The organism is Ruegeria sp. YKSF131, assembly GCF_059612645.1.
Window position 1 is genome coordinate 1 of the sequence record NZ_JBXWQZ010000001.1, and the last position, 56,677, is coordinate 56,677.

General features: G+C 57.7%; 55 protein-coding genes and 1 pseudogene (1 of these 56 cut by a window edge). 28 read left to right on the forward strand and 28 right to left on the reverse strand.

The window, feature by feature from the left end:
- Positions 1-245 (reverse strand): annotated as a pseudogene (locus AC2FLZ_RS00005) (C4-dicarboxylate ABC transporter substrate-binding protein); the annotation flags it as partial.
- 430 nt (positions 246-675) lie between these two features.
- On the opposite strand from AC2FLZ_RS00005, the gene acs reads away from it, so the two are divergent.
- The 8 genes from acs to AC2FLZ_RS00045 all read left to right on the forward strand — a co-directional run bounded on the left by acs (position 676) and on the right by AC2FLZ_RS00045 (position 10,080).
- Entirely contained in the window at positions 676-2,640 is a 1,965-nt protein-coding gene (gene acs / locus AC2FLZ_RS00010) for an acetate--CoA ligase (protein WP_480493360.1), read from the forward strand.
- A gap of 7 nt (positions 2,641-2,647) precedes the next feature.
- Positions 2,648-3,331 (forward strand): adenylate kinase, encoded by a 684-nt coding sequence (locus AC2FLZ_RS00015; RefSeq protein WP_480493362.1) that lies wholly within the window; start codon positions 2,648-2,650, stop codon positions 3,329-3,331.
- Between the two features lie 180 nt (positions 3,332-3,511).
- Positions 3,512-3,796, forward strand: coding sequence for a DUF4212 domain-containing protein (locus AC2FLZ_RS00020; protein WP_209504901.1), 285 nt, complete (start codon positions 3,512-3,514; stop codon positions 3,794-3,796).
- A gap of 15 nt (positions 3,797-3,811) precedes the next feature.
- On the forward strand, positions 3,812-5,596 hold the full coding sequence (locus tag AC2FLZ_RS00025; protein WP_480476698.1) for a sodium:solute symporter family protein: 1,785 nt from the start codon (positions 3,812-3,814) through the stop codon (positions 5,594-5,596).
- A 108-nt stretch (positions 5,597-5,704) separates the two neighbouring features.
- Entirely contained in the window at positions 5,705-7,528 is a 1,824-nt protein-coding gene (locus tag AC2FLZ_RS00030) for a DUF294 nucleotidyltransferase-like domain-containing protein (RefSeq protein ID WP_496881571.1), read from the forward strand.
- 27 nt (positions 7,529-7,555) lie between these two features.
- Positions 7,556-8,074, forward strand: coding sequence for a hypothetical protein (locus AC2FLZ_RS00035; protein WP_480516730.1), 519 nt, complete (start codon positions 7,556-7,558; stop codon positions 8,072-8,074).
- Between the two features lie 2 nt (positions 8,075-8,076).
- Positions 8,077-9,489, forward strand: a complete 1,413-nt coding sequence (locus AC2FLZ_RS00040) for a 3'-5' exonuclease (protein WP_480553291.1) — start codon at positions 8,077-8,079, stop codon at positions 9,487-9,489.
- Positions 9,490-9,579: 90 nt separating this feature from the next.
- Positions 9,580-10,080: a flavin reductase family protein gene (locus AC2FLZ_RS00045; RefSeq protein ID WP_480476690.1), complete on the forward strand. Its 501-nt coding sequence runs from the start codon at positions 9,580-9,582 to the stop codon at positions 10,078-10,080.
- On the opposite strand, the gene AC2FLZ_RS00050 is transcribed toward AC2FLZ_RS00045, so the two are convergent.
- From AC2FLZ_RS00050 to AC2FLZ_RS00060, 3 genes are read right to left on the reverse strand one after another with little or no spacing between them, the layout of a single operon-like run.
- Positions 10,077-10,556 carry a DUF6505 family protein gene (locus AC2FLZ_RS00050; protein WP_480493367.1) on the reverse strand — a complete coding sequence of 160 codons (480 nt, stop codon included), beginning with the start codon at positions 10,554-10,556 and terminating at the stop codon, positions 10,077-10,079. The genes AC2FLZ_RS00045 and AC2FLZ_RS00050 overlap by 4 nt on opposite strands.
- A complete protein-coding gene (locus AC2FLZ_RS00055) occupies positions 10,553-11,251 on the reverse strand; it encodes a biotin/lipoate--protein ligase family protein (protein WP_480476686.1) in 699 nt (232 codons plus the stop codon). The genes AC2FLZ_RS00050 and AC2FLZ_RS00055 overlap by 4 nt, the downstream gene beginning before the upstream one ends.
- Positions 11,248-12,309: an Mrp/NBP35 family ATP-binding protein gene (locus AC2FLZ_RS00060; protein ID WP_480553290.1), complete on the reverse strand. Its 1,062-nt coding sequence runs from the start codon at positions 12,307-12,309 to the stop codon at positions 11,248-11,250. The genes AC2FLZ_RS00055 and AC2FLZ_RS00060 overlap by 4 nt, the downstream gene beginning before the upstream one ends.
- A 132-nt stretch (positions 12,310-12,441) precedes the next feature.
- On the opposite strand from AC2FLZ_RS00060, the gene AC2FLZ_RS00065 reads away from it, so the two are divergent.
- Positions 12,442-13,170, forward strand: a complete 729-nt coding sequence (locus AC2FLZ_RS00065; RefSeq protein WP_480553288.1) for a hypothetical protein — start codon at positions 12,442-12,444, stop codon at positions 13,168-13,170.
- Here the strand turns inward: AC2FLZ_RS00065 and AC2FLZ_RS00070 are convergent.
- Complete coding sequence (locus AC2FLZ_RS00070; RefSeq protein ID WP_496715212.1) at positions 13,164-15,116, reverse strand: 4Fe-4S binding protein; 1,953 nt, start codon at positions 15,114-15,116, stop codon at positions 13,164-13,166. The two genes, AC2FLZ_RS00065 and AC2FLZ_RS00070, sit on opposite strands and share 7 nt — an antisense overlap.
- 263 nt (positions 15,117-15,379) lie before the next feature.
- Between AC2FLZ_RS00070 and AC2FLZ_RS00075 the strand changes: the two genes are divergently transcribed.
- The 10 genes from AC2FLZ_RS00075 (at position 15,380) to AC2FLZ_RS00120 (ending at position 24,527) form a co-directional block, all read left to right on the forward strand.
- Positions 15,380-15,934, forward strand: coding sequence for a DUF3305 domain-containing protein (locus AC2FLZ_RS00075; RefSeq protein ID WP_480516718.1), 555 nt, complete (start codon positions 15,380-15,382; stop codon positions 15,932-15,934).
- Positions 15,931-16,506: a DUF3306 domain-containing protein gene (locus AC2FLZ_RS00080; RefSeq protein WP_496808582.1), complete on the forward strand. Its 576-nt coding sequence runs from the start codon at positions 15,931-15,933 to the stop codon at positions 16,504-16,506. Before AC2FLZ_RS00075 ends, AC2FLZ_RS00080 begins: the two co-directional genes overlap by 4 nt.
- A gap of 4 nt (positions 16,507-16,510) precedes the next feature.
- Complete coding sequence (locus tag AC2FLZ_RS00085) at positions 16,511-17,122, forward strand: TorD/DmsD family molecular chaperone (RefSeq protein ID WP_480476674.1); 612 nt, start codon at positions 16,511-16,513, stop codon at positions 17,120-17,122.
- Positions 17,123-17,179: 57 nt separating this feature from the next.
- Entirely contained in the window at positions 17,180-17,368 is a 189-nt protein-coding gene (locus AC2FLZ_RS00090) for a ubiquinol-cytochrome c reductase iron-sulfur subunit N-terminal domain-containing protein (RefSeq protein WP_209504175.1), read from the forward strand.
- A 105-nt stretch (positions 17,369-17,473) separates the two neighbouring features.
- Entirely contained in the window at positions 17,474-20,368 is a 2,895-nt protein-coding gene (locus AC2FLZ_RS00095; RefSeq protein WP_496881572.1) for a formate dehydrogenase subunit alpha, read from the forward strand.
- 12 nt (positions 20,369-20,380) lie between these two features.
- Complete coding sequence (gene fdh3B, locus AC2FLZ_RS00100) at positions 20,381-20,974, forward strand: formate dehydrogenase FDH3 subunit beta (RefSeq protein WP_209504177.1); 594 nt, start codon at positions 20,381-20,383, stop codon at positions 20,972-20,974.
- A gap of 75 nt (positions 20,975-21,049) precedes the next feature.
- On the forward strand, positions 21,050-22,252 hold the full coding sequence (locus tag AC2FLZ_RS00105; RefSeq protein ID WP_480516710.1) for a formate dehydrogenase subunit gamma: 1,203 nt from the start codon (positions 21,050-21,052) through the stop codon (positions 22,250-22,252).
- Complete coding sequence (locus AC2FLZ_RS00110; protein ID WP_480516708.1) at positions 22,253-23,515, forward strand: c-type cytochrome; 1,263 nt, start codon at positions 22,253-22,255, stop codon at positions 23,513-23,515.
- A gap of 13 nt (positions 23,516-23,528) precedes the next feature.
- Positions 23,529-23,654 (forward strand): hypothetical protein, encoded by a 126-nt coding sequence (locus tag AC2FLZ_RS00115; protein WP_480476664.1) that lies wholly within the window; start codon positions 23,529-23,531, stop codon positions 23,652-23,654.
- Positions 23,655-24,527 (forward strand): substrate-binding domain-containing protein, encoded by an 873-nt coding sequence (locus AC2FLZ_RS00120; RefSeq protein WP_480604255.1) that lies wholly within the window; start codon positions 23,655-23,657, stop codon positions 24,525-24,527.
- A 64-nt stretch (positions 24,528-24,591) separates the two neighbouring features.
- Here the strand turns inward: AC2FLZ_RS00120 and AC2FLZ_RS00125 are convergent, their stop codons facing one another.
- The 10 genes from AC2FLZ_RS00125 to AC2FLZ_RS00170 all read right to left on the reverse strand — a co-directional run bounded on the left by AC2FLZ_RS00125 (position 24,592) and on the right by AC2FLZ_RS00170 (position 33,917).
- The gene (locus AC2FLZ_RS00125) at positions 24,592-25,407 is read right to left on the reverse strand and encodes an ABC transporter substrate-binding protein (protein ID WP_480476660.1); all 816 of its coding nucleotides are present in this window, start codon (positions 25,405-25,407) and stop codon (positions 24,592-24,594) included.
- Between the two features lie 20 nt (positions 25,408-25,427).
- Complete coding sequence (locus tag AC2FLZ_RS00130; protein WP_496715202.1) at positions 25,428-26,162, reverse strand: ATP-binding cassette domain-containing protein; 735 nt, start codon at positions 26,160-26,162, stop codon at positions 25,428-25,430.
- On the reverse strand, positions 26,155-26,868 hold the full coding sequence (locus AC2FLZ_RS00135; protein WP_496881573.1) for an ABC transporter permease: 714 nt from the start codon (positions 26,866-26,868) through the stop codon (positions 26,155-26,157). Before AC2FLZ_RS00135 ends, AC2FLZ_RS00130 begins: the two co-directional genes overlap by 8 nt.
- A gap of 159 nt (positions 26,869-27,027) precedes the next feature.
- Positions 27,028-28,017, reverse strand: a complete 990-nt coding sequence (locus tag AC2FLZ_RS00140; protein WP_480476654.1) for an ABC transporter substrate-binding protein — start codon at positions 28,015-28,017, stop codon at positions 27,028-27,030.
- 61 nt (positions 28,018-28,078) lie between these two features.
- Positions 28,079-28,924: an ABC transporter permease gene (locus tag AC2FLZ_RS00145; RefSeq protein WP_480516704.1), complete on the reverse strand. Its 846-nt coding sequence runs from the start codon at positions 28,922-28,924 to the stop codon at positions 28,079-28,081.
- The gene (locus AC2FLZ_RS00150; protein ID WP_480516702.1) at positions 28,921-29,838 is read right to left on the reverse strand and encodes an ABC transporter permease; all 918 of its coding nucleotides are present in this window, start codon (positions 29,836-29,838) and stop codon (positions 28,921-28,923) included. Before AC2FLZ_RS00150 ends, AC2FLZ_RS00145 begins: the two co-directional genes overlap by 4 nt.
- Complete coding sequence (locus AC2FLZ_RS00155; RefSeq protein ID WP_480558634.1) at positions 29,835-30,278, reverse strand: GNAT family N-acetyltransferase; 444 nt, start codon at positions 30,276-30,278, stop codon at positions 29,835-29,837. Before AC2FLZ_RS00155 ends, AC2FLZ_RS00150 begins: the two co-directional genes overlap by 4 nt.
- Positions 30,268-31,065, reverse strand: coding sequence for an ABC transporter ATP-binding protein (locus tag AC2FLZ_RS00160; protein ID WP_480553271.1), 798 nt, complete (start codon positions 31,063-31,065; stop codon positions 30,268-30,270). Before AC2FLZ_RS00160 ends, AC2FLZ_RS00155 begins: the two co-directional genes overlap by 11 nt.
- Before the next feature lie 54 nt (positions 31,066-31,119).
- Positions 31,120-32,574: a dihydropyrimidinase gene (gene hydA, locus AC2FLZ_RS00165; protein ID WP_480604246.1), complete on the reverse strand. Its 1,455-nt coding sequence runs from the start codon at positions 32,572-32,574 to the stop codon at positions 31,120-31,122.
- A gap of 92 nt (positions 32,575-32,666) precedes the next feature.
- Positions 32,667-33,917 (reverse strand): Zn-dependent hydrolase, encoded by a 1,251-nt coding sequence (locus AC2FLZ_RS00170; protein ID WP_496881574.1) that lies wholly within the window; start codon positions 33,915-33,917, stop codon positions 32,667-32,669.
- 172 nt (positions 33,918-34,089) lie between these two features.
- Between AC2FLZ_RS00170 and AC2FLZ_RS00175 the strand changes: the two genes are divergently transcribed.
- Entirely contained in the window at positions 34,090-34,698 is a 609-nt protein-coding gene (locus tag AC2FLZ_RS00175) for a TetR family transcriptional regulator C-terminal domain-containing protein (protein ID WP_480516692.1), read from the forward strand.
- A gap of 47 nt (positions 34,699-34,745) precedes the next feature.
- Here the strand turns inward: AC2FLZ_RS00175 and preA are convergent, their stop codons facing one another.
- The 4 genes from preA to AC2FLZ_RS00195 form a co-directional block, all read right to left on the reverse strand.
- The gene (preA, locus tag AC2FLZ_RS00180; RefSeq protein ID WP_480622441.1) at positions 34,746-36,050 is read right to left on the reverse strand and encodes an NAD-dependent dihydropyrimidine dehydrogenase subunit PreA; all 1,305 of its coding nucleotides are present in this window, start codon (positions 36,048-36,050) and stop codon (positions 34,746-34,748) included.
- A gap of 18 nt (positions 36,051-36,068) precedes the next feature.
- Positions 36,069-36,905, reverse strand: coding sequence for a class I SAM-dependent methyltransferase (locus AC2FLZ_RS00185; RefSeq protein WP_480553266.1), 837 nt, complete (start codon positions 36,903-36,905; stop codon positions 36,069-36,071).
- A gap of 46 nt (positions 36,906-36,951) precedes the next feature.
- A complete protein-coding gene (locus AC2FLZ_RS00190) occupies positions 36,952-38,286 on the reverse strand; it encodes an NAD(P)-dependent oxidoreductase (protein ID WP_496881575.1) in 1,335 nt (444 codons plus the stop codon).
- 159 nt (positions 38,287-38,445) lie between these two features.
- A complete protein-coding gene (locus AC2FLZ_RS00195; RefSeq protein WP_480553264.1) occupies positions 38,446-39,078 on the reverse strand; it encodes a cupin domain-containing protein in 633 nt (210 codons plus the stop codon).
- A 144-nt stretch (positions 39,079-39,222) separates the two neighbouring features.
- On the opposite strand from AC2FLZ_RS00195, the gene AC2FLZ_RS00200 reads away from it, so the two are divergent.
- From AC2FLZ_RS00200 to AC2FLZ_RS00210, 3 genes are all read left to right on the forward strand, one after another.
- Complete coding sequence (locus AC2FLZ_RS00200; RefSeq protein WP_480553262.1) at positions 39,223-40,218, forward strand: GT-B fold glycosyltransferase domain-containing protein; 996 nt, start codon at positions 39,223-39,225, stop codon at positions 40,216-40,218.
- Between the two features lie 72 nt (positions 40,219-40,290).
- Positions 40,291-41,583, forward strand: a complete 1,293-nt coding sequence (locus AC2FLZ_RS00205) for an O-acetylhomoserine aminocarboxypropyltransferase/cysteine synthase family protein (protein ID WP_480553261.1) — start codon at positions 40,291-40,293, stop codon at positions 41,581-41,583.
- 2 nt (positions 41,584-41,585) lie between these two features.
- Entirely contained in the window at positions 41,586-42,296 is a 711-nt protein-coding gene (locus tag AC2FLZ_RS00210; RefSeq protein ID WP_480516680.1) for a GNAT family N-acetyltransferase, read from the forward strand.
- Between the two features lie 2 nt (positions 42,297-42,298).
- Here the strand turns inward: AC2FLZ_RS00210 and AC2FLZ_RS00215 are convergent, their stop codons facing one another.
- Positions 42,299-43,003, reverse strand: coding sequence for an SIMPL domain-containing protein (locus AC2FLZ_RS00215; protein ID WP_480516678.1), 705 nt, complete (start codon positions 43,001-43,003; stop codon positions 42,299-42,301).
- Positions 43,004-43,158: 155 nt separating this feature from the next.
- On the opposite strand from AC2FLZ_RS00215, the gene AC2FLZ_RS00220 reads away from it, so the two are divergent.
- Positions 43,159-45,111, forward strand: a complete 1,953-nt coding sequence (locus tag AC2FLZ_RS00220) for a hypothetical protein (protein WP_496881576.1) — start codon at positions 43,159-43,161, stop codon at positions 45,109-45,111.
- A gap of 87 nt (positions 45,112-45,198) precedes the next feature.
- Here AC2FLZ_RS00220 and hppD read toward each other — a convergent pair whose 3' ends face one another.
- Positions 45,199-46,296 (reverse strand): 4-hydroxyphenylpyruvate dioxygenase, encoded by a 1,098-nt coding sequence (hppD, locus tag AC2FLZ_RS00225; protein ID WP_480476620.1) that lies wholly within the window; start codon positions 46,294-46,296, stop codon positions 45,199-45,201.
- A 147-nt stretch (positions 46,297-46,443) separates the two neighbouring features.
- Here hppD and AC2FLZ_RS00230 point away from each other — a divergent pair, with 147 nt between their 5' ends.
- Positions 46,444-46,899: an Lrp/AsnC family transcriptional regulator gene (locus tag AC2FLZ_RS00230; RefSeq protein WP_480553259.1), complete on the forward strand. Its 456-nt coding sequence runs from the start codon at positions 46,444-46,446 to the stop codon at positions 46,897-46,899.
- A gap of 19 nt (positions 46,900-46,918) precedes the next feature.
- Complete coding sequence (locus AC2FLZ_RS00235; RefSeq protein WP_480493394.1) at positions 46,919-48,799, forward strand: monovalent cation:proton antiporter-2 (CPA2) family protein; 1,881 nt, start codon at positions 46,919-46,921, stop codon at positions 48,797-48,799.
- A 30-nt stretch (positions 48,800-48,829) separates the two neighbouring features.
- On the opposite strand, the gene cobT is transcribed toward AC2FLZ_RS00235, so the two are convergent.
- Complete coding sequence (gene cobT, locus AC2FLZ_RS00240; RefSeq protein ID WP_480516674.1) at positions 48,830-49,840, reverse strand: nicotinate-nucleotide--dimethylbenzimidazole phosphoribosyltransferase; 1,011 nt, start codon at positions 49,838-49,840, stop codon at positions 48,830-48,832.
- 78 nt (positions 49,841-49,918) lie between these two features.
- Between cobT and cobS the strand changes: the two genes are divergently transcribed.
- The gene (gene cobS, locus AC2FLZ_RS00245) at positions 49,919-50,683 is read left to right on the forward strand and encodes an adenosylcobinamide-GDP ribazoletransferase (RefSeq protein ID WP_496881577.1); all 765 of its coding nucleotides are present in this window, start codon (positions 49,919-49,921) and stop codon (positions 50,681-50,683) included.
- Here cobS and AC2FLZ_RS00250 read toward each other — a convergent pair.
- The 6 genes from AC2FLZ_RS00250 to AC2FLZ_RS00275 form a co-directional block, all read right to left on the reverse strand.
- Positions 50,680-51,441: a potassium channel family protein gene (locus tag AC2FLZ_RS00250; protein WP_480476612.1), complete on the reverse strand. Its 762-nt coding sequence runs from the start codon at positions 51,439-51,441 to the stop codon at positions 50,680-50,682. The genes cobS and AC2FLZ_RS00250 overlap by 4 nt on opposite strands.
- Before the next feature lie 117 nt (positions 51,442-51,558).
- Positions 51,559-52,068, reverse strand: a complete 510-nt coding sequence (locus tag AC2FLZ_RS00255; RefSeq protein WP_496881578.1) for a CarD family transcriptional regulator — start codon at positions 52,066-52,068, stop codon at positions 51,559-51,561.
- Positions 52,069-52,346: 278 nt separating this feature from the next.
- On the reverse strand, positions 52,347-52,685 hold the full coding sequence (fdxA, locus tag AC2FLZ_RS00260) for a ferredoxin FdxA (protein WP_170616129.1): 339 nt from the start codon (positions 52,683-52,685) through the stop codon (positions 52,347-52,349).
- Between the two features lie 66 nt (positions 52,686-52,751).
- Positions 52,752-53,117, reverse strand: coding sequence for an RNA-binding S4 domain-containing protein (locus tag AC2FLZ_RS00265; RefSeq protein WP_209504209.1), 366 nt, complete (start codon positions 53,115-53,117; stop codon positions 52,752-52,754).
- A 6-nt stretch (positions 53,118-53,123) separates the two neighbouring features.
- The gene (locus AC2FLZ_RS00270) at positions 53,124-55,952 is read right to left on the reverse strand and encodes a helicase-related protein (RefSeq protein WP_496881579.1); all 2,829 of its coding nucleotides are present in this window, start codon (positions 55,950-55,952) and stop codon (positions 53,124-53,126) included.
- A gap of 20 nt (positions 55,953-55,972) precedes the next feature.
- Positions 55,973-56,542, reverse strand: a complete 570-nt coding sequence (locus AC2FLZ_RS00275; RefSeq protein ID WP_496715187.1) for a tetratricopeptide repeat protein — start codon at positions 56,540-56,542, stop codon at positions 55,973-55,975.
- Between the two features lie 69 nt (positions 56,543-56,611).
- On the opposite strand from AC2FLZ_RS00275, the gene AC2FLZ_RS00280 reads away from it, so the two are divergent.
- A protein-coding gene (locus AC2FLZ_RS00280; RefSeq protein WP_480516666.1) for an SCP2 sterol-binding domain-containing protein crosses the window boundary here: on the forward strand, positions 56,612-56,677 show its 5' portion. The gene runs 225 nt beyond the window's last position; 66 of the gene's 291 nt are visible here — the first part of the coding sequence; it begins with the start codon at positions 56,612-56,614; its stop codon lies beyond the right edge, outside the window.

Genomic DNA, 56,677 nt, shown 5'->3' on the forward strand with positions numbered 1-56,677 from the left:
ATCTCGAAGGCGCCGATTTCAATACCGTCCAAGTTCTCGCGCGGCTTGGATAGTCCGCCATAGCTGACATTGATGGTGAATTCACCGCCGGTTTTTTCGCTGACAAGCTCGGCCAGTTTTTCAACATGCTCGGTGAAGGCACGACGTTTGCCCCAGACTGATGCGTTCCATTCAGTTGCAAAGGCTTCACCGACAAAAGCAAAGCTCAGGGCGGCGACGGCCGCGCCGCTCAACATCTTTTTCATCATTTGATCTCCCATTGCTGCGCCTCCTCCCGAGGCGCTTGAGGATCAAGCTAGCGCCAACATTCTACTGTGCCAACCCTGCCTTGGCTTTCCGCTGGTATCAGAAGAAGTTCCCGCTTGGATTGCGCATGCAGGAAAACCAGGTGTTCGTGGACTGACCCCCGCTTGTGTCAAGCAATGCAAGCAGGACATGTGTTACACCTATCCATTTACTTTAAAAAGATTTTTACAAAATTTACGCGTTTTCTTTACTGGATGTGGCCGTGGTTAGAAATTTCTTTACAAATAAATTCAGGGATTCCGGCAATTTATTTATTTATTTTCAGAACTCGGTAATATTCGACTTTGGGGAGGAACGGGATCGACATTGCCGGACCAAGTGGCAAAAAATGTCCCAACGTAATCCAGTCCAGAGGGAGGAGCCTCAAAAATGACCACCGCTGCCCAGGCAGATGCCAAGACCTATCCGCCATCCGCAGAAACCGTCGCCCGTGCGCATGTTGATGCCGAAAAATATGCCGGCATGTACGCCGCTTCGATCAGTGACCCCGACGCATTCTGGGGCGAGCAAGGCAAGCGCGTCGACTGGATCAAACCCTTCACCCAGGTCAAAGACGTTAACTACGATTTCGGTTCGGTTAAAATAAACTGGTATGCCGATGGCACCTTGAATGTCTCGGCCAACTGTTTGGATCGCCACCTGAAAACCCGCGGCGATCAAACGGCAATCATCTGGGAACCGGACGATCCAAATGATCCGGCTCAGCATATCTCTTACGCAGAACTGCACCGCCGCACCTGCCGCATGGCCAACATCCTTGAATCTATGGGTGTGCGCAAAGGCGACCGCGTCGTCATTTATCTGCCTATGATCCCCGAGGCCGCTTATGCCATGCTGGCCTGCGCGCGGATCGGCGCAATTCACTCTATTGTTTTTGCAGGCTTCTCGCCGGACGCTCTGGCAGCCCGGATCAACGGCTGTGACGCCAAGGTTGTCATCACCGCGGACGAGGCTCCGCGCGGTGGTCGTAAGACGCCGCTGAAATCCAATGCTGACGCGGCACTGCTGCACTGCAAGGATACGGTCAAGTGCCTTGTCGTCAAACGCACCGGTGGCCAGACCACCTGGATTGACGGTCGTGACTTTGACTACAACGAAATGGCCCTTGAGGCGGACGACTACTGCGCACCAGCCGAAATGAGCGCCGAAGATCCGCTGTTCATCCTCTACACCTCCGGCTCGACAGGTCAGCCAAAAGGCGTTGTTCACACAACCGGCGGCTATCTTGTTTACGCCGCAATGACGCATGAGATCACCTTCGATTACCACGAAGGCGACGTGTACTGGTGTACGGCAGATGTGGGCTGGGTGACCGGCCACAGCTATATTGTCTATGGCCCGCTGGCCAATGGTGCGACAACGCTGATGTTCGAAGGCGTTCCAACCTTCCCCGACGCGTCGCGTTTCTGGCAGGTCTGCGAAAAACACAAGGTGAACCAGTTTTACACCGCGCCCACAGCGATCCGCGCCCTGATGGGTCAGGGCAAAGAGTTTGTCGAGAAATGCGACCTCAGCGATCTGCGCACTCTGGGAACCGTGGGTGAACCGATCAACCCCGAAGCCTGGAATTGGTACAACGAAGTCGTCGGCAAGGGCAAATGTCCCATCGTGGATACATGGTGGCAAACTGAAACCGGCGGTCACCTGATGACCCCCCTGCCCGGCGCCCATGCAATGAAGCCCGGATCGGCAATGAAACCGTTCTTTGGCATCGAACCGGTGGTGTTGGACCCGCAGTCCGGCGTCGAGATCGAAGGTAATGGTGTCGAGGGTGTGCTCTGCATCAAAGACAGCTGGCCCGGCCAGATGCGCACTGTCTGGGGCGATCATGAGCGGTTCGAAAAGACCTATTTTTCGGATTACAAAGGCTACTACTTCACTGGTGATGGCTGTCGTCGCGATGAAGATGGCGACTACTGGATCACCGGCCGCGTGGACGATGTGATCAACGTGTCTGGCCACCGCATGGGAACGGCCGAGGTGGAAAGCGCTCTGGTTGCACACGCCGCCGTAGCAGAAGCTGCGGTTGTTGGGTATCCCCATGAAATCAAGGGGCAAGGCATCTATTGCTATGTCACTTTGATGAATGACCGTGAACCAAGCGAAGAGCTCCGTAAGGAGTTGCGCACCTGGGTCCGGACCGAAATCGGACCGATTGCCAGCCCCGATGTGATCCAATGGGCCCCGGGCCTGCCCAAAACACGTTCCGGTAAGATCATGCGCCGCATCCTGCGCAAGATCGCCGAAAATGATTTTGGTTCGCTGGGTGACACCTCGACACTGGCCGATCCGTCGGTGGTCGAAGACCTGATCGAAAACCGCGCAAGCAAGTGAGGATGTGATGGACGCCGCCACGATCACCACTCCCGCAGTACTCATCCTTCTCGGCCCTCCGGGCGCCGGGAAGGGCACGCAGGCCCGGATGCTGGAAGAGAAATTCGGGCTTGTTCAACTCAGCACGGGTGACCTGCTGCGCGAAGCCGTTGCAGCAGGCACGGACGCAGGCAAAGCCGCCAAAGCCGTGATGGAAGCCGGTGATCTGGTCAGTGACGAGATCGTCATTGCGATCCTGCGCGACCGTATGGCGCAATCAGATTGCGCCAAGGGCGTCATTCTGGATGGGTTCCCCCGCACAACGGTTCAGGCAGAGGCGCTGGATGGTCTGCTGGCGTCCAATGACCAGAAGATCAACGCAGCAATCAGCCTGGAAGTGGAAGATGCCGAAATGGTGATCCGCATTTCGGGCCGCTACACCTGCGCGGGCTGCGGCGAAGGGTACCACGACCAGTTCAAGAAGCCAGCCGAAGACGGAAAGTGCGACAAGTGCGGCAGCACCGAATTCAAGCGCCGCGCGGATGACAACGCTGAAACCGTGGCTTCGCGCCTAGCGGCTTATCATGCACAGACCGCGCCGCTGATCACCTATTACGACGGTCACGGTGTTCTGAAACGCATCAATGCCATGGGCAGGATCGAAGATATCGCTGGCGATCTCGAAGGGATCGTGAGCGACACCATGAGTTAAGGGGAGGAGATAAGCCACAAGGCTTTGATCCTAAAAAGAATACTTCAAAAGACCGCTTTGGCGGACTGGTGAAGTTTTACCTGGCACCATACGGTGTTGGGCATTGTCGAGAAGCGGACCGACGCACTGGAGGAGTTGAGCACCGGGCCGCCAAACGAGGAAGCGAAGGAGGAACCCGCAATGGCGGATCAATCTACAAACTCCGCGCAGGCAGCCGAAGCCGACAAGGGCTATTGGCAGGCCAACCTGCGCCTCATCTACATCAGCCTCGTGATCTGGGCGCTGGTGTCATTTGGATTCGGCATCCTGCTGCGTCCGCTGCTGTCGGGCATCGCCGTCGGTGGTACTGATCTGGGCTTTTGGTTCGCTCAGCAAGGATCGATCCTGGTCTTTCTGGTGCTGATCTTCAACTACGCCTGGCGCATGAACAAGCTAGACGCCGAACACGGCGTGGATGAAGAGTAAGGGAGAGCGGGGATAATGGATCAGTTTACCATCAACCTGCTGTTTGTCGGCGCATCCTTCGCGCTGTACATCGGCATTGCGATTTGGGCCCGCGCGGGTTCCACATCAGAGTTCTACGCCGCCGGTCGCGGCGTACACCCGGTCACCAACGGTATGGCAACAGCGGCGGACTGGATGTCTGCGGCCTCGTTCATCTCGATGGCGGGCCTGATTGCCTTTACCGGCTATGACAACTCGACCTTCCTGATGGGGTGGACGGGTGGCTACGTGCTGTTGGCCCTGCTGCTTGCGCCGTACCTGCGCAAATTCGGCAAGTTCACCGTATCGGAATTCATCGGCGACCGTTTCTACAGCCAGACAGCGCGCATCGTTGCGGTGATCTGTCTGATTGTCGCATCGGTGACCTACGTTATCGGTCAGATGACCGGTGTTGGGGTTGCCTTTGGCCGCTTCTTGGAAGTGTCGAACACCACCGGGCTGTTGATCGGTGCAGGCGTTGTGTTTGCCTACGCGGTGTTCGGAGGGATGAAGGGCGTGACCTATACACAGGTCGCTCAGTACTGCGTGCTGATCACCGCCTACACCATCCCTGCCATCTTTATCTCGCTACAGCTGACCGGCACTCCGATTCCGGCGCTGGGTCTGTTTGGCGACACTGCAAGCGGTGTACCGCTACTGACCAAACTGGACGGCATCGTAACAGAGCTGGGCTTCAACGAATACACGGCCCATCACTCCAACACGCTGAATATGGTGCTGTTCACCCTGTCGCTGATGATCGGTACCGCCGGTCTGCCGCACGTTATCATGCGCTTCTTCACCGTCCCCAAAGTGTCTGACGCACGTTGGTCGGCTGGCTGGGCGTTGGTCTTCATCGCACTGCTGTATCTGACCGCTCCGGCTGTTGGCGCAATGGCCCGTCTGAACATCACCGACATGATGTGGCCCAATGGTGGCATCGAAGGTGGTGCCGTTACAGTCGAACAGATCGACAATGATGCACGGTACGACTGGATGGCCACATGGCAGAAAACCGGCCTGCTGGATTGGGAGGACAAGAACGGCGACGGCAAGATTCAGTACTACAATGACAAATCTGAATCGATGCAGGCGATTGCGGAACAAAAAGGCTGGGTCGGTAACGAGCTGACCAAGTTCAACCGCGATATCCTGGTTCTGGCCAACCCCGAGATTGCCAACCTGCCCGGTTGGGTAATCGGTCTGGTCGCTGCCGGTGGTCTTGCGGCTGCTCTGTCGACTGCTGCGGGCTTGCTGCTGGCGATTTCGTCGGCCGTGTCCCACGACCTGATCAAGGGCGCAATCAACCCGCAGATCTCGGAAAAAGGCGAGCTTCTGTCGGCACGGATTGCGATGGCTGTGGCGATTGCTGTAGCGACCTGGTTGGGTCTGAATCCTCCGGGCTTTGCAGCACAGACTGTTGCTCTGGCCTTTGGTCTGGCGGCAGCCTCGATCTTCCCGGCACTGATGATGGGGATCTTCTCGACCCGCATCAACAACACCGGTGCTGTTGCAGGTATGCTGGCAGGTCTGGTCGTTACCCTGGTCTACATCTTCCTGCACAAGGGTTGGATGTTTATTCCGGACACCAACTCGTTCACCGATGCCGATCCGTTGCTGGGTCCGATCCAGTCGACCTCGTTCGGCGCTGTCGGTGCCATGGTCAACTTTGCTGTCGCCTATGTTGTGGCTGGCATGACCAAGGAAACTCCGCCTGAGATCAAGGAACTGGTCGAAAGCGTTCGCATTCCCCGTGGTGCGGGTGCAGCTCAGAACAAGTGAGCATGATGCGGTCGTTGGCTCTTGCCTTCGACCGCGTCTTTCGATCCACTACTCCCGCCCGGCATACCACTGGGCGGGATTTTTTCACCAGAACACCGGAGACATCAGATGCCCCTGTCCCACGATGAAATCGCCCGGTTTCTGAAATCCGTTCATCCCTATGACGCGTTACCGGCTGAAGCCCTGGATCAGATCGTAAAACAGATCGAGGTCTGGGAAGTAGAGGAAGACACCTCGGTCTATGAACTGGGTCATGCGCTTCCCGGCGTATTCGTGATCTATGAAGGACAGGTTGAAATCACCGATGAGAATGGTGCCGTTGTCTCTCAACTAGGCTTGCGCAATTCTTTTGGAGAGCGCGGACTGCTGAAAGACGGCAAGGCAGCCACCAAGGCGCGTGCGCACACTCCGTCGGTCCTGATTGTTTTGCCACCGGATCTGGTGCGCGAGTTGATCGACGGTCACGATGTGGTCGCCAAGTTCTTCAACCGCACACGCGGCGACAGAAGCGGCCCGCAAAGCCTTGCGACCAGTTCCATTGATATTCTGATGGCACATAACCCGGCTACCTGCCCCGCGGATACGCCTGTTCAGAAAGCGGCGCAGATCATGCGCGACAAACACATCTCGTCACTATGCATCACAGACGGCGACACGTTGCAGGGCATCGCGACGCTCCGGGATATCTCAGGCAAATATGTTGCGGACGGCCTGCCTCCGTCCACACCGGTTTCCGAGATCATGACCGCGAACCCCGTCACCCTGTCACCCGGTGACATCGGCTCAGACGTGTTGCACATCATGATGGAACGCGGCATCGGCCACGTCCCGATTTCAGAGGGCGGTCGGCTGGTCGGTATCGTCACACAAACCGACCTGACACATTACCAGGCCGTGAACTCGGCCGAACTGGTGCGACGCATCGCCCAGGCAAATACCGCCGAAGGTATGGCGCGGGTAACGGCGGAAATCCCACAGCTGCTGGTACAACTGGTTGCAGGAGGGAACCGGCACGAAATCGTCACACGCCTGATCACCGACGTTGCTGACACGGTTACCCGGCGCCTTCTGGCCCTTGCTGAACAGAAACTGGGCCCGCCCCCTGTGCCGTATCTGTGGCTGGCATGCGGCTCGCAAGGGCGGCAGGAGCAGACAGGCGTGTCGGATCAGGACAACTGCCTGATGCTGGATGACAGCCTAACCGATGCGGATATGGAGTACTTTGTAATGCTGGCCAGGTTCGTGTCGGACGGGCTGGATACCTGTGGCTATTTCTATTGTCCCGGCGACATGATGGCGACCAATCCGCGCTGGTGTCAGCCGGTGCGTGTCTGGCGCGACTATTTCAAGGGATGGATCGCCAAACCGAACCCCGAAGCGCAGATGCTGGCCTCGGTCATGTTTGACTTGCGCCCGATAGGCGGCACGTTCGACCTGTTCGCCGACCTGCAAGCCGACACATTGGCGGCGGCCAGGTCCAATTCGATCTTCGTCGCACATATGATCTCGAACTCGTTGAAACACACGCCGCCGCTGGGGTTGCTGCGTGGGTTTGCAACCATCCGGTCGGGCGAGCACCGCAACACGCTGGATATGAAACACAATGGTGTTGTTCCGGTCGTGGATCTGGCGCGAATCTACGCCCTGCAAGGCGAACTGCCCGAGGCCAATACGCGCGCCCGTCTGAAGGCTGGCGAGGCCAATGGCGTTCTCAGCGCGTCAGGCGCACGCGATTTGCTGGACGCCTATGATCTGATCGCCGAAACCCGGCTTGAACATCAGGTCCAGCTGGTCAAATCGGGCAAGAAACCAGACAATTATCTGCCACCTTCCGATCTTTCGGACTTTGAGCGAAGTCATCTTCGTGACGCCTTCGTTGTGGTAAAAACCATGCAATCAGCGGTCGGCCACGGCAAGGGAATGCTGGGCTGACATGCATCTGAAGAACGGAGAGACACGATGTTTCTGGAATTGATCGGCACTGTTTTTGCGGGCTTCGCTTTTGCGGGTATCGTTCTTGTGCTGAACAAGCTGACCGGAGGGCGGTTGCCGAAATGGGTTACTCCGGTCGCGGCGGGTTTGGGGATGATCGCTGTGACCATATCCAGCGAGTATTCCTGGTACGACCGTACGCGCGAACAGCTTCCCGAGGAAATGGCAATCGTGCAAGAGGTTGAAAGCCGCGCCCTCTACCGCCCGTGGACCTATGCCGTGCCCTTCGTCGACCGCTTTGCCGCTATCGACACCGTGTCGGTGCGAACAAACGAAAACGTTCCCGACCAACGACTTGTCGATCTTTATTTCTTCGGTCGCTGGGCTCCGGTTTCAAAACTGCCCGTGGCCGTAAACTGTGCCGAGAATCGTCGCGCCAACCTTGCGGACGGTGCTGAGTTTTCCGATGACGGACGTCTGCTGAATGCAGACTGGATATCTGCCGGGCCTGCCGACCCCATCATCGACGCCACCTGCGGAGTTTGACAATGCTCACAGGGTTAAGCCTGCGGCTCAGGATATTTCTGTTTTTCTGCCTGCTCGCGCTCGGCGGGATATCAATCAGTTCCGCCGCCCTGTGGATCACCTATGCCCGGGCCGCACAACCTGACCTGTTTGATGACTTCATCTTTGCCGAGGTTCTGATCGGGTTTGGATTGCTGGCTTTGATCGCCGGTGTCTGGCTGTTGTTTGACGACAATGTCGCCAAGCCGATCGAACGGCTTTCAGCGCAACTGCGGGCCCGCGCTCATGCCGGTGTCAGCACGGACCTGGACATGCAGGCCGCGCGGTATTTGGGAGATCTGGCCCCTGCTGCAGCTGGCCTGGCCGAGCAACTTGCCGCAAATGCCATGCACACAGCCGAGGCGGTGGCTGCTGAAACCGCTCATCTGGCGGCGGAAAAACAGCGCCTTACTGCCCTTCTGACCGAGATCCCGGTCGCCATGTTGCTGGCCAGTCCAAAACACCAGATCGTTTTGTATGACGGTCAGGCGGCCGAGGTGCTGGCCCAGATCGCGCATCCCCGCCTGAACGCCTCGCTCTTCGAGTATATCGAATCGACGGGGCTGACGGACGCGTATGGAAAGTTGTGCAAATCAGGTAAGGATGTTTTCTGCACCCTGACCAGCGTGGACGGCCGACAAACCTATTCGGCCCGAATGAAGCCATTGGGTGACGCACCCGGTTACATGCTGGTGTTCGAAGACAGCGTTGCCCGTATGTCGCCAGATGAGGCCCGCCCGCTGGTCTATGATTTCGAATTGCTGGACACGCCGGGTGACGGCGCGTTTGAAAACCGCTCTTTGCTGGATCTATGTTTTGTGGTCTTCGACACGGAAACAACCGGCTTGCTGCCACACAAGGATGAGATCGTTCAGATCGGCGCGGTCCGCGTTGTGAAAGGCAAGATCGTCGCGGGCGAGCATCTGGACATGCTTGTAGATCCGGGCATTCCGATCCCTGCTGCCTCGACCCGCGTGCACAAGATCAGTGATCACATGGTTCAGGGCGCACCGGATATTGTCAAAGCCGGACGTGTGTTTCACCAATTCTCACGCGATGCGGTGATTGTGGCCCATAACGCGCCGTTCGACATGGCGTTCCTTCGCCGCCATGCCAAGCGTATGGAAGTCGAATGGGATCATCCGATACTCGACACTGTGCTGTTGTCGGCCGTTTTGTTCGGCGCCAGCGATACACATACACTGGACGCGCTGTGTGAACGGCTGGACATCACTATCCCCGAGGCGCTACGTCATACGGCATTGGGCGACGCGGTGGCAACAGCCGAGGCGCTGGTCAAGATGCTGCCCATCCTGCAAGCGCGCGGGCTGAACACCTTTGGCGAAGTCATCGTCCAGACCCGCAAACACGGGCGTCTGCTGGAAGACCTGAATTAACACCGAAATTTGCAAACGCCGTTCAGCTTTTCGTGGACAATCCGGGCCACGCATGGCACCTGATGCGCGGCCAAGGAACACGCGCGCGATATGACGGAAAAGATTTTCACACCAACCCCGGATCAAAGCCACGCCTTTCGTGAGGCTCTGGGATGTTTCGGAACGGGTGTCACCGTGATCACTGCGCAAACCGAAGACGGCCCACGTGCAATCACCGTAAACTCGTTTGCGTCGGTGTCCCTGGACCCGCCGCTGGTGCTGTGGTGCCTGGCCAGAGAGTCAAACCGCTTCGATACGTTCAGCACCTGCACGCATTACTCGATCCACGTCATGGCTCAGGATCAACAGGATCAGGCGCTAAGATTTGCACGCGACGGTGTGGATTTCACCCATGCCGAGTGGACGACAGACGAGGCTGATCGCCCGCAGCTGGCCAATTGCCTGGCTCGGTTTGACTGCCGTTTGCATGCCCGGCACGAGGCCGGAGATCATCTGATCATTGTCGGTCATGTGGATCAGGTCATGTACCGCACTGGCAAGGGTCTGATCTTCAAGCGCGGTCAGTTCGGCGGGTTTGTAGACCCTTTCTAGTCGTCCAGAGACCCATGCACCGCCAGCACCTCTAGCTGTGCGTCTTGCGGAGTGATCACACGAAAGGATTCGTGCACTCCTGTCTCAGATAATTCTCTGGCGACGGTCAGCAGCGTGTTGGCGGCATGGTCTTCACACAGATCTGACATGTGATCAATCTCAGCCTGTGCCACGCCTAATGCGGCTTCGACCGAGGGCGCTCCATAATACTGCACGAAGTGTTCTGCCAAGTTGCGGGTGACCTGATCCCTTTCAGCGGCTTCAATCTGGGTTACCGCCACAAATGTCACCCGGCCAAAGGTTTCCAGCCCCAGCCAGCCATTCGCAAAAGCCTGACGCGCCTTACCTTCCAGATCCGCGCCGCTCCAGTTCGAAAACTCGAACCCGCCCGAAACGCACCATTCGCCCGTACGTGCCGGAGAATGAAACACGTTCATGTCGCTTTCATCGAAATGGATGGCGCGGGCCAGTTTCATCGTCCGTTCTCCAATAATTCCGTCAACGGGCGCAAACGGGTGTTGACCCCGTCGCGGATCAGCATTCCGAACCGCTCATCCGCTCCAAGGAATACACCGCCATCGACCCGTGGCTCACCTACCCCACGCAGCAGGCCCATCCATTCGGCATGCAGCGGCGCGTTGCCATCCTCCTGCCAGCGGTTGAGCCAGGTCAGCATATGGCGTGACCAGCTTTCGACCAGTTGCGTGGCCGACACCTCGGCGCAGCCTTCATCATAAAGGGCTGTGACATCCGGTGTCTCGCCGGGCGCGGTGCTGGTTTGCATCAATGCGAGCTCCCAGCCGACAATCAGCCAATCCGGTTCTTCTTCCGCGTTTTCCCCGGATGCCGAAACGCGGAACACACCGCATTTCGCGCCATTCACACAGATCACACCGTCCCATTCCAGATGCACCGCCACTTCAGGCGGGGCCAGAGCGCCCAGCGCATTCTGAAACCCGACAGCACAAAGCGGCAGCATCGCCATCGCGTCCCGCAGTGGCACCTCGGGCGCAAATACGATCGCGACACGCAGGTAATCGGCCTGAATGTTATAAACAACCGCCCCCGCATCGCAGCCCAAAGCCGCCATAGCCTGGGCCCGTTCAAACGGGTCTTCCCCACCCTGAACCGGGTGACCCGTCAACAAAGGGGGAAAGACCGGTTGGCTCATGCGGTGCCTTTGGTGATCATGTCGCGGGCGATCTTGCGGAAAGCCTCGGCCTGAGGACTGTCTGGCTTGCTGACCACAATTGGCGCGCCCCCGTCTGCGGCTACACGAATGTCCAGATGCAACGGGATTTCACCCAGCAGCGGCACGCCCATCGCCTCGGCCTCAGACTTGACACCACCATGACCGAAAACATGTTCTTCGTGCCCACAGTTCGAACAGATATGCGTGGACATGTTTTCGATCATCCCAACAATAGGTGTCTTGAGCTGATTGAACATGTCGATCCCCTTGCGGGCATCAATCAGCGCCACGTCCTGCGGCGTCGAGACGACAATAGCGCCGTCCACCTTGAATTTCTGGCTTAGCGTCAGTTGCACGTCACCGGTGCCGGGCGGCAGGTCGACGATCAGCACGTCCAGGGCACCCCATTGCACCTGGCTCATCATCTGTTGCAGCGCCCCCATCAGCATCGGCCCGCGCCAGACAACCGCCTGCCCTTCGTTGGTCATCAACCCCATCGACATCATGGTGACGCCGTGGTTGCGCAGCGGTAGGATCGTCTTGCCATCGGGGCTGGCCGGGCGGCCCGAGACGCCTAACATCCGAGGCTGCGACGGCCCGTAAACATCCGCGTCCAGCAGACCCACGCGCCGCCCTTCTGCGGCCAGTGCACAGGCCAGATTGGCCGACACGGTGGATTTGCCCACCCCCCCCTTGCCAGAAGCAACCGCGAGGATCCGGTCAACACCGGGAACGGCCTGCGGTCCAGTTTGGGATGGTTTGGGTTTCGGCTTCAAATCCGGCGGCGCCTTATCGGAATGCGCAGTCATCAGGGCCGATACATTTGCAACGCCCTCAACCATCTGCGCAGCCTTCTCAGCTGTTGCGCGCACAGGTTCCATCTTGTCGGCATGCTTCGGATCAATCTCAAGAACAAAGCGAACCGTGTCGCCCTCAACATTCAGCGCGCGCACGATGCCCGCGCTGACAATGTCCTGACCCGAAACCGGATCGGTGATCTTTTTCAGGTTCGCCAGAACCGCGTCACGAACACTCATGCTGTTCTCTCCTTGGTGTGCCCCGCCGACAGGGGCGTGCGTGTCGACATGTATTGGTCGCCGCTCATTGCATGTGTCTCCGTCTCTTTCTGTTCATTTGACGCATCGCAGCCTTCATAGTTAGGCTAAACCATGCGCCTTGTCTTGTTGTGCCTGAGCCTGACGCTCACCGCCACCCCCTCCTTGTCGCAGGAGGCGATTGGCCTTGCGGCTCCGGCAGAGGTTAAAGACTCCGGTCTGTTGCAACATATCCTTCCTCGCTTCTCTCTCAAGACCGGGATACGCGTTGTCGCAGATGATGCCGGTGCCATGGTGCTGGAAACCGCGCCGCCCGGTGATCCTGTCTTTGCCCGTGGTGGAGTGGTCTATCACCTGCGGATCGAAGGTGATAATCGTCAAATCCGGTTTCGCGATTGGCTGCAATCAGATATCGGCAAGCGCACTGTCGAAGGTTTTCTTCCTGCGGTGGGTGAACCGTTCAGCACCGGCTTTGATCCCACATTCACCCAGTCGGACGATACCCTGGATGGCAACACCGTGCTGGGCGAAGAACTATCTATGACCCATTGTGGTCGATGTCATGTGATTGGCCCCCGAAACCGGATGAGCGGGCTTGGCTCAACCCCCTCTTTCGCGGTTCTGCGCGCGATGCCGGATTGGTCGGAACGGTTCGAGGCGTTCTTTGCCCTCAATCCCCACCCCGCATTCACGCAGATCGACGGGTTGACACCCCCCTTTGATCCCGAGCGACCATCCCCAATTCACCCGGTCAAGATGACGTTGGACGATCTTGAAGCCATCCTGGCATTTGTTTCGCGCATTGACGCCGCAGATCTGGGCTCGCCGCTAAAGCTTCAGTGATCCTTTCTATCCGAATAGTAATCCTCGGTGGTAACGACCCGAGGCTTTGGTTTTGACTGGAACGGATTGTCCTGCTGCTGGAAATGAGCATTCACCCGGCAATTGTCACACATCTGGATCATCCGCGCCTGTTCCGTTGAGGCAAACATCGGGTGCGTGCCCGAAAGCTTTTCCATGATCCGTTCAACGGTTGATTTCACCCCAAACAAAGCCCCGCATTCGACGCAGGCAAATGGTTCCTCCTCGTTCAGGACCTGCTGAGACAAGGCAGCATCGCTCAGGTCCATTTGTGGTACCAAGGTGATCGCATCTTCGGGGCAGATCGTCTTGCACATTCCGCATTGCAGGCACGCATCCTGCTGAAAGTTCAGCTGGGGCTTGTCAGGGTTATCCATCAAAGCCCCGGACGGGCACAGAGACACACAACTAAGACAGAGCGTGCAACTGTCAGTATTCACTGCAACGGCACCGTAAGGCGCACCTTCAGGCAATGGCAGCGGGGCTTTGGCCTGCGGATTCAGGGCCTGTGCGGCCAGTCGCGCGATTTGTCGGCGGTTGCCAAGTGGCAAGACCGGATCTGCCAACGGTTCGGGGACATTTTGCGCATACAGCAAGTCTGCCATCGCATCAGGGTCCACCTCCTCAATCAGCCCGATCCCATCCGAACTGGCTATGGCACGTGCCAGTTCAAGTTCGCGATCCAGCGCATCCCGCTCGGTCGTCGGTGCCAGCAGCACATCCACACGCGCAAATCCATGAGCCAGTGAGGCCAGCATTTCCGAATGACCGAACCCGGATATCACTTTCAATTCCAGCGGGATAACATCCGAAGGCAATCCCCGCCCGAACCTTGCTGCAAGCCTTATCATTTCGGCCCCGTGGGCGTCGTGCACAAGCAACCGGGGTGCGATACCGCCTGCCCTTCGGTACGTGCGCGCCAGAGTGTGCATCCGTGACAACAAGGCCGAAACAGGTGGATCTTCATAGGTTATCGCCGTCGACGGGCAGACCGCCGCGCATTCACCACACCCGGCGCAGACCATCGGATCAATCGCTACATGCTCGCCCGAGGGCGTGATTGCACCGGTTGGGCAGATATCCAGACAGTTTGAGCACCCGACCTGTTCCGCCCGCGAATGGGCGCAAAGTGTTTCTTCCAGTCGCACGTACAGGGGTTTTTCGAATGTTCCGACCAGTTGGGCGGCGTCGAAAGCCAGACTTTCTACAGAAACCGCATCCTTGGGATCAGCCCGCAAGTACCCCTCGCGCTTGGCCGGGGCCTGCACAAAGGGCGTGCCCCCCGTCAGATCAACAATGATATCGCAGGCCGATTGCGCCCCATCTCTTGGTTCCGTCCAATTGAAAGCACCCCTGCCTGCGGGAACCACTTGCTGCACATTGTCCAGACGCAAAGAAAACCCACCCAGAGCACCCGAAACAGACCGCAACTGTCCCCGAATGACGTCGAAGGCCCGAGAGTCCGGCTCAGCCTGATCTGTGACCAGAACGGTTACAGCCAGTGTCCGGGCCAACCTTTCCGCCAGTCCAAAGGCAACGGTGCCCGGACCCATGATGAAACACGTGCCTTCGCTGATGACATCAACGCTGGGCGTCACGGGTTGCGGCAGGAACGCTTCGGCGGCTAAGGCAGCCATTTTGGCCGTCGCATCCGCGCCCTGATCGGACCACCCAGCGCGATCCCGCAGGTCGACAAAGCCGGGGGTCTCGATATTCATATCTTCGGCAAGCGACCGGAACACCTCTTGTTCTTGCAGACAGGCGATGACGGTATCGCCCTCTTGAATCAAGGCCGCAGCGGATTGCAGTTCTTTTGTACAAAGCGCGGTATGCACCTTTGAACAGGAAATTCCGCAGGCGCTTTCGATCCTGTCCGGATCCAGCGCCTGAGTTCCCGCGCAATCGCAGAGCAAAAGTTTCGTGCCCATGTCCCCTCCCTCGGGAAGCAGTCCCGATCCTCTGCACTTTAGGCTGCATTCCCGATGAAGCAACTTCAACCCTGCGCAGCGTGCAGGGCGCCGGGCAGAATTTCGCGGCAAAATCCCATAAAACAAAAGCCTTCTCAGGCTTTGATCACGAAGACGCTACCGGGAATACGACCAAAGTATTAACGCACGGGCTTGGCACGTGGCTATTTTGTGTACCATAGTGGACGTGGAAAGGCAGGGGAGAGCCTTTCGGGGAGGATCCAGTGGCCAAGGCCGCAAGCCAGATCGACATGCCGGTTGGCGTCATTGTGCGCAAAACACCCGGGGTCACGCGTTGGGCCCGCTGGAACTGGCGCGCGGTCGCCGTGTTGCCTGGTGCAGGGCCAGCCGATTGGCAGGAACTGCGCCGCGAAGGCGAGGCGGTCGAATACCACGCTGCCACCCTTCCTCTGACTCTTTGGGCGGACGAGACCGAAGCCTATCTGGTCAACCTGTCGGACGGGCAGCCCTCGATCTATCTTGTACTGCGGAATGAGCTGAAGGGCGACACGCCGCTGAATGCAGTTCTGATCACCGCTTCTCCGTTCCAGGGGCAGGATTACGCAGATACCGGCGAAGAAATTGTCGAGAAAATCCCGATGACCGAAGGGCTGATCGCCTGGGTGCGGGATTTCACCCTGAAACATCACCAGCACGAAGTGTTCGTCAAGCGCCGTCGCGACAAGAAGCGGACGGATCTGGTTGAAGACGGTAAAGGTGATGCGCGTATCAGGCAGGTATCGGACGTGTACCGCTCGCCGAGACGGGTGCTGCAATGACAGAGCGGCGTGATTTCTGGTCGCGCCGGAAGGCAGCCGTTCAGGCCGAAGCTGAAGCCGAGGCGATGGCCCTCGAAGAACGGGTGATCGCAGCACATCACACCGAACTTGAAGAAAAGAGTGACGCCGAGATTTTGGCCGAATTCAACCTTCCCAATCCGGATACCCTCGGACCCGGCGATGATGTTTCGGGCTTTATGTCCAAGGCAGTGCCTGATCGCCTGCGGCGCCGCGCCCTGCGTCGGCTGTGGCGGTTGAACCCTGTTCTAGCCAATGTCGACGGGCTGGTCGATTACGGCGAGGACTATACCGATGCGGCCTGCGTGATCGAAAACATCCAAACCGCCTATCAAGTTGGAAAAGGCATGCTGGCGCATGTCGAAGCGCTGGCCGCCGACGCGCAAGAAACGGAAGAAAACGAAATCGAAACTGATACGCTCTCTGAACCAGAGGTCGTGCCAGTTGACCCCGATCCCGTGCCACAGCCGGTTTCAGTGGTTCAGGTGGAAGAGCCGGAAGAAGTCGACCGTCCCCCGTCTCCACGTCGAATGACATTTGAATTTGAAGGATGACCGAATGACCGCAAGTGACGCGCACACTCTGGATGTTTCAGCCGAGGATCGCCTGCGCGCGGATTTCTATAACTTTCTGGGTCTGTTACTGGCAGGTCCTCCGGACCAGATGTTGCTGAACCAAATGGCTGGTCTGGTCGGAGATGACACGGATCTCGGCAAGGCCATTCAATCCATGGCGCGGGTTGCCAAGGTCACCAAGCCAGCCGCTGCCGAACGGGAATTCAATGCGTTATTCATCGGATTGGGCCGGGGTGAGTTGCTGCCTTACGCCAGTTTCTACCTGACGGGCTTCCTGAACGAGAAACCCTTGGCTCAGCTGCGCAATGACATGGCGGTTCGCGGGATCACACGTGCCCAAAACGTGTTCGAGCCCGAAGATAACATCGCCTCATTGATGGAGATGATGGCCGGAATGATCGTCGGGCGTTTTGGCAGCCCGGCATCCCTGGATGACCAAAAGGCATTCTGGAGCAAGCATATCGGCCCCTGGGCCACGCATTTCTATTCGGATTTGGAAGCAGCCGAGAACTCGGTTCTTTATGCATCCGTCGGCACTGCCGGTCGGGTGTTCATGGAGATCGAGCGCGAAGCGTTCCGGATGACGGCGGGGTAACCCGCACATCGCCGGTGTCCTATGGGCGCCAAACCGCAATTGGGAAAGGAGGTTCCCATGAGCAAGACCAAGGAAGAAGGCGCCACCCGCCGTGACTTCCTCAAACTGGCCGGAACCGCAGCACCCGCTGCCGTTGCCGCCGCCAGCCTGACCGGGAAGGCCGAAGCCGCCGCGCTGCCGACCGACGAAACCCGCATTCAGGATACTGCGCATACACGCGCATACATCGAGAGCACCCGGTTCTAGGACTGGACGCTTTCACACCCGACAGACGGTTGCGATTGGCCCTGACGTCGGCTTCAGCAGTACCAAGCCAGCCGTGGCTTACACGGCGCGCAAGGGAGGAAAGACATGCTTAGGAAAAAGACCAACGGGGTTGCGAGACGCCCCCAGCGGACAAGTATCCTGTCCCAGGTCGGCGAGAAAACCGTCGATCGCCGCGCATTCCTGCGTGGCTCGGGCCTGACGATCGGCGGCCTTGCCGCGATCAGCGCCACAGGTGGAACCGTGACGCCAGCCAGTGCCCAGACGGCGGCCAAACAGGCCGTTGAAAACATCAAATCCGTATGCACCCACTGTTCGGTCGGCTGTACTGTCGTTGCCGAAGTGCAGAACGGTGTCTGGGTCGGGCAGGAACCCGGCTGGGATAGCCCGTTCAACCTGGGTGCACACTGTGCCAAGGGGGCCTCGGTTCGCGAGCACGCCCATGGTGAACGCCGACTGAAATATCCGATGAAAAAGGAAGGCGGCGAGTGGAAGCGCATTAGCTGGGAAGAGGCGATCAACGAGATCGGCGATGGCATGATGTCGATCCGCGAAGAATCCGGGCCCGACAGCGTGTATTGGCTGGGCTCTGCAAAGCACAATAACGAACAGGCCTATCTGTTCCGCAAATTCGCCGCCTACTGGGGCACGAACAACGTGGACCATCAGGCCCGTATCTGCCACTCGACCACGGTTGCGGGTGTTGCGAATACATGGGGCTACGGCGCCATGACCAATTCGTATAACGACATCCACAACTCGCGCGCCATCTTCATCATCGGCGGCAACCCGGCTGAAGCGCACCCTGTCTCTCTGCTGCACGTTCTGCGCGCGAAAGAGCAGAACAACGCACCGCTGATCGTCTGCGACCCGCGATTTACGCGCACCGCGGCCCATTCGGATGAATATGTCCGTTTCCGCCCGGGCACAGACGTTGCGTTGATCTGGGGCATCCTGTGGCACATCTTCGACAACGGTTGGGAGGATAAAGAATTCATCCGCACCCGTGTCTGGGGCATGGACCAGATTCAGGATGAGGTGGCCAAATGGACGCCTGAAGAAACAGAACGCGTCACCGGCGTGCCTGGCTCGCAACTGAAACGTGTTGCCCGAACCATGGCCAACAACCGCCCCGGCACGGTCATCTGGTGCATGGGCGGCACACAGCACACCAACGGCAACAACAACACCCGCGCCTATTGCGTGCTTCAGCTTGCGCTGGGCAATATGGGTACCTCGGGTGGTGGCACCAATATCTTCCGCGGCCACGACAACGTGCAGGGCGCGACAGACCTTGGTGTATTGTCCCATACCCTGCCCGGCTATTACGGCCTGTCCGCGGGCGCATGGGGCCACTGGAGCCGCGTCTGGGGTGAAGACCTGGATTGGTTGAAGGGCCAGTTCGCCACGATCAAGGGCAAAGACGGCAAGGACAAACCGCTGATGAATGAAAGCGGTATCCCGGTATCCCGCTGGATCGACGGTGTTCTGGAAGACCCTGCGAACATGGATCAGGACAACAATGTCCGTGCCATGGTTCTGTGGGGTCACGCGCCGAACTCGCAAACGCGGGGTCCGGAAATGAAAACGGCAATGGAAAAGCTGGACATGCTGGTCGTGGTCGACCCGTATCCCACCGTTTCCGCTGTTCTGCATGACCGCACCGATGGCGTCTATCTTTTGCCCGCCTGTACGCAGTTCGAAACCCGAGGTTCGGTCACCGCGTCAAACCGCTCGTTGCAGTGGCGTGACAAGGTCGTAGAACCGCTGTTCGAAAGCCTGCCGGACGAGGTCATCATGGCCAAGTTCGCCAATAAGTTCGGTTGGGCGGATCGCCTGTTCCGCAATATCGAGATGGAAGACCCCGAGACCCCGAATGTTGAAAGCATCACGCGTGAGTTCAACTCGGGCCTCTGGACCATCGGCTATACCGGGCAGTCGCCGGAACGTCTGAAAAGCCATATGGCCAATCAGCACACGTTCGACAGAACCACGCTGCAGGCCATTGGTGGACCAAACGACGGCGAATACTATGGTCTGCCGTGGCCCTGCTGGGGAACCGCTGAGATGGGTCATACGGGGACACCGAACCTCTATGACATGTCCAAACCGGTGGCCGAAGGTGGCCTGACCTTCCGCGCCCGGTTCGGTGTGGAACGCGATGGCGACAACCTGCTGGCCGAAGGGGTCTATAGCGTTGGATCAGAAATTCAGGACGGATACCCTGAATTCACGATGCAGATGCTGATGGATCTTGGCTGGGACGGTGACCTGACGGCTGAAGAACGCGCTGCAATCGATGCCGTTGCAGGCCCCGAGACCAATTGGAAAACCGACCTTTCAGGTGGTATCCAGCGGGTGGCGATCAAGCATGGCTGCGCGCCCTTCGGGAACGCCAAGGCCCGCGCGGTCGTCTGGACCTTCCCGGATCCGATCCCACTGCATCGCGAGCCGCTTTATACGAACCGGCGTGATCTGGTGGCGGACTATCCGACCTACGAGGATCGGCACTCCTATCGCCTGCCCACCCTCTATGCTTCGATCCAAAAGAACGATTTTTCAAAGGATTACCCGATAATCCTGACGTCTGGTCGTCTGGTCGAATATGAAGGCGGTGGTGACGAAAGCCGGTCTAACCCATGGCTTGCTGAACTTCAGCAGGATATGTTCGTCGAGATCAACCCGCGCGATGCCAACAACCTTGGCATTCGGGACGGACAACAGGTCTGGGTCGAAGGTCCGGAAGGCGGCAAGGTCAAGGTGATGGCGATGCTGACCAATCGGGTTGGTGCCGGTGTCGCCTTCATGCCTTTCCACTTTGGCGGCCATTTCCAGGGCGAGGATCTGCGGCACAAATACCCCGCCGGTGCTGACCCCTATGTTCTGGGCGAAAGTTCCAACACCGCCCAGACCTATGGCTATGATTCAGTGACCCAGATGCAGGAGACCAAGTGTACTCTCTGCAAGATCTCGGCAGCGTAAGGAGGACGATTAATGGCTAGAGCAAAGTTTCTCTGCGACGCTGAACGCTGCATCGAATGCAACGCCTGCGTAACCGCGTGCAAGAACGAGCATGAGGTACCTTGGGGTATCAACCGCCGCAGGGTGGTGACGATCAATGACGGCAACCCGGGCGAACGCTCGATCTCGGTGGCCTGTATGCATTGTTCGGACGCACCCTGCATGGCGGTGTGCCCGGTCGACTGCTTCTATCAGAACGAAGAAGGTGTTGTCCTGCACTCCAAGGACCTGTGCATCGGTTGCGGTTATTGCTTTTACGCGTGCCCGTTTGGCGCGCCGCAATACCCGCAGGCGGGCAATTTCGGTTCACGCGGCAAGATGGACAAATGCACGTTCTGCGCTGGTGGTCCCGAAGAAAACCACTCGACCGCAGAGTTCGCCAAATATGGTCGCAACCGGATCGCCGAGGGCAAACTGCCCATCTGCGCCGAAATGTGCTCCACCAAGGCCCTGCTTGCCGGTGACGGCGACGTGGTGTCGGCTGTTTACCGTGAACGCGTCGTGGCGCGCGGTTTCGGCTCGGGCGCCTGGGGCTGGGGTACTGCCTACGACCAGAAAGACGGCTAAGCCGCTGTCTGCACAAAGCAATGGACAACCCGCTCAGCGCGGGTTGTCCGATCTTGGAATTTGACCGAGGTTCAGATGCTCCGCTTTCTCATCGCTTTTCTGTTCACCCTTGGGCTTACCTTTTCGGGTGCCGCCCAAACGACCGATGACAGCACCGCCATACCTGAAAGGGCGGGAACCGGCGGAGCGACGACCCTCGAAGACATCCTCGCCCGGCAACGTGGTGAGAAGGTGGATAACGCTTATCGCTCCGACAATACCGGCCAGAGCAATGTCGAGGGTCTGATGGGGCAGCTTGGCACCCGTGGTGTTGCATCGAACAGCGATGTGTACCGTGCGTTGCGCTATGGTTCGGCCGATGTGACCGTGTCGTCAAACGGCCCCGCTGCTAGCGTGTTGATACAGGATGGTGGCATGTGGTGGCTGAATTTCCGCACCGGACCGCTGCGCGAATATGGCACTTACATCATCGCCGGGATGTTGGGCATCATTTTGCTGTTCTTCCTGATCCGTGGGAAAATCCACATCGATGGAGAGAAAACGGGCCGCACAGTCACCCGTTTCAACGGGATTGAACGTTTTGGCCATTGGCTGTTTGCAGGATCGTTCCTGATCCTCGGCATTACTGGTTTGCTCACGCTCTATGGCCGCGACTTCCTGATCCCGGTCTTCGGCAAGGAAGGTTTCGCCACCATCGCACAAGGCTGCAAGTGGCTGCATAACAATCTGGCCTGGGCCTTTATGCTGGGTCTGATCATCGTCACGGTGAACTGGATTGCTCATAACATCCCCAACCGCACTGACCTGAAATGGCTGGCCGCTGGCGGGGGCCTGTTCACCAAGGGCAACCACCCGCCCGCCCGGAAATTCAATGCGGGGCAGAAGATCATCTTCTGGGCCTGCATCCTGCTGGGCGTGTCAATCAGTCTGTCCGGCTTATCACTGCTGTTTCCGTTCGAGTTGCCCCTGTTCGCCAAGACCTTCTCGGTCGCAAACGCCACGGGCGTTCCTCAGGCGCTGGGTCTGACCTTGCCGGTGCAGATGTCACCGCAGGAAGAGATGCAATTCGCCCAAGTCTGGCATGTCATGATTGCCTATGTGTTCATCGCGATCATCGTTGCGCATATCTATCTCGGCTCGGTCGGTATGGAGGGCGCATTTGACGCCATGGGAACCGGCGAGGTCGAGGAACAATGGGCGCGCGAGCATCACTCGCTCTGGCTGGAAGAGGTGCAGGAAAAAGAGGCTGGCAAAGCAGCCGCCTCACCCGCTGAATAGATGCGTGGGCTGGTTCTGGCGCTGGCGCTGGTGCCCCTGCCTGCCGTGGCAGAGTTCTTTACACTGAAAGGGCATGGCGGCCCCATTATGGGCATTGCCACCGCGCCAGACGGTCGCATCGCAACAGCCAGTTTCGACAACTCTGTGGGTCTTTGGACCGGGCAAAAGCCAGATTGGTTCGAAGGGCACGAAGCGGCGGTGAACGCAGTCGCGTTCAACGGCTCCGCTTTCTATTCTGCTGGGGACGATTTCACCCTGCGCAAATGGCCCAGCGGTGAAGTCATTGGCCGACACAAGGGCAAGATTGTCGGCCTTGCCACGTCAGAAACCCTTATTGCCACGGCCAGCTGGGATGGAACAATCGGCCTGTGGCCTGTCGATGGCACAGAACCCGCGCGGCTTGGACCGACTGGCAGTGGCGTAAACGCGGTCGCATTCTCACCTGACGGCACGCAGCTTTATTCGGCGGGCGTCGACGGCGCTTTGCGGCTATGGGATGTATCCAGCAGGCAGGAAACAAGGCGTCTGGTCGAGCACGGGTTCGGCATCAATGAACTGGCCCTGAATGCACAGGATAACTGGATCGCCTATGGTGCGGTTGACGGTGTTACGCGTATCCTTGACCTTGCCACCGGGGAAGAGCGCGACTTCACACTGGACCGCCGCCCGATCCTTGCCCTTGCACTCAGCCCGGATCGGAGACTCTTGGCCGTAGGCGATGGCGAAGGGTATATTATGGTCATCGACACCGTCGATTGGCGCATTGCACAGGATTTTCGCGCCACGTTGCGCGGTCCGGTCTGGGCTTTGGCATTTTCCGCAGACGGTAAAAGCATCCATGCGGGCGGACTTGACGAGGCGATGTACAGCTGGCCTGTGGACGCGTTGTCCGGCCAACACCAGATGGCCTCGGCAGAACCGAGTTTCCTGAAAAATCCTGATGAGATGGACAACGGAGAACGCCAGTTTGCGCGCAAATGTTCGATCTGTCACAGCCTGTCCTCCGATAATGCACGACGTGCAGGCCCCACCCTGCACGGTGTATTTGGACGTCCGGCCGGCACAGTTCGCGGATATTTGTACTCGGATACATTGCAAGGCTCTGATATCATTTGGAATGACGAAACGATAAATGCCCTTTTCGACGAAGGGCCAGACCACTACATTCCGGGGTCGAAAATGCCGATGCAGCGGATTGCCAAAGCACAGGATCGCCAGGATCTTATCGCTTTTCTGCGTCGCGCAACAACTGACCGGAACTGAACCGGAGGAGCCCATGAAAGCCTTTCTCGCCGCCGTCGCCGCGATGGTCGTTATTGCAGGCGCAGCCCCGTTTGTGCTGGAACAAATCGGATTCAGTACCGCTGACACAACATCCGGCACCGCCGTGCGCCTCGACTGAATGCCGCAATATCTGACCACCCGTGAACTGGCCGATCTGCTGCGCATTGGCGAGCGGAAGGCCTATGACCTTGCCTCGTCAGGCGAAATACCGTGCGTGCGCGCCATGGGTAAGCTGTTGTTTCCGCGGGCCGAGATCATTGCCTGGCTCAACGCGTCGCGATCCGGTCCTCAGGTCGCCGAACCGCCCCTGCCCCCGATCATAGCGGGCAGCCACGATCCCTTGCTGGACTGGGCGTTACGTGAAAGTGGATCGGGGCTGGCCACCTATTACGACGGTTCTTTTGACGGGCTGATCAGGCTCAGCAAACGCAGCGCGCAGGCCGCTGTGCTGCACATCCACGAAAATGGCGGATTCAACAAAGAATCCCTGCTTGACACTTTGGGCGAAGCCCCGGTGATCCTGTTTGAAATCGCCCGACGTGAGCGTGGATTGCTTCTTGCCCCGGGCATATCCGACATCAATTCTTTTGACGACCTCAAGTCTCGCACCGTCATGCTACGTCAGGACAGTGCGGCAAGCCAGCGCCTGTTTGACTCCCAACTTGATGCCCACGGTCTGAGCCGGGATGATCTGGACATTCGACCAGGCTGCGCACGCACAGAAGAAGAGCTGGCCATCGCCCTGCATGACCGGAAGGCCGAGGCCGGTTTTGGGCTTGGCGCCCTAGCCGGGCTCTACAACTTGGGTTTTGTCCCCACTCATTCCGAGCGGCTGGACCTCGCGATCTGGCGCCGGGCCTTCTTCGATCCGCCAATACAGAAACTGCTGACCCTGTTGCGCTCGGGTCAATTCGCCCAGCGGGCAAGCGAATTTGGCGGCTATGACCTGTCTGGTATTGGCACGATCCACCACAATGGGGCCAGCGGGTGAGCTTCCACCCGCGCCTTCATCTTTTCAAAAATACTCGCCCCGCAGGGGCTGGCCGCAGGCCAGCTTATTGCGCATTGGGGAAAAACACCTGCTGACCGTCCAGTCGGAAAGAGGCGATCGCCTCCTGCCCGTCCGGCCCGGTCAACCAATCGATGAACCGCTGTCCAGAGGCAGCGCGCACATGGGGATGCTTTTCGGGATTTACGAGGATCACACCATATTGGTTGAACAGACGCGGATCACCTTCGACCAGTATCTCAAGATTGCCTCTGTTACCAAAGGATAGCCACGTCGCCCGATCTGTCAGAGTATACGCGTTCATGCCGCTGGCCACATTCAGCGTTGCCCCCATACCCGACCCGGTTTCCCGATACCAACTTCCGGATGCGCCGGTTGGATCCAGCCCCGCGGCAGACCAATGCCGCAGCTCGGCCTTATGCGTTCCACTGTCATCTCCGCGCGATGCAAACGGGGCTTCAGCGCTTGCGATCGCAGCAAGAGCGTTCAAAATTTCGGCACCACCGCGAATTCCGGCAGGATCTGCCTTGGGGCCCACCAATACAAAATCGTTATACATCAGGTCCCTCCGCTCCACGCCATATCCATCAGCGACGAATTTCTCTTCGGCGGATTTGGCGTGAACCAGCAGGACGTCACCGTCACCGTTCACTGCGTTGCGAATTGCCTGACCTGTTCCTACGGCCACGACGCGCACGTCAATGCCCGAATCGGCCTCGAACCACGGCAGAATATAGTCCAACAGCCCCGAGTTCTGGGTGGATGTCGTAGATTGAACGACAATGAACGGAGTCTCTGCCCTGGCCGCACTTGCCGACAGACCAAGGGCTATCACTGCTGCCCGAAATATTGCGCGGAACATCATACTCTCCGTTTTATCTTTTAAGTAACCAATCCACCCGCGAGGTAGCGGCGCGATGCTTCGCTTACCGGGGTATCCAAAACCTGTTTTGCGGGACCGTGTTCAACCACAAGACCGCCCTGCATCATGACCACATCCGAGGCCAAACGACGGGCCTGACCAATATCATGTGTCACCATCACGATCCGTACACCCCGCGCAGAGGCGCGCAGAACCATACGTTCGATCATCTGTGTCGCGCCGGGATCAAGGGCGCTGGTCGGTTCGTCCAGAAACAGTGTTTCGGGCTCCAGCGCCAAGGCACGCAATATGGCCAGCCTCTGGGCCTCGCCGCCCGACAGTGATCGGGCGGATTGCCGGGCCTTACCATCCAGCCCGCCTTCGGCCAGCAACTCGGTGATACGTGCCTTTCTTGCTGTTCGCCCAATGCCCTGTCGTTTGAGGACAAAGCCCAGGTTTGCAGCAACAGACCGTCGCAACAGAACCGGTCTCTGAAACACCATGGCTTGGCGCGCTTTCTGCGCGGCGCCCAGAGGGTTTCCATCCTGCACCACCCGCCCGCGATCCGGCGAGATCAGGCCATGCAAACACCGCAGCAACAGGCTTTTGCCCGCACCGTTGGGGCCAAGAAGCAACGTCGGCCCCAGACCATCCATAACCAATGAAGGAACATCCAGCAAAACCTTGCCGTTGCTGCGAATTTGCAAGTTTTCAACTGTCAGACAGTTCGACATGTCACAGGTCACGTCACGCATGGTGCAACCCCTCCTGTTCGGCCCGCAAACTGACCGCGCTGACCATCGCGTTTACGGCAATTGCAATTCCGATCAGGATCGCCCCCAGCGCCAGTGCCAGAGACAGATTTCCCTTCGACGTTTCAAGCGCAATGGTTGTCGTCATCACGCGGGTCACATGATTGATGTTTCCGCCAACGATGATAACCGCGCCCACCTCGGCGATGGCGCGTCCAAAACCTGCAAGCAAAGCCGTGACAAGTGCCAGTCGCGCATCCCACAACAAAACCGGCACCGAGGCCAGCCGTGACACACCCAAGGAGCGCAGCTGTTCGGAATATTCCTCAGCCAGCATCTCAACAACCTGACGCGTCAAAGCCGCGACAATGGGGGTGACCAAAACGACCTGCGCAATGATCATGGCAGTCGGAGTGTACAAAAGCTCAAGCACCCCAAGGGGACCGGAACGGGACAGGGTCAGATAGACCAGCAGGCCCACGACAACCGGTGGAAACCCCATCAGTGCATTCATCAGGACGATCAGCATCCTGCGGCCGGGGAACCGGGCGACGGCCAACGCAGCCCCCACGGGCATTCCGATCAGAGCAGAAACCAGCACTGCAAACACGGACACTTTCAGAGACAACAACACAATTGCCCACAGCTCAGAATCTCCCCCGAGAATCAAGGCGATCGCAGCGCTGAATTCTGATGAAAATTCCTGCATTTTCTTCCTTGTTATCTACATTTCGTACAGAAATCGCTAGATTACAGGGAAATACTACTTCATTTCGGTGCCAAGCACAGACACAATTCCGACATCCCGAATACGAAACGCGGCCCCGATTGGGACCGCGTTTTTTATCAGTCAGATGAACCGTTGGCGTCAGTTCAGAGCAGCGTCCGTGATCTGATGCGTCCAGGCCCCTTCGGGTGTTTTGGTGATCACCGGATCAGAACCTCCGGCCAGCAGAGTACCAACGGTGCGATCAAAATCCGCCGGGTCCAGCGCGCCGTTCGAACCTGCGGTCAACTTGGCGATCTCACCCATCATGCGTTTCTGATGCTCTTCTGTCTGCGCACCCGTTGCATCGTTCTCCAGCACGATATCTGCCGCTTCATCGGGGTTCTCCTCGGCGTATTTCCAACCTTTCATCGAGGCGCGCACAAACCGCTGCATCTTGTCGGTGAACGCCGCATCGCTGAGATTTTCTTCCAGAACGTAAAGACCGTCTTCCAGCGTCGCGACACCCTGGTCTTCGTATTTGAAAGTAACCAGTTCATCCGGGCTGACACCGGCATCGATGACCTGCCAGTATTCATTGTAGGTCATGGTGCTGATGCAATCCGCCTGACGTTGCAGCAGCGGATCGACGTTGAAGCCCTGTTTCAGAACTTCCACACCGTTGTCGCCTTTCCCATCAGTGCTGATGCCCAACTGGCTCATCCAGCTCATGAACGGGAATTCATTGCCAAAGAACCAGACGCCCAGCGTGCGGTTCTTCAGGTCCTCGGGCGACGAAATACCGGCATCTTTCCAGCAGGTCAGCATCATGCCCGAGCTTTTGAACGGCTGGGCGATGTTCACCAACGGCAACCCTTTTTCACGTGCGGCCAGAGCGGCAGGCATCCATTCAACGGTCACATCAGCACCGCCGCCCGCAATCACCTGTGTCGGAGCAATGTCAGGCCCGCCGGGCAGAATTGTAACGTCCAGCCCTTCTTCCTCGTAAAAGCCCTTGTCCTTGGCAACGTAGTAGCCCGCGAATTGTGCTTGCGTGACCCATTTCAGTTGCAGTGTCACTTCATCCGCCGCCAGCGCCGTACTGGCTGCCAGACCAAAGGCGGCAACCGCCCCGCTGAATAGCTTGTTCATCTTCATTTCTCCTAGTTGCTTGTTGCGCCCCGATTTTCAGGGTCTGTTGATTTTCTTCGTCTTATCCGCGTTGTGAGGGGTGCCAGAACGTCACCACTTTTTCGATTCCCGCCACCAGGCCATAAAAGGCCGTACCTGCGATAGCGGCAACAACGATTTCGGCCCAGACCATGTCCAACGACAATTGACCGACGCTGGTGGATATCCGAAATCCCATACCGAGTGTTGGCGATCCGAAGAATTCAGCCACGATGGCGCCAATCAAAGCCAAAGTTGTCGAAATCTTCAACCCGTTGAAAATGAAAGGCATCGCCGCAGGCAACCGCAACTTCAGAAAGCTCTGCCAATAACTTGCAGCATAGGTTTCCATCAAGTCACGCTGCATCGCTGTGGCCTCGCGCAGACCGGCCACGGTGTTGACCAGCATCGGAAAGAACACCATCACAACGACCACCGCCGCTTTGGAATGCCAATCAAACCCGAACCACATGACCAGAATGGGTGCCGTCCCCACAATAGGCAAAGCCGCGACGAAATTCCCGACTGGCAATAGCCCCAAACGCAGGAAATCCCACCGATCAACAGCAATCGCTATAAGGAAGGCCGATCCACAGCCGATGACATATCCGCTGAGCGCGCCTTTCAGGATCGTCTGAACAAAGTCGGCCCAAAGAATGTCAAGGCTACCTGCAAATCGCACCGCTATGGCGGAGGGTGCAGGCAGAATGACCAGCGGTACTTCAAGCCCGCGGACCACCAGCTCCCAGGCTCCGACGATGGTCAGACCAAAAATCACCGGTGCCAGGAAGCGTACCATCTGGCTGTCGGCTTGCGGGCCACTGGCCAATCGGCTGTTCAACCACCAGCCGAAGGCCCACAGCAGCAAAGCAAAGACAACCAACATCATTGCGCCATCCCCATTCGCCTCAGAACCGACCGTTCAATCAATCCCAGCAAACCGACCAGGCACGCGGCCAGAATGGCTGCTGCAAAAAGCGCTGACCATATCTGCACGGTTTGACCATAGTAACTGCCTGCCAGCAACCGAGCGCCCAATCCTGCGACAGCGCCTGTCGGCAGCTCGCCCACGATTGCGCCGACCAGCGATGCCGCAATACCGATTTTCAACGAGGTGAACAGGTATGGCATCGACGCAGGCAAGCGCAGTTTCCAAAACCCCTGGGATTGGCTGGCATTATAGGTCCGCAACAGGTCAAGTTGCATCGCGTCAGGGCTGCGCAACCCTTTGACCATGCCTACAACAACCGGAAAAAAGCTCAGATACGCTGAGATGATCGCTTTGGGAATGATCCCCTGAACCCCAACCGAGTACAGGACCACGATAATCATCGGTGCCAGAGCGATAATCGGGATCGTCTGGCTCACGATAGCCCATGGCATGACCGACAAATCCATCACGCGGCTATGCACGATCCCAACGGCCAACAAGACTCCCAGCCCGGTCCCGATGACAAAGCCCAGAATCGTAGCGCTGAGTGTCACCCACCCATGAAAGATCAGCGATCTTTTCGAGTTGATTTTCTTCAGGACAGTTGTATCCCACAGTTCAGTCGCCACCTGATGAGGTGATGGCAAACGGGGCTTGCCCTGCTCCCAAGTTACTGGAATCGCGAACGAATTATCCAGAACCAGACCGAACTCTCCCAGATCCCGGCGCGCGCTTGCGGTGGGCGGCTGAACCTCGGCTCCACCACGTTCAAGTTCGGTCAAAACCCCTTTGATGTTCATTGGAACGCAAGCGGCATACCAGAACAGAACGATCACGGCGACGACGGTGAAAACGGCGATGATCTGCTTCATGCGTGCCACTCCATACGAAAGACGGGCACTGTGTCTGGCGGTGCAGGCAGTTCTTCGGCGGTTACATCGAACCCTTCACGGCGGTAAAACCTCTGCGCCGCCTGATTGGGTTTGTGTGTTGTCAGCCAAAGGTGGGTCCGACCCTCCTTCGCCTTGTCAACGAAACACTTGCCAATTCCCTGCCCCGTCCGGCTGCAATACAACGCACCGATTTTACTCTGTGCCGGATCAACGGACATGTAGCAATCAACCGGATCACCCGCGACCCAGATCTCACGGCTGTCGAACGCATCGCGGATCAAGGCCGCCAATTCCTCCACCGGCATTTCATCAGGCATCCAGTCCGTCTGCGAGGCCCAATTGTAAATCACGCGGGCACAAGCCGGCACGTCACCTACTACGGCCCGTCTGATGGTTTCTGCCCCCGGATCAGTCGTCATAAGAATGCCCCGCCCGCAACCCGTCGCGAACACGATGGGCCACTTCGATGAATTCTGGGGTGTCACGAATGTCCAACGGTCGTTCCTTTGGCAGCGGGCTGTCGATCACATCCGTAATCCGCCCCGGCCGCGGGCTCATCACGACAATTTTGGTGCTCAGATATACGGCTTCGGGAATCGAATGTGTCACGAAACCGATGGTTTTTTCGGTTCTTGCCCAAAGCGCCAGAAGCTGCTCGTTCAGGTGGTCGCGCACAATCTCATCCAAAGCGCCGAACGGCTCATCCATCAACAAGATATCAGCATCAAAGGCCAAGGCCCGTGCGATGCTGGCGCGCTGCTGCATCCCACCGGATAACTGCCATGGGAATTTTCCACCGAACCCTTCAAGATCAACCAGTTCCAGGACTTTTCTCACCCTTTCTTCCTGCTCGGACGCGGAATAGCCCATGATCTCAAGCGGCAGCTTGATGTTCTTTGCGATGGTGCGCCAGGGATAAAGGCCCGCTGCCTGAAAGACATACCCATAGGCCCTGTTCCGCCGCGCTTCGTCCGCTGTCATTCCGTTGACAGTCAGCGACCCGCCGGTCGGTGACTCCAAGGCCGCGATACAGCGCAGGAAAGTGGTTTTCCCACAGCCCGAGGGGCCAATGAAACTAACAAATTCACCCTTGTCGATCGTCAGGTTCACGTCTTTCAACGCGTGAACAGGCCCGTCATTGGTTTGAAAGGTGAGGTCAAGCTGCCTTGCTTCGATGACGTGCTGGGTCGTGCTTTCAGTGGTCATTCTACTGCCTTGAAAAGAGTGGTACCGGGGCCGCCCAAATAGCGGCCCAACGGATCAAACCCCCGTCGCCGGGATACCTGTCCGCTCAACTGGCCGAGGGGCGGTTAGTTCTTTCCACGCGCTCAAAGCCTTGTTGACGGTCGTATTTGCCTCGCGCGCAACGAACTCGCCATGGCCTTCCTGCGTGCGGATTTCACCATCATGTACCGCAACCTGTCCACGGGTCAGCGTAAAGCGCGGCAAGCCTTTGACCTCTTTGCCCTCAAACACGTTGTAGTCGATCGAAGATTGCTGCGTACTGGCTCTGATCGTTTTCGTTTTCTCAGGATCCCATACGACGATATCTGCGTCCGCTCCAACAAGGATCGCGCCCTTTTTCGGATAGCAATTCAGTATCTTGGCGATGTTTGTTGAAGTCACCGCTACAAATTCGTTGGGCGTCAGGCGCCCGGTATTCACACCGTGTGTCCACAGCATCGGCATCCGATCCTCCAGACCGCCGGTCCCGTTAGGGATCTTGGTGAAATCCCCAACTCCAAAGCGTTTCTGTTCTGTCGTAAAGGCGCAATGGTCGGTTGCCACAACACTCAGCGATCCTGATTGCAGGCCATTCCACAGGCTGTCCTGGTGCTGCTTATTGCGGAACGGAGGGCTCATGACCCGCCGCGCGGCGTGATCCCAATCCTGATTGAAATATTCACTTTCATCCAGGGTAAGATGCTGAATCAGCGGTTCGCCCCACACTCTCTTGCCCTGCATTCGGGCCCGGCGAATGGCCTCATGAGACTCTTCGCAGGATGTATGAACAACATAAAGCGGCACGCCCGCCATATCAGCGATCATGATGGCCCGGTTGGTGGCCTCACCCTCCACCTGCGGTGGTCTGGAATAGGCATGCGCTTCGGGGCCAGAGTTCCCCTCGGCCAGCAGCTTGGCGCTCAGCTCGGCAACAACGTCACCATTCTCGGCATGCACCATTGCGATTCCGCCCAGTTCGGCCAAACGCCTGAACGAGGCGTAAAGCTCATCGTCATTCACCATCAATGCGCCTTTATAGGCCATGAAATGCTTGAACGTGTTGATGCCGCGCGTCTCGATCACGGTCTTGAGGTCGTCAAATACCTGTTCACCCCACCATGTCACTGCCATGTGGAACGAGTAGTCGCAATTCGCCCGTGTCGATTTGTTGTCCCAGCGCTTCAGGGCATCCAGCAGGCTTTCACCCGGATTGGGCAGCGCGAAATCAACAACCATCGTCGTGCCCCCCGCCAGGGCCGCCCGCGTACCGCTTTCGAAATCGTCGCTGGAATAGGTGCCCATGAACGGCATTTCCAGATGGGTATGCGGATCAATCCCACCGGGCATCACATAACAGCCGGTCGCATCCAGCTCTTTATCACCTTTCAGACCCATCCCGATCCCGGTGATGACGCCGCCTTCGACCAATACATCCGCCTTGTAAGACAAATCCGCGGTGACAACGGTTCCGTTTTTGATAACAGTACTCATTTTGAACTCCCTGATGCGGTCTGCGCCGCTTGCTTCATCTGGCCAAAAATATTCCGGGGGAGTCGCCCAATGGGCGACGGGGGCAGCGCCCCCTATTCCACGATTTCGGCAGTCTCGACCACGGCATGCAGCAGGACATCTGCCCCGGCTGCTGCCCAATCCTTGCTGATCTCTTCAGCCTCATTATGGCTCAGTCCGTCGACACAGGGGCACATGACCATGGCGGTCGGGGCCACACGATTGATCCAGCAGGCATCATGCCCCGCGCCCGAGATGATGTTGGTATGCGAATAGCCCAACCTCTCAGCCGCATCGCGCACGGCAGACACGCAATCGTCGTCGAATTTAACCGGATCGAAACCGCCGACTTTCTCGAATTCGATCTGCAGGCCCATTTCTTCGACAATATCTTCCGCCGCCACCCGCAGGCGGTTTTCCATGTCGGTGATCACCTCCAGCTCGGGCGAGCGGAAATCGACCGTAAAAACGACTTTTCCGGGGATTACATTTCGCGAGTTCGGGAAAACGTCAATATGCCCCGCAGCACCAACCGCATGCGGTGCATGAGACCAGGCGATTTCGTCCACTTTCTCAAGAATGCGCGCCATCGCCAGCCCGGCATTCTTGCGCATCGGCATCGGGGTCGAACCGGTATGGGCATCCTTTCCGGTCAGCGTGATCTGTGTCCAGCTCAGACCCTGACCGTGGGTAACGACGCCGATATCCTTGCCTTCAGCTTCAAGGATCGGGCCCTGTTCGATATGCAACTCAAAGAAAGCGCGCATCTTGCGCGCGCCGACTTCTTCTTCGCCGCGCCAACCGATCCGGTTCAGTTCATCCCCGAATTTCTTTCCCTCGGCATCTTCACGGTCATACGCCCAAGCCTGCGTGTGCATTCCTGCAAAGACACCGGACGACAGCATGGCAGGCGCATATCGCGTCCCTTCCTCGTTGGTCCAGTTGGTCGCCACGATGGGATGTCTTGTCTTGATCCCGAGATCGTTGAGCGTTCGGATAATTTCCAACCCGCCCAGAACGCCCAGCACACCGTCATATTTTCCACCGGTCGGCTGCGTATCCAGATGCGATCCCACATAGACCGGCAAAGCGTCCGGATCGGTGCCCTCACGATGCGCAAACATGTTGCCCATCTGGTCCAGACCCATGGTGCATCCAGCCTCTTCACACCACTTCTGGAACAAGGCGCGGCCTTCGGCATCTTCGTCAGTCAGAGTTTGCCGGTTATTCCCCCCCGCAACACCGGGACCGATCTTAGCCATCTCCATCAGGCTGTCCCACAACCTGTCGCCATTGATCCTGAGATTCTGCGCCGGAGCTGCCATTGTCTTATTCCCTGTTTGCTTGCGATTTTGCTCGCTATTGGTGTCTTGATTTGACCAACTGGTCAAACTCACGCTATCACGGGTTCGGTATCAGTCAAGAAATTGCGCGGCAAAGCCTGAAATTTCAGTGTAATCCGTGCCTATCCGACGAAAAAAGAGACACACTGAAATCATGCCGAAAGACCGCGCACCGACTCGTATCCAGAAGAAGAACCGAGCCGCGATTCTCGAGGCTGCCCTGAATGTGTTTTCCGCACACGGGTTTCGTGGGGCGACCGTCGATCAGATTGCCGCCGAGGCGGGGTTGAGCAAACCCAATCTCCTCTACTATTTCGCGTCGAAAGAGGCGATCCACACCGAATTGCTTTCGGGCTTGCTGGAAACCTGGCTGGCGCCCTTGCACGATCTGGATGAGACCGGTGATCCGATGGAGGAAATGCTGTCCTATATTCGCCGGAAACTGCAAATGAGTCAGGAGCTACCACGGGAAAGCCGCCTTTTTGCCAATGAGCTTGTGCAAGGTGCGCCCCGCATTCACGATGCTTTGTCCAATGATCTCAAACAACTGGTTGACGAAAAGGTCACCATTCTCACTAACTGGATGGATCAGGGCAAAATCACGCGGCTGCACCCTTATCATCTGATGTTTTCGATCTGGGCGCTGACGCAGCATTATGCCGATTTCGACGTTCAGGTGCGGGCTATTCTGGGCGACGAAAACCCGTTTGAGGGTGCAGAACCCTTTGTCGATACGCTGTACCGAAAGCTCCTGACACCATGAACTCAGGGGCCGCGTCAGCGGCCCCTCAGGGATATTCCCTGTCTCGATCATTCCGCTGCTTTGGCCATCGGATTGTTCGGGTGCGTGGTCCAGTTCGCGTAGGTCGGCTGAACCTCTTTCCCGGTGCGCGGATCGATTTCACCCGCCGCCATCGGCACCATCGAAATGCAGCCTTCGACCGGGCAGACATCAACGCAGAGGTTACAGGCGACGCATTCGTCATCCTTTACCTCGAACACACGGTCATCCGACATTGAAATCGCTTGATGGCTGGTATCTTCACAGGCGGCATAGCACCGGCCGCATTTGATGCACTGGTCCTGATCGATCTTGGCTTTGGCGATGTAGTTCAGGTTCAGGTATTGCCAATCGGTGACATTGGGCACCGCGCGTCCGATCACCTCATCAATGCTGGTATACCCCTTTTCATCCATCCATTCCGACAGACCTGCTGTCAATTCATCGATGATCTTGAACCCATAGGTCATCGCAGCGGTACAGACCTGCACCGTGCCACATCCCAGCGAAATAAACTCGGCCGCATCACGCCATGTGGTGACACCCCCGATGCCCGAGATCGGCATGCCATGCGTCGCCTCGGCCCGTGCGATTTCGGACACCATCGACAGGGCGATCGGTTTCACGGCAGGGCCACAATACCCTCCGTGGCTGCCCTTGCCATCAATCGAGGGTTCGGGGCTGAACGTGTCAAGATTGACGCTGGTGATCGAATTGATCGTGTTGATCAGCGACACCGCGTCCGCGCCACCATTTCTGGCCGCCGCCGCGGGTTTCCGGATGTCGGTGATATTCGGTGTCAGTTTCACGATGACCGGACGGTCATAGTATTGCTTGCACCAACGCGTGACCATCTCGATATATTCCGGCACCTGCCCCACGGCGGACCCCATACCGCGCTCACTCATCCCGTGCGGGCAACCGAAGTTCAATTCGATTCCGTCCGCGCCGGTTTCGGCCACGCGCGGCAGTATGGCTTTCCAGGCCTCTTCCTCGCAGGGCACCATGATCGAAGCGATCAGGGCGCGATCCGGATAGTCGGACTTGACCCGCGCCATTTCCTCGAGGTTCACCTCAAGCGGGCGGTCGGTGATCAGTTCGATATTGTTCAGTCCCAGCAAACGGCGGTCGGCACCGTAAATCGCGCCATACCGCGGGCCGTTCACATTTACGACCGGCGGTCCCTCGGACCCCAGCGTCTTCCACACAACACCGCCCCATCCGGCCTCAAACGCGCGACGAACATTGTATTCTTTGTCCGTCGGCGGCGCAGAGGCCAGCCAGTAAGGGTTGGGGCTGGAAATGCCCAGAAAGTTAGTCGTCAGATCGGCCATGGCTTCTCCCTTCCCGGCTCAGCCGGATTTTTTGAATATCATTTCGGTCGGGCGTATGCGCCCGGCCTTGAGGTTTTTGACGTAGTTCTGGAACTTTTTGGGCGCCGTCTCGCCCATCATCAGATGAATGCCCAGTGGTGCCGGGCCGGATTCGGCAATCTTTGCAAAGACGTCCTCAAAGAACTGTATCGCGAATTCGGTGCGATCCGTTTCTGTCACCAGTTCAAAACCCGCGGCGCTTGCCGCAGACTTATAAACATCCGGCGCATCCACGAACGAGGTCTCGGCAACAGTGGACCACGGCAGAGGGAAAGCCAGCGGCTCGTCCACGTCTCCGGCCATCACATCGAACAGGGCAAAAGTACCGCCCTTGGCAAGCGCCCGCGACACTTCGGCGAACAGTCCGGCCTTGTCCTTTATGTTCATGCCGACATGCATCATGACGGCCAGGTCGAACCCAGCATCCGGCACCGGCATCTCCAAAGCGCTGCCCACATGAAAGCTGGTTTTCGAGGAATGCCCGACCATATCGCTGAGAGCCCTGGCGGTTTCAACGAATTCCGGTGTCAGATCGACGCCTGTTACTGTCGAATCATAGCGATCCACGACATAGCGAGAGGTTCCGCCGATACCGCATCCGACATCCAGAACACGGGTCGCATGGGTCGGCGACAACTGCGCAAACAGGTTGTTGGTCGCCAGAACGCCGCCCGTGTGGAACTCGTCCCCCGCTTTCAGGTCTGCGACCGTGGCCGCATCCGGATCGATACCGCTGGCCTCAAGCGCCGCGCGAACGCGGTCGGCCAGTGCTCCGGTGGTGTAGTGTTGCGCTACGGCTTGTTCGATCTGGGACATGGGAATACCTCAGCAGCGAAAGGAATGGGGCGAATACCCCATCCTATCACGAAACCAGCGTCGCGTGGATGTCCATCGCAGCATCCCGGCCTTCAGCAACAGCCGTAACGGTGAGGTCTTCGCCGCCCGCCGCGCAATCTCCACCTGCCCAGACACCAGCCACGGAAGTGCGTCCCGCACCGCTGACAGCGATCTTGTTGCCGTCCAGCTTCAGCCCTTCCGGCGCACCTTCCAGCGTCTGACCGATGGCTTTGAGAACCTGATCTGCCCGCAGCCGGACCGTCTCTCCGGTTCCGGTAAGCTGACCGTTCTGGCTCGAGGTATATTCCAGCTCAATCTCGGTAGCGGCTCCATTGCCGTGTACTGCCACCGGCTGCACGTTGGTCAAAATCTGAACCCCGTGCGAGGCTGCCAGATCCTGCTCGTACCGGCTGGCACCCATGGCGTCGCGGCCCCGGCGATAGGCAATGGTGACGTTTTCGGCACCTAACAACTTGGACTTTACCGCCGCGTCCACGGCAGTCATGCCTCCGCCAATAACGACGACGTTCCGACCGACAGGAAGCTTTGCAAGATCATCAGCTTGCCGCACGTCCGCGATGAAATCGACGGCATCCCGCACGCCGTCCTTGTCAACACCATCCGCGCGCAAGGCATTGATCCCGGCAAGCCCGATGGACAGGAACACCGCGTCGTAGTTTTCGACCAGACCATCCAGTGAGATGCCTTCACCCAGAACCGACCCGGTTTCAATCGTGATACCACCGATTTTCAGCAGCCAGTCGACCTCGGCCTGCGCAAAATTGTTGGTCGATTTATAGGCGGCAATCCCATATTCGTTCAGACCGCCCGGTTTGGGCTTGCCTTCGTGGATCACCACGTTATGGCCCAGCATGGCAAGACGATGGGCGCAGGCCAGACCGGCAGGCCCTGCCCCCACGACAGCAACCGTTTTCCCGGTCGATGCCGCACGTTCAAACGGATGCGCGCCCGAGGACATAAGATCATCTGTCGCAAAGCGCTGTAGCCGTCCGATCTCGACCGGTTTGCCCTCGGCCGCCTCACGAACACAGGCCTCCTCGCACAGTGTTTCCGTCGGACAGACACGGGCGCACATTCCGCCCAGAATGTTTTGCTGAAAGATCGTTCGCCCGGCAGCCAGGGGCTGTCCGGCCTGAATCTGCCGGATGAATAGCGGAATATCGATGTCTGTCGGACACGCTGTCACGCAAGGTGCGTCATAGCAGAAATAACAACGGTCTGCTGCAACTGCGGCCTCATGCGGGGCCAATGGCGGATGCAGATCGGTGAAATTCGAGGTCAGCTCATCGCTTGAAAGCCGCCCCGCGACGATGCCGGGTGCCATCTGGCCCTGTGCCATCACTCTACTCCCTGTAGATATGTTTGTTATGACCTCAGCTTGCCACAAATAAATTTTTTATCAATTGGTAAAATTTGCCAAATGGTCAAAAAATCGAAAATCCGGGCCGTTAAACCCGGATTTATTGGCATTTTAGCTGATTTCAGGGCCGAAAAGCATTCAGACCATTTCACCAAGGTGGCAGGACTTGATCCAGACTCGGGCCCCATCAGGCCCTGCAACAGCCCGCGAGTGCGTTCCGGGAGGCAGGCGCAACCAGTCCCATTTCGAAAATTCTTCCCCCGATTCAGAGAAACTGCCCCTTATGACAAACACTTCCATGCCGTCGCGCGCGTCCAGTTCGACCACGCCCCCAGCAGCCCATGTCCGCACAAAAACGTCCTCATGATCATCTTTGAACAGCTGTACGTCAGAATAGCCATTTATCGAGCGGCGAACCTCGGTCCGGTCCTGCGGGTCAAACTGGTGCAACTTGACCAGAATGGTCGCGCCCTCGGCAGCGGACGGAGTGTGCGAGGAAGTTGGAGGGTTGCGAACATAGCTGCCGACGGGAAAATCTCCGGTCTCGTCCTGAAATACACCGTCCAGCACCAGATATTCCTCGCCGCCGTCATGGGTATGGGCGGAAAAGGTGCTGCCGGGCGCAAAGCGGACAATGGTTGTTGCACGGGCCACCTCATCACCAATCCGGTCCAGCATTTTGCGCTCGACCCCTGCTGCGGGAGAAGCGACCCATTCACTTTCGTCAAAGTGTACTGCGACCCGTTTGGTGAAATCCGCATTGATCCGCATGTGTATCCCTTTCTGAAGCGACCCCTGAAAGAAATGGGATCGCGTGATGAAATTTCAAATTATCCGCTTTTGACGCCTTGGGCCGCTTGCTGTAATCCGAACTTCAAGGTGCATGGTCAAACACCTGTCGGGAAACGGGCATAGATGCAGGCAACGTCACAGAAATTCAACGTCGCGGTCGTCGGTCAAAACAACCGTCTGCAATACGAGGCCCTGTTGTTTGCGGCTTCACTGCGCCATTCTTCACCGAAATTCGGGGGCAAACTGTTTGTCGTCACACCCAATCCGGGGCCACGCTGGAAACAGGATCCCCGCATTCAGGACGAAGATGTTCTGAAAGCCCTGAAACAACTGGATGCTGAAATTCTGCCCTTCGACTCGCATGTATTCGGTGAAAGCTATCCCTACGGCAACAAGATCGAAGCGCTGATGGCCCTGCCGGAAGATGAGCCCTTTGTGTTCTTTGACACCGACACGCTGATCACTGGCGAGATCACATCCGTCCCATTTGACTTCGACCGCCCCAGCGCGTCACTGAAAGTTGAAGGGACATGGCCCAAACCAACGCTGTATGGTCCCGGTTTTGACGGTATCTGGCGCGCACTTTACGCCCGGTTCGGGTTGGATTTCGAAAGCTCGCTGGACACCGATCAACCCCATGACCACTGGCGGCGGTACCTGTATTTCAATGCAGGCTATTTCTTCTACAAATGTCCCCGGAAATTTGGTGAGCGTTTTCTGGACTACGCCAGAACAATCCGCGACGAAAACATTCCGGAGTTGACAGGCCAAAGCCTTGACCCCTGGCTGGATCAGGCCGCCCTGCCCCTTGTCATTCACTCGTTCGGCGGTGGTCGTGATGTTTTGCCCTCTGGTTTGCTGGATGGATCCGTCAGTTGCCACTATCGCCTGTTTCCCTTGCTGTACGCCCGTGAAAGCGATCATGTGATAGACGTTTTGGAAACCATCGTCGCTCCAAACAAGGTCAAGAAGGTTCTCAAGCAATATGAGCCGCTGAAAAAGATGGTTCTGCAGGGTAAAGGCGCAAAAGTCCGCGCCCTGTTTGACCGCGATCATCTGCCACGACGTGAACAGGCCATCCGCAACACGATCAAAAGCAGGGGCCTCTGGCTGCGCTGACAGGATCGTTGTGCGCAAGCGGGCAATGGCCTACAGATTTCGCAAGACAAATTCCAACAGGAGATTTTCAAGATGTCTGACGGTCCCACCTACGGTTTCGACACGTTGCAAATTCACGCGGGCGCCCGCCCCGACCCGGCGACCGGAGCGCGCCAGACACCCATTTATCAGACCACGGCCTATGTGTTTCGCGATGCAGACCACGCAGCGGCCCTGTTCAACCTGCAAGAGGTGGGCTTTATCTATTCGCGCCTGACCAACCCAACTGTGGCTGTTCTTCAGGAGCGCGTGGCTACACTTGAGGGCGGTGTTGGCGCCGTTTGCTGTTCGTCCGGGCACGCGGCGCAGATCATGGCGCTGTTCCCGCTGATGGGTCCGGGTTGCAACGTGGTCGCCTCAACCCGTCTGTACGGCGGCACGGTCACCCAGTTCAGCCAGACAATCAAACGCTTTGGGTGGTCTGCCAAGTTTGTCGACACCGATGATCTGGACGCGGTGAAGGGCGCAATCGATGAAAATACCCGTGCGATTTTCTGCGAGTCCATCGCTAATCCCGGCGGCTATGTGACGGACATCCGTGCACTGGCAGATGTGGCCGATGCGGCGGGCATTCCGCTGATTGTCGACAACACCTCGGCAACACCATATCTGTGCCGCCCGATCGAACACGGAGCGACCCTGGTCGTGCATTCGACCACCAAGTACCTGACCGGCAACGGTACGGTCACTGGCGGTTGCATCGTGGATTCGGGCAAGTTCGACTGGTCGGCAAATGACAAGTTCCCCTCGCTCAGCCAACCCGAACCGGCCTATCATGGACTGAAGTTCCACGAAACGTTCGGACCTTTGGCCTTTACCTTCCACGGCATCGCCATCGGTCTGCGCGATCTGGGCATGACCATGAACCCGCAGGCGGCCCACTACACGCTGATGGGGATCGAAACCCTGTCGCTGCGGATGGAGCGTCATGTTGAAAACGCGCAAAAAATCGCGGCCTGGCTGGAAGCGGATGACCGGGTGGACTACGTCACCTATGCTGGATTGCTGTCATCGCCCTATCAGGATCGGGTCAAAGCTCAGTATCCACGCGGTGCCGGCGCCCTGTTCACATTCGCCGTGAAAGGTGGCTATGACGCCTGTATCAAACTGGTCAATGCGCTGGAGATTTTCAGCCACGTAGCCAATCTGGGCGACGCGCGTTCGCTGATCATTCATTCGGCTTCGACCACACATCGTCAGTTGACCCCGGAACAGCAGGAAGCCGCGGGCGCAGGTCCGGGCGTGGTGCGCGTATCCATCGGGATCGAGGACGTGAACGATCTGATTGCCGACCTTGATCAGGCTCTGGCCAAAGCAACCGCCTGACCATGACCCAGCACGATACAAACAACCTTGGCCAGCCCATCGGTTTACCGGTTTCGGGTAACTTTCCACGCCCGACACCACCCTATACGCCGATGGTGGGCCGGTATTGTTCTGTCGTGCCCCTTGATGTGAACAGGCACGCGCCCGGACTGTTCCGGGCGTTTGCCAAGGACACGGATGGCCACAACTGGACCTACCTGCCCTACGGCCCGTTTGACAGCGAACCTGAGTTCGAAGACTGGGCGCGCGCCAACTGCGTGGACGCGGACCCGATGTTCCATACCGTTCTGGACGGTGATGAGGTACCGTTGGGCATGGCTTCTTACCTCAGGATAGCTCCCGCCGCCGGAGCGATTGAGGTCGGGCATATCCACTTTTCACCCCTGCTTCAGCGCAAGCCGCAATCAACCGAAGCCATGTATCTGATGATGCGGCGCGTGTTCGATGAACTGGGTTACCGGCGATACGAGTGGAAATGCGACGCGCTGAATGGTCCGTCGCGCAGTGCGGCAGAGCGGCTTGGGTTCACCTTCGAAGGCGTGTTTCGCCAAGCAACCCACTACAAAGGGCGCAACCGCGACACGGCCTGGTATTCAATCATAGATACCGAATGGCCACGCATCCGTGATGCTTTCGAGGCCTGGTTGTCACCCGATAATTTCGACGCTTCGGGCCAACAACGAAAACCGCTGTTGGCCCGCGCGAAGGGTTGAATTCATTTGGAAATCTCGAACACCATCGAGACGCTGACAGACACCGAAACCTCACCACCTGCCACAGGTACACCCCCTGCGTCAGCCATGCTCATCATGCGCATCTCGGGCATCGGGCGCACGCCCCCCGTTTGTTCCGAAATCGTTTGCACCGCGCCAAGGGTTACACCCGCCGCCTGTGCCAGCTGCTCGGCCTTGGCCATAGCTTCGCCCACAGCTTGCGCGCGCGCTTGGGCCTCGATTGGTTTGGTATCCTGCACCCCAAAGCTCAAGCCCCCGAAATCGTTGGCGCCATCCTGAATGACCGCATCCATGATACTTCCTAGTTTGGACAGATCACGCACACGCACAAACACGCGGTTCGAGGCAGCGAATCCCGAGATTTCCGGTGTTTCTCCATTCTGCCCGTGCCGCCCGGACCAAACAGGGGAAAGCGACAGATCGCGGGTCTGGATATCGCGGTCTTCAATCCCCATCCCGGTCAGGCGCGCAAGCATCTTCGCAACTGAGTCCGAGGTGGCCTGCATCGCCGCCGAAGCCTCGGCGTTTTCATTTGTCACACCCAATGTGATCGTCGCCATATCGGGGGCAACCACTATGGTTCCAGTTGCGTCAACTGTGATGCGACGTTCTTCCGCATGGGCAAGTCCAGCGGTCGTTGCGGCCATCATCGCGGCCAGAAAAGCGAATGTCTTCAATGTTATCACTCCGATTTGCTTGGGTTAAAGATGGGTCGGCGATGCATTGCCATACAAGAGGAGAGTTTGCCTTTTTCTTTCCCTCGGCAAGTTCCTGCTTTAATGTCGGTCTGCGAACGCCAAGGTGTTTGCATTGACGTTGATAATTATGGTTCCTGCGGATTATGAAACCTGCCTTTGCGCTGTCTTTTTCTGCGACCGGAATATCATTGCATAATCACTCGGATGACGAATGGTTCGTTATCGGCTCGATTCCCTTGGATTCGCCGGACCTGTCTGGTCAAATGCAGGTTTTGCGGGAAAACGCTTTTGCGTTGGAAAACGACCTGAGCTGCAAGCTTGTTTTGCCTTCCGAACAGGTTCGATACCTTCAGGTTGCAACCGATGGCTTACCCCCCCAAGACACGGTCGAACGTATAGAGAGCGCACTTGCCGACGCAACGCCTTACGCTTTGTCCGAACTCAGCTACGACTATCAAACTGAAGGCGGCACCACCTATGTTGCAGCTGTTGCGCAAGAAACGCTGCGCGAGGCTCGGGCCTTTGCCTCGGACCATGGTTTCGTGCCGGTTTTGTTTTGCGCCGAAGAAGTAGCAGACGCATTCCCCCGAGAGGCATTGTTCGCAGAGCGTTCGGGCGCATCGGAAACCCGACCAGCAGAGCCACCGCTGTCGGCAAAAAACACAGACCAGCCCGAACCGGCAAAATCCGCCGGGAAACCAGCGCATCCCATTGCAGGCACAGCCGCACCAAACGTGTTTCTGACCCCGGAAACACCTGACAATAAGTTTGCGAATACAAAAGCGCAGGCACCGCGTATTGCGATCCCGGCATTTGCCGCGGCGGTTCTTCTTGGCGGCGCTTTCGGCGTTTGGCTGGCCTTGGACAGCGGTGGAGAAACAGATCAGGTCGCACTGAGCCCAACTCCAACCGAGATAGGTGTTTCCGAGCCGGATATCGACGCCCTGCCACCGATAGTGCCCGAAGTTGCGGCTATTACGCCTTCGGAAAACTTGCCGCCTGAGCCTGCTCTGGACAGGGATGTGCCCCCCACGCCAGAACCTGCCGAGGCCGAAGCCGTAGAACAACCAGAGCTCACCCCTACCGACGCGGCAATCCTTGAGGCGCTCAAGGTGGCCCCTACCCCGGTAGACCCCATCGCTCAGGACCCCGAGGCAGATGAGGATATCAGCGCTGCCTCCGGTGTGAATGTAACGCCTCCGGCCGCTTTGGACGTGCCAGAAGCCCCGGAACCGGACGATTTGTATCTGACATCGATCGACAAATCCGACCTGTCCAGCGATGCGGTTGCCCTGCCTCCGGCTTCCAGTTTCGATACCGACGAACCCTTTGTTCGGGACGTGCAACATGGCATAGCAGGAGCGCGGTTCAATCTGGATGATCGCGGGCTTGTGGCACCTACACCGGAAGGAACGCTGAACCCGGATGGGATTGTCGTTTATCAAGGCCGACCGTCAAAGGTCCCGCCAGCAACGCCAGTGCGTTTCGAAGATGAACCCGTACTTGACGAGGTCGACGAAAGGCTGGCTGGTCTTCGCCCCAAACCTCGCCCTTCAGATCTGGTCGAGAGTTTCGAACGCGGGCAGTTGGGGGGGCGGTCGCTGGCAGAGCTTTCGGCCAAGCGCCCAAAAGCACGCCCGGACAGTCTGCAAGCGCGCACAGAAATCGACGAGACGCCAACCGCGTTGGCCGTTGTCCGTGTCCCGCGCCCCAGGGTGCGCCCGGCGGGTCTGGACACTGCAAAGGCACCCGCTTCTGGTAACTCCAATCTTGGATCAACGGCCGCGCTGGACCAGAGCTCTGACGAATCCGGATCGTTTCAGGCGAAATCGGTCGCCCCCAAGATTCCCACAACTGCGTCTGTTGCCCGGCAGGCCACGCTCGATAACGCGATCAATTTGCGTCGCCTGAATCTGATCGGTGTTTACGGCACACCCGCCAACCGGCGCGCCTTGGTCCGGCTTCCCAGTGGACGTTACAAGAAACTGAAAGTTGGGGACAGTATTGACGGCGGCAAGGTCATTGCCATCAGCGACAGCGAGCTGCGTTATCAGAAGAAGGGTCAAAACGTGACGCTGGCGATGCCGCGTGGCTGATATCGGCACTCAAGGCCTTGACCCATTAACTGTAAACAGGTGCGTCGCAGGCAGCAGAACCGCCTCCGACATGTTGGTTTACTTTGATCAAGCAGCCGAAATCTCGCCGCTTTCGATCTGTTCGCGCTCGATGGATTCAAACAGCGCCTGGAAGTTCCCTTCACCGAAACCATCGTCACCCTTGCGTTGAATGAACTCGAAGAAGATCGGGCCAATCACCGTTTTCGAGAATATCTGCAACAAAATGCGCGTCTCGCCTCCGTCAACGACGCCTTCGCCGTCGATCAGGATGCCGTGTTTCATCATCCGGTCCAGCGGCTCTTCATGGCCGACCACGCGGGTCCTGGACTTCTCGTAATAAGCTTCGTTTGGACCCGGCATGAACTTCAGCCCGTTTTCAGCAATAGCATCGGTCGAAGCGTAGATGTCGTCGCTGCCAACAGCGATATGCTGAATGCCTTCGCCTTTGTATTTCTTCAGGTAAGACACGATCTGCCCGGTCTCGCCGCGGTCCTCGTTGATCGGAATACGGATACGGCCGCAGGGAGACGTCAGCGCTCGGCTGTAAAGGCCGGTAAACTTCCCCTGAATGTCAAAGAAACGGATTTCACGGAAGTTGAACAGGTCGCCATAGAACTTGAACCACTTGTCCATGTTGCCCTTGTAGACGTTGTGCGTCAGGTGATCGAGATAGAAGAACCCCTCGCCCCGAGGTTTTGATTCCTTGATCCAATTGAATTCCTGATTATAGGGCGATGTGTCGTAGTACTGATCAATGAAATAAATCAGCGACCCGCCAATACCCTTGATCGCAGGCACATTCATTGTTCTGTCATCGTGGTCGTAAGGTTCCGCACCTTTTGACAGGGCATGCTCATACGCTTTTTGCGCGTCCACCACCCGCCAGCCCATCGATGGCGCGCAGGGCCCATGTTCGGCCACGAACTTAGCCGCGAAACTGTCCGGGTCAGCATTCAGGATGTATGTGACATCCCCTTGTTGCCAAAGCTCGACAGCAGGTTTTTCCTTGTGGCGGGCCACCAGATCAAACCCCATCTTTGCGAACAGATCACGCAGCTCCTGCGGTTCTGGATGGGCGAATTCGACGAATTCAAACCCATCTGTACCGGCAGGGTTTTCTTCGCTGATCACGGATTTCGGGGCATTGTGCGGGAAAGGACCCATGGCGCGTCTCCTACGAAAACAGGAATTTCTTTGCTGATTCAAAAATACGACTTTTCTGGCGCTGTTTCTGCGCATTGTTTTCGTATAAACTGCAAGATGACGCGCAAAACGCGCATATAAATTAATAAAATCAGGATTTTTCCGCACATGCTGGATGCAACCGACAAGCGACTGCTTTCCGCGCTGCAAAAAGATGCACATCTGACGGCGCATCAACTGGGTGAAATGCTGAACTTGTCGTCCAGTCAAGCGGGACGCCGCCGACAGCGGCTTGAAGTCGAAGGGTACATCACCGGATACGCTGCCCGGCTGGACCCGCTGAAACTGGGCCTGCAGGTGCAGGGGTTTGTTCAGGTGCATCTGGGCACCCATGGCCCCGAGCAATCCGCAAGCTTTGCACGCATGGTCGACACCCGCCCCGAGATTACCAGCGCTTGGACGATGACAGGCGAGGCCGACTATCTGCTGCACATCTACTGTGACGACCTGTCCGCGCTCAACAGCTTGCTACATCAGGTGATCCTGCCGCATCCTGCCGTTGCACGAGTACAGAGCCAGATCGTAATGGATCAACTTAAACGCGACGCCCCCCTTCCCACCTGAAAAGGTTCCGAGGATACACATGGACGACTTTCTATACCAGGCTTCGATCTATCTGGCAGCGGCTGTCATTGCCGTTCCTCTGTCTGCCAGACTGGGGTTGGGATCTGTGCTGGGCTATCTTGCCGCCGGGATCATTATCGGACCCGTACTGGGACTTGTCGGAGCGGAAACCGAAAATCTTCAGCATGTGGCCGAATTTGGCGTGGTGATGATGCTGTTTCTCATTGGCCTGGAACTGGAGCCACGCGCCCTATGGGACATGCGCGACAAGCTATTGGGTCTGGGCGGATTGCAGGTGTTGCTGTCAACAATCGCGATTGCTGCCGTGGCCATGTACGCCAACCATCCATGGTCGGTCGCCCTGGCGGTGGGGTTGACCCTTTCGCTTTCATCGACCGCGATCGTTCTTCAAACCTTGTCAGAAAAAGGCCTGATGCAGACAAATGGCGGCCGTGCGACATTTTCGGTTCTGTTGACGCAGGACATTGCGGTGATCCCAATTCTGGCTTTGTTGCCACTGCTGGCCCTGCCCGCCATGCCGCGCTTCCAAGCCGATGGATCGATAGACAGGGGGGCCGGAGGTTCACATGGCGCGGGCGATCACAGCCTGTCACTGGTCGAGGGGTTGCCGGGCTGGGCCGTTACCCTGGTCACAATCGGCGCGGTGGTGTTTGTCATTCTGGCCGGTGTCTACCTGACAAGACCGTTGTTTCGCTTCATCCACGCAACCCGTCTGCGCGAGATGTACACCGCACTAGCACTGATGATCGTCGTGGGGATTTCGTTTCTGATGACACTGGTCGGCCTGTCACCTGCCTTGGGCGCGTTCCTGGCAGGTGTTGTTTTGGCCAGTTCTGAATTTAGACATGAAATGGAAAGTGACCTTGAACCGTTCAAAGGGTTGTTTCTGGGGCTGTTTTTCATCACGGTCGGGGCCGGAATAGACTTTGGTTATTTCTTCAACGACCCGCTGGACCTGATTGGACTGGCGCTGCTTGTGATACTTGCCAAGGGGATCATCCTTTATCTAGTGGGCAAGGCTTTCAAACTGCGGGGGCGTGATCACTGGTTGTTCACCCTTGGGTTAGCGCAGGCTGGTGAGTTCGGATTTGTCCTGCTGGCATTTTCGACGAAACAGAATGTTATTCCGCCCAACCTGTCGCAAAAGCTGCTGATGATCGTTGCTCTGACGATGTTGATCACACCTCTTCTTTTCATTGTCTACGACGCCTTGTCAAAGAAGATTGGCGATTCAGCGACCACCCCCGAACCGGACGTGATCGACGAAAAGGGCCCGGTCATCATCGCCGGCATTGGTCGCTTTGGTCAGATCGTCAACCGGCTGGTACGGGCCAGCGGTTTCAAGACAGTCGTTTTGGACCACAATATTGAAACCATTCAGCTGATGCGCCGATTTGGTGTCAAAGGCTTTCTGGGTGATCCCACTCGGCCGGAACTGTTGCGCGCGGCGGGATTGGACAAAGCATCCGTTCTTGTCGCCGTTATGGATGATCACAAGCAAGTCACGCGACTGGTCAGCTATGCCAGACGGCAGCGCCCTGACCTGCACATCATCGCCCGCGCCCGCGACCGGACCCATGTGTACGAGTTGTATCAGGCGGGTGCCAATGACATCGTGCGGGAAATGTTCGACAGCTCGCTGCGTGCAGGTCGCTATGTTCTGGAGAATATCGGGCTGAGTGAGTACGAAGCAGCCCAGGCCGAGCAGACGTTTTACCACCACGACCGGAAGTCATTGCGTGATCTGGCCGAGCTTTGGGTTCCCGGACTGCCAACCGCCGAAAACAAAAAATACATTGAGCGTTCGCAGGCGCTGGAAAAGGATCTGGAAACCGCGCTGCTGGAACTGGCCGAAGAGCACGCGAAAAAATCGGCCTGACCCAAGCCTTTGCCCGGGCCAGGTACGGGTTTAGCTGTCAGATACCCCAGCTTCGGCAAAGGTTGCCATGCCGGAATGACAGGCAACGGCACTTTTCAGAATGTTGATCGCCAATGCCCCGCCGGACCCTTCGCCCAACCGCAGGCCAAGGCTCAGCAACGGCTCTTTACCCAATTTCGCCAGCACGGCGCCATGGGCCGCTTCGGCGCTTTGGTGACCTGCCACAGCATGATCCAGCGCGCCATCGGACAGCTTCCACAAACAGGCGGCGGCGGCCGAACAAATGAACCCGTCCAGGATCACCGGGATGCGCAACACCCGCGCAGCAGCAATTGCACCCGCCATTGCGACTATCTCGCGTCCACCCAGACAGCGCAGGATGTCCAGACCATCATCTGACGCGTGTTTGGCGACACCCTCGGCCACGACACGGGTTTTGTTGACCAGACCTGCGTCATCCACACCAGTTCCGCGACCTGTCCAATCGGACGCGTCGCCACCAAACAGAGCACAGGCAATAGCCGCAGCCGGGGTGGTGTTGCCAATACCCATTTCGCCGACCACCAAAAGATCAGATTGCGGATCAACGGCCTGCCAGCCAGTGCGCAACGCGGCTAGCAATTCATCCTCTGTCATGGCTGGGGCTTGGGTGAAATCCGCGGTCGGCTTGTCCAGATCCAGCGCGTGTACATCCATCTTCGCGCCTGCGGCCCTGGCCAACTGATTTATCGCCGCCCCGCCATGTTCGAAATTCATCACCATCTGCACGGTCACTTCCGGTGGAAAGGCCGAAACACCCTGCGCGGTAACACCGTGATTTCCGGCAAACACGATAACCTGAGGCGCACTGATCTGTGGACGGGCGTCCCCCCGCCATCCTGCATACCAGACTGCAAGATCCTCAAGCCGACCAAGCGCGCCGGGGGGTTTGGTCAATTGTCCATTTCGCTCGGCCGCGCCCTGCACCGCAGCGGCATCTGGGCCCGGAGCTCCCGCCAGGACAGCACGGAACGTGTTCAAATCATTCAGTTCAGGCAGCATGAAAGCCTCATTGCATCAGAGTGGTCCTGCGTGTTTAACCGAAGGATCGAAACCAACAAGACCCCGAAAGGCACGGGCGTGCATAAAAACGACACCAAACCGTTTTCCCTGTGGGATGTTCCGCTGGCCCTGGTGCTGTTGACCCGCCTGCCCCTGCCCCGTTTGCCCAAAGCCGTTTTTGCCCGGCAGGCACAATCGGTATGGGCGTTTCCACTGGTTGGGCTGGTCGTTGGCGGGTTGGCATGCCTGACCGGTTGGCTGGCGATGGGGCTTCAACTGCCCCCGTTTGTGGCGGCTTCATTACTGGTTTCAGCGCTGATCCTGATGACCGGGGCAATGCACGAAGATGGTCTGGCCGATACGTTCGACGGGCTTTGGGGCGGTTTCACCGCTGAACGGCGGCTGGAGATCATGAAGGACAGCCAGATTGGAACTTACGGCGTGCTCGCTTTGGTGATGTCGCAGCTTTTACGAGTATCCGCGATTTCTACCATACTTGTCACTGGTCCGATCTGGATGGTGGTTGCGGCTTGTGTATTTTCCCGCGCATTGATGCCAGCACTGATGGTACTTCTTCCAAACGCCAGAACGTCGGGCCTGAGCCATTCGGTTGGTACCCCCGGCGCAGGAACAGCCTGTATCGCTGTGGGCATCGCGATTTTGGTCGCTTTCAGCTTGTGCGGAAGTCTGGCGCTTAACGCGATAGTCTTCGCGACTTTGGTCGTTGCCGTTTTGGGGCTCGTCGCAAAAACCAAGATCGGCGGTCAAACCGGAGATATTCTGGGAGCGTCGCAGCAATTGGCGGAAATCACGTTTCTGCTTACACTCAGCGCCCAGACCTAAGGCGACCCCCCTGTTTCAATTCGCAACGTATCGCCGCAATGTTTGCAATGCACGGCGTCTGGGTCGTGCCGGTACAGCCCGCAGCTGGGGCATTTGTGACGGACCTTCTGTGGCGCGAAAATTGCTTGCGCCAGCCGGACGAACAGTGCCACGCCAACGACCATAATGAAGACAGAAAACAGCTTGCCACCCGGTGTGACCAAAGTGATGTCGCCAAACCCGGTCGTCGTGAGCGTCGCCATGGTAAAATACAGCGCATCTACGTAGGGCGTTTGCGCGTCTTCTGGTATAAAAAACACCAAAACGGCCGTCGAGGTGGCAAAGACAAAGACCAGCAGGTTGATCGCTGCGATAACAGCGTCCTCGTGCGTGCGGAAGAAACGGCTGTCGCGCCGCAAATCCCAGAGCAGGTGATATGAATGGATCAGACGCAGGGCGCGTAATATCCGCAGGAAAGCCAGGTTGCCTGTCAAAAACGGATCAAGCACCAGAGAGAGGACGACTACGATATCCGCCACCGTGTAAATCTGGCGCAACAGCTTCCAGCGGTCTTTTGAAATCCAGAGCCGCGCAGAGAAATCCAGAAAAATCAGCACGCCGACCAGTTGGCTTGCAACGGTCAAACCTGGCCCATGCGGGATGTGGGCCGTCGCGACAAAGAAAATGATTGTCGCAACATCGAACAGGATCAGCGCATACCTAAACCAAACCGAAACAGGGTCGTGTCCGATATACAGGTATTTCACAGTCTGCTTCATGTCTGTCCGGTAATCCGCTGCATACACAGTGAAATTAGCGCCATATGAACAAATCACCAAGCCACGAAAAAGGCCGCCCCAAATTCGGAGCGGCCCGTTTTGTCAAAGTACCTTCGATCAGGCAGCGCGTGAGGTCAGAACTTCGTCAACCTGCTTGGCAGCTGACACCTCGCCAGCGCCTGAAACAGCTGCGACCTCACGGGTCAGACGTTCCAAGGCGGCTTCGTACAGCTGACGCTCGGAATAGCTCTGCTCGCGCTGATCATCGGTGCGGTGTAGGTCACGGACAACTTCGGCGATCGAGATCAGATCGCCCGAGTTGATCTTCTGTTCATATTCCTGCGCGCGACGGGACCACATGGCGCGTTTAACCTTGGCTTTGCCCTTCAGCGTTTTCATCGCCTGGCTGATCACATCGGGCGAGCTGAGCGACCGCAGACCGGATTCGGTCGCCTTGTTGGTCGGCACGCGCAACGTCATCTTGTCTTTCTCAAATGAGATGACGAACAGCTCAAGCGAGAATCCCGCGACATCCTGTTCCTCGATCGAGATAATCTGGCCCACGCCATGGGCGGGGTAGACAACATAGTCGTTCGGGCGGAACTCGGGCTTTTTCGACTTTGTCATTCAGTTTTTCCTTGCTTGCGGACGGGACACGGACAACAAAAACACCACATGCGGGGACTGTCTCAGCCCCGTCAGGCGGCGATATTGTCACAAATTCAATACTCCAAAGTGAGCATACTTACGGAGCGCATCCCAATCTCGGTCATCATGTGGATTTAGTATATCACAAAATTACGACGCCCGAAAGTTTACCTTACGGGAATTTTTCATATTCAACCTGCGTTCAACAGGTTGTGCCGTGATCTTTATTTAAAAACAGGCCGTGTGGAACGAATCACTCAGCCGCCTTCTCCGGGCGCTTCCGAGAAATACTTCTCCATCTTACCCTCTTCACCGTCACGCTCCTCTGCGTCGGGCAGCGGGTCTTTCTTGGTGACGATCACCGGCCATTGTTCGGAATACTTGCGATTGAACTCGACCCACTCCTCCATACCCGGCTCGGTATCGGGGCGGATTGCATCGGCGGGGCACTCGGGCTCGCACACTCCGCAGTCAATGCATTCGTCAGGATGAATGACCAGCGTGTTTTCACCTTCGTAGAAACAGTCCACCGGACACACTTCGACACAGTCGGTGTATTTGCAGGCGATACAGTTTTCGGTGACTACATAGGTCATGGTCGGATTCCTGTTTGCGGTTTGAGCGACTAGCTAATTCAGTCTGGCCCGCTCTTCAAGACAGGATCAGTGATCTTCCGGGCGAGAAAGATCAATAGCGCGTCGATCTTTCTTGGTTGGCCGACCTTTTCCCTCGAAACCCGGATTTACAAGAGGCGCTTCCTGCTTTTCGGTCATATCAAAGTACAGCGTTTGCGCTTCGGGCGCCGGACCGCGGCGTTCCCCCAGTTTTTCCACACGTATGACGCGGACGATGCGACCCTGCGAGAAGGTCAGAACGTCACCGGGGGCCACGGCCTGCGCCGGTTTCAGCACCCGGTTTCCATTCAGCCGGACATGGCCGCCACTGACCTGTTTGGCGGCAAGGCTGCGGGTCTTGAAGAACCGCGCCTGCCACAACCATTTATCGATCCGCAGTTTGGCCTCGGCCATCTTGCGTCAATTACCGTCCTTCAGACCCATAAGCGCTGCGGCGAACGGGTTGTCGGGATCAATGGCCTTTTCTTTTTTCGGTGGCCGTGACGAGAAGGTCTTGGCCCCTTGCGGCTTTCCGCCCTTCTTGCCGTGCGGTTTGCCACGGCCCTCCTGCGGTTTGCCCCTTGGTTTCCCCTTGCCCTGCCCCGGCTCGCGGCGCGGACCACGGTTCGGCTGACGCTGACGGCCCCAGGTGAAGGTGTAAAACACTTCGACCTCGGGTTCATCCGACGCAGGTTCCGCAACCTGACCTTCTGCGACAGCCTCGGCTGCCGTCTCGGTGCTTTCGGTGGCCCCGGCTGTCGCCTCCTCGGCGGGCGCGGCGACCTCTTCTGATGCCGCGTCAGGTGCTGGCGTCTCGTCGATAATGGCTTGTTCTGCCGCCTCTGTCACAGGCTGCTCAACCGGTGCCGGTTTGACCTTGCCACGCTCGCCGCGTTCGGCTTTGTAACCCAGCCCTTGCATCAGGTCAGCAAACTGTTCAAGCGTCATACCAGTGATCGACAGCATATCCGGCTTGGCTTCGAACCCGCCACGGCTGTCTTCCGCACGAAGCATGTCCGCCAGACGTTCCAGCATGTCGATACGGATCGATCGGTCGCCCGCATCGCGGTAGCCGCACATGGTGTCGTAACCCTGCGGTGCATCCTTGGCGACCGGCACAGTCACCAACCCAGGAGGCGGTGCTTCGGGGAATTCCTGCAAACCGCCATACAGCGCCCACAGCACCAGACGCAGACGCGTCGGTGCGGGCTTCAGCAAGAGCGGCATGAAGATGGTGAACTGGCCAAAGCGGATGCCATGCTTGCGCAAGGCGCCACGCGCGTCCTGATCCAGATCCTTGACCTCTTGCGCGACGCCGGCGCGCGGCAGTACGCCCAGCGCCTCGAGCATGCGGAAGGCAAACCCTTTCGCCAGCCCGTTGAGCTCCTCGTCGCGCGACAGATTCAGCAGCGGCTCGAACAGCGCAGCGATCTTGCGGTCGATGAAATGCTGCAACCGGCGCCGCACCTTCTGTTCGACATCCGGACCGGCGGCCTCGTCCACAAAAACCTCGACCACGGGCTTGAGAGGTTCGGACCCGGCAACCAGTTTGCCAACGGCATATTCGCCCCACATCAGGCCGCCCTGATCGGTGAAATCAATTTCGGTATCGGGCGCATTGTAGAAGCGATCGGCACGCAGATGGAATTGCGGCGCGAGTGCTTGCAGGGATGCCGATTTGAGCGCTTTCGCCTCGGTTCCTTGCGCGCTTTTGTCCGGACTAAACCGGAACCCTTCCAGACGACCGACGAATTCGCCTTCGACGGTCACTTCACCCTTGTCATTTACTTCGGCCAAAAGGGCCTCCTTCTGTTTGAGCCGCCGCAACAAAACCGATGTACGCCGGTCCACAAATCTTTGAGTCAGACGCTCATGAAGTGCGTCAGACAGTCTGTCTTCTACAGTGCGCGTTTCGTCACGCCAATGTGATTCGTCACGCACCCAACCGTTTCGTTGCGCAACATATGTCCAGGTGCGAATATATGCCAACCTTTTGGATAACGCATCGATATCCCCATGGGTTTGGTCAATCCGCCGTATCTGCCGGGCCATGAAATCATCGGGAATACTGCCGCGTTCGTGCAGGTGGCCATAGATCACTTCCAACAGGCTTGCGTGCTCTGCATGGCTGATGCCGCGAAAATCAGGGATTCTGCACACATCCCACAGCAATCGAATGGATGGACCGTCACTTGCGCGGGCGACAATCTCGGCCTGTTGTGACAGCGATTTCAACACATTCAGGTCATCAGCAGGGCGGGCTTTGATCAGGTGTTCGTCATTTGGACTGACTTCAAGCGAGTTGATCAGTGCGTCAATCGAACCAAACCGGAGAGCGGCATTCCGCCAGTTCAGCTTTTTCATCGGCGTGAACCGGCTGTCCATGATCGCCTGCGCGACACCTTCGTCCAGCGGCGGTGCCTCTCCGGTCACGCCAAAGGTGCCGTCCGACATCCCGCGCCCGGCCCGACCGGCGATCTGGGCCAGCTCATTTGGGGCCAGCGGACGCATCCGCCGCCCGTCGAATTTGGTCAGGGATGAAAAGGCAACGTGGTTAACATCCAGGTTCAGGCCCATGCCGATAGCATCTGTGGCGACCAGGTAATCAACCTCACCATTTTGATAAAGCTCCACCTGAGCATTCCGCGTCCGCGGGCTGAGGGCACCCATGACCACCGCCGCGCCACCTTTCAGGCGGCGCAGAAGCTCCGCGATGGCATACACATTTTCGACCGAAAATCCGACAATAGCGCTGCGGGGCGGCATCCGGCTGAGTTTCTTCGAACCGGAATAGACCAGCTGCGACATCCGTTCGCGCCGGACAAACTGCGCCTCGGGCACCAGCGCGGCAATCGGGCCACGCATGGTGTCAGAGCCAAGAAAAAGTGTCTCGTTTGTTCCGCGCGACCGAAGCAGGCGATCTGTAAAGACATGGCCGCGCTCGGGGTCGGCACACAGCTGGATTTCATCAATCGCCACGAAATCCGCACCCACACCTTCGGGCATCGCCTCGACAGTGCAGACCCAATACTGGGTCCGGGGGGGCACGATCCGCTCTTCACCGGTGACAAGCGCAACAATCGACGGCCCGCGGATGGCGACGATCTTATCGTAGACCTCGCGCGCAAGCAGACGCAGCGGCAGACCGATGATACCTGTGCGGTATCCCAGCATCCGTTCGATTGCGTAATGGGTTTTACCTGTGTTCGTAGGGCCCAGAACGGCCACTATTCGGGATGACCCGCTCACCTTTGCCCCCTGCCCGGACCTTACAGCGCTGCGCCGTCGATCTGCGGCTTCAGTCGATTCACCGCATTGGTTACTTCTTCGTGGTGGGGGTGTATAGCCAATGCCCGTGAATAGGCGTCGTAGGCTTTGTCAGGTTGTCCGATAATCTCAAAGATCAGGCCCAGACCATAGATTGCCTCGTAATTGTTGGGGTTCAGGGTCAGGGCATGCTCCAGATCGGCAGCGGCCATGCCAAACCGTTCGATTCCGAAAAAGGCCGAAGCGCGCAGATGCCAGCCTTCAGCGAATTCGGGCGCATGATCCGTCAGGGCGGTCAGGTGTTCCAATGCCGCACCTACGTCGCCGTCATCCAGCGCTTCACGGCCACGCTCTAGCAGCAGATCAGCCGATGCTGAACCGGACTGCGCCCACAGGGCTTGCAACTGCCGATCCAAAGCGATGGCCTGATCTGGCGTCGATTGGGCAAGTTGTTGCAGCAATTCACCCTCGTTCCGCGAATCCGCCTGTTGCGCGAGGCAAGTGGAGGAAATCGTGACTAGGACAAAAAGTGCCGCGACGATACCTTTGAGATTGTGGATTGCAATGCTCATAACAATAATCAGTGTAGCGTTGCGACCGGGGATGTCCATTCACGGCGCACTAACAATATGAGGAAAAACATGAGCGAGATACTTGAAAAGGCAGCTGCCGCGCTGAATGAAAAACTGGAAGGCGGCGCGTTTGAT

Bases quoted from the DNA above. Each gene is read 5' to 3' on its own strand.
- acs (WP_480493360.1), top strand. From the start codon at position 676: ATGACCACCGCTGCCCAGGCAGATGCCAAGACCTATCCGCCATCCGCA.
- AC2FLZ_RS00015 (WP_480493362.1), top strand. From the start codon at position 2,648: ATGGACGCCGCCACGATCACCACTCCCGCAGTACTCATCCTTCTCGGC.
- AC2FLZ_RS00020 (WP_209504901.1), top strand. From the start codon at position 3,512: ATGGCGGATCAATCTACAAACTCCGCGCAGGCAGCCGAAGCCGACAAG.
- AC2FLZ_RS00025 (WP_480476698.1), top strand. From the start codon at position 3,812: ATGGATCAGTTTACCATCAACCTGCTGTTTGTCGGCGCATCCTTCGCG.
- AC2FLZ_RS00030 (WP_496881571.1), top strand. From the start codon at position 5,705: ATGCCCCTGTCCCACGATGAAATCGCCCGGTTTCTGAAATCCGTTCAT.
- AC2FLZ_RS00035 (WP_480516730.1), top strand. From the start codon at position 7,556: ATGTTTCTGGAATTGATCGGCACTGTTTTTGCGGGCTTCGCTTTTGCG.
- AC2FLZ_RS00040 (WP_480553291.1), top strand. From the start codon at position 8,077: ATGCTCACAGGGTTAAGCCTGCGGCTCAGGATATTTCTGTTTTTCTGC.
- AC2FLZ_RS00045 (WP_480476690.1), top strand. From the start codon at position 9,580: ATGACGGAAAAGATTTTCACACCAACCCCGGATCAAAGCCACGCCTTT.
- AC2FLZ_RS00050 (WP_480493367.1), bottom strand. From the start codon at position 10,556: ATGAAACTGGCCCGCGCCATCCATTTCGATGAAAGCGACATGAACGTG.
- AC2FLZ_RS00055 (WP_480476686.1), bottom strand. From the start codon at position 11,251: ATGAGCCAACCGGTCTTTCCCCCTTTGTTGACGGGTCACCCGGTTCAG.
- AC2FLZ_RS00060 (WP_480553290.1), bottom strand. From the start codon at position 12,309: ATGAGTGTTCGTGACGCGGTTCTGGCGAACCTGAAAAAGATCACCGAT.
- AC2FLZ_RS00065 (WP_480553288.1), top strand. From the start codon at position 12,442: ATGCGCCTTGTCTTGTTGTGCCTGAGCCTGACGCTCACCGCCACCCCC.
- AC2FLZ_RS00070 (WP_496715212.1), bottom strand. From the start codon at position 15,116: ATGGGCACGAAACTTTTGCTCTGCGATTGCGCGGGAACTCAGGCGCTG.
- AC2FLZ_RS00080 (WP_496808582.1), top strand. From the start codon at position 15,931: ATGACAGAGCGGCGTGATTTCTGGTCGCGCCGGAAGGCAGCCGTTCAG.
- AC2FLZ_RS00085 (WP_480476674.1), top strand. From the start codon at position 16,511: ATGACCGCAAGTGACGCGCACACTCTGGATGTTTCAGCCGAGGATCGC.
- AC2FLZ_RS00090 (WP_209504175.1), top strand. From the start codon at position 17,180: ATGAGCAAGACCAAGGAAGAAGGCGCCACCCGCCGTGACTTCCTCAAA.
- AC2FLZ_RS00095 (WP_496881572.1), top strand. From the start codon at position 17,474: ATGCTTAGGAAAAAGACCAACGGGGTTGCGAGACGCCCCCAGCGGACA.
- fdh3B (WP_209504177.1), top strand. From the start codon at position 20,381: ATGGCTAGAGCAAAGTTTCTCTGCGACGCTGAACGCTGCATCGAATGC.
- AC2FLZ_RS00105 (WP_480516710.1), top strand. From the start codon at position 21,050: ATGCTCCGCTTTCTCATCGCTTTTCTGTTCACCCTTGGGCTTACCTTT.
- AC2FLZ_RS00110 (WP_480516708.1), top strand. From the start codon at position 22,253: ATGCGTGGGCTGGTTCTGGCGCTGGCGCTGGTGCCCCTGCCTGCCGTG.
- AC2FLZ_RS00115 (WP_480476664.1), top strand. From the start codon at position 23,529: ATGAAAGCCTTTCTCGCCGCCGTCGCCGCGATGGTCGTTATTGCAGGC.
- AC2FLZ_RS00120 (WP_480604255.1), top strand. From the start codon at position 23,655: ATGCCGCAATATCTGACCACCCGTGAACTGGCCGATCTGCTGCGCATT.
- AC2FLZ_RS00125 (WP_480476660.1), bottom strand. From the start codon at position 25,407: ATGTTCCGCGCAATATTTCGGGCAGCAGTGATAGCCCTTGGTCTGTCG.
- AC2FLZ_RS00130 (WP_496715202.1), bottom strand. From the start codon at position 26,162: ATGCGTGACGTGACCTGTGACATGTCGAACTGTCTGACAGTTGAAAAC.
- AC2FLZ_RS00135 (WP_496881573.1), bottom strand. From the start codon at position 26,868: ATGCAGGAATTTTCATCAGAATTCAGCGCTGCGATCGCCTTGATTCTC.
- AC2FLZ_RS00140 (WP_480476654.1), bottom strand. From the start codon at position 28,017: ATGAACAAGCTATTCAGCGGGGCGGTTGCCGCCTTTGGTCTGGCAGCC.
- AC2FLZ_RS00145 (WP_480516704.1), bottom strand. From the start codon at position 28,924: ATGATGTTGGTTGTCTTTGCTTTGCTGCTGTGGGCCTTCGGCTGGTGG.
- AC2FLZ_RS00150 (WP_480516702.1), bottom strand. From the start codon at position 29,838: ATGAAGCAGATCATCGCCGTTTTCACCGTCGTCGCCGTGATCGTTCTG.
- AC2FLZ_RS00155 (WP_480558634.1), bottom strand. From the start codon at position 30,278: ATGACGACTGATCCGGGGGCAGAAACCATCAGACGGGCCGTAGTAGGT.
- AC2FLZ_RS00160 (WP_480553271.1), bottom strand. From the start codon at position 31,065: ATGACCACTGAAAGCACGACCCAGCACGTCATCGAAGCAAGGCAGCTT.
- hydA (WP_480604246.1), bottom strand. From the start codon at position 32,574: ATGAGTACTGTTATCAAAAACGGAACCGTTGTCACCGCGGATTTGTCT.
- AC2FLZ_RS00170 (WP_496881574.1), bottom strand. From the start codon at position 33,917: ATGGCAGCTCCGGCGCAGAATCTCAGGATCAATGGCGACAGGTTGTGG.
- AC2FLZ_RS00175 (WP_480516692.1), top strand. From the start codon at position 34,090: ATGCCGAAAGACCGCGCACCGACTCGTATCCAGAAGAAGAACCGAGCC.
- preA (WP_480622441.1), bottom strand. From the start codon at position 36,050: ATGGCCGATCTGACGACTAACTTTCTGGGCATTTCCAGCCCCAACCCT.
- AC2FLZ_RS00185 (WP_480553266.1), bottom strand. From the start codon at position 36,905: ATGTCCCAGATCGAACAAGCCGTAGCGCAACACTACACCACCGGAGCA.
- AC2FLZ_RS00190 (WP_496881575.1), bottom strand. From the start codon at position 38,286: ATGGCACAGGGCCAGATGGCACCCGGCATCGTCGCGGGGCGGCTTTCA.
- AC2FLZ_RS00195 (WP_480553264.1), bottom strand. From the start codon at position 39,078: ATGCGGATCAATGCGGATTTCACCAAACGGGTCGCAGTACACTTTGAC.
- AC2FLZ_RS00200 (WP_480553262.1), top strand. From the start codon at position 39,223: ATGCAGGCAACGTCACAGAAATTCAACGTCGCGGTCGTCGGTCAAAAC.
- AC2FLZ_RS00205 (WP_480553261.1), top strand. From the start codon at position 40,291: ATGTCTGACGGTCCCACCTACGGTTTCGACACGTTGCAAATTCACGCG.
- AC2FLZ_RS00210 (WP_480516680.1), top strand. From the start codon at position 41,586: ATGACCCAGCACGATACAAACAACCTTGGCCAGCCCATCGGTTTACCG.
- AC2FLZ_RS00220 (WP_496881576.1), top strand. From the start codon at position 43,159: ATGAAACCTGCCTTTGCGCTGTCTTTTTCTGCGACCGGAATATCATTG.
- hppD (WP_480476620.1), bottom strand. From the start codon at position 46,296: ATGGGTCCTTTCCCGCACAATGCCCCGAAATCCGTGATCAGCGAAGAA.
- AC2FLZ_RS00230 (WP_480553259.1), top strand. From the start codon at position 46,444: ATGCTGGATGCAACCGACAAGCGACTGCTTTCCGCGCTGCAAAAAGAT.
- AC2FLZ_RS00235 (WP_480493394.1), top strand. From the start codon at position 46,919: ATGGACGACTTTCTATACCAGGCTTCGATCTATCTGGCAGCGGCTGTC.
- cobT (WP_480516674.1), bottom strand. From the start codon at position 49,840: ATGCTGCCTGAACTGAATGATTTGAACACGTTCCGTGCTGTCCTGGCG.
- AC2FLZ_RS00250 (WP_480476612.1), bottom strand. From the start codon at position 51,441: ATGAAGCAGACTGTGAAATACCTGTATATCGGACACGACCCTGTTTCG.
- AC2FLZ_RS00255 (WP_496881578.1), bottom strand. From the start codon at position 52,068: ATGACAAAGTCGAAAAAGCCCGAGTTCCGCCCGAACGACTATGTTGTC.
- fdxA (WP_170616129.1), bottom strand. From the start codon at position 52,685: ATGACCTATGTAGTCACCGAAAACTGTATCGCCTGCAAATACACCGAC.
- AC2FLZ_RS00265 (WP_209504209.1), bottom strand. From the start codon at position 53,117: ATGGCCGAGGCCAAACTGCGGATCGATAAATGGTTGTGGCAGGCGCGG.
- AC2FLZ_RS00275 (WP_496715187.1), bottom strand. From the start codon at position 56,542: ATGAGCATTGCAATCCACAATCTCAAAGGTATCGTCGCGGCACTTTTT.